The organism is Aliiroseovarius sp. (assembly GCF_030148435.1).
Lineage (GTDB): Bacteria > Pseudomonadota > Alphaproteobacteria > Rhodobacterales > Rhodobacteraceae > JASBTN01.
In genome coordinates this window covers 1-55863 of sequence record NZ_JASBTN010000007.1, presented here as the reverse complement: position 1 = coordinate 55863, position 55863 = coordinate 1, and the positions used below count along the sequence as shown (strand labels likewise).

The following is a 55863-nucleotide window of genomic DNA, read 5'->3' as shown; positions in this document are numbered from 1 at the left end:
CTGTGCGCTGACCTGGTCGGGCTATTCGGTGCTGTCGCGCCGTCTGGGCTCGACGCCGACCGCATCGGTCGCGGTGTTCTGCCTTGCCACGGCCCTGCTGTCAGGCGTCGCCCACCTGGCGCTGGAGGACACGGTCATGCCGGTTGGCGCACTTGGCTGGGCCTCGGTTCTGGGCCTGGGACTCGGCCCCGTCGGGCTGGCCTTCTATGTCTGGGATGTGGGGGTGAAACGCGGCGACATCCAGCTGTTGGGCGTGGCGTCCTATGCGGCGCCCCTGCTGTCGACTTTGGCGTTGATCCTGGCCGGTGTGGCCCAAGCCACCTGGCCCCTTCTCGTCGCGGCGGTTCTGATCACCGGGGGCGCTGCGCTGGCCGCACGCGCAAGCACGAGGGCCAGCGCCAAGGTTTGAGCGGGGCGCATCGCCGCCCCTTGCGCGTGTCAGGCGGTGGCCGACGACAGGCGCTCGATCTCTTCCTTGAGCTTGAGTTTCTGCTTTTTCAGCTCGCTGATTTCCTGGTCGCTCGATCCCGGTGCGCGTTGCACCTCTTCGACCTTTTCGGAGAGGAGTTCGTGTTTCTTCCGAAGTTCTTCCAGATGCGAACTCATGCTCATGGGCGTATCTCCTCTGACTGTTTTGCCCAACGAGTGCACCACACTTTCAGGGCTTTGTCACGGGCCTGTTGCAAAGAGATTGACGCGATTACGTCGCACCCCGGACGGCACGATCATCTGGTGGCCGGTGGCCGGTAACAGAACAAAAGTGCCACGTGCGGATGTCTCGGGGCAGCCGGTCACTCCGCAGGGAAACGCTGTTACCACAGGGGAAAGGCCGCCCCTTCGCGCAGGATCGCGCTGACCTCGGGGCGGTAGCTTTCGGCATCACCAACATGTTCCGCCCCATCGTGCAGGATCAGCGGCGTGGCCAGGCGGAAGGCCCCGCGCCCGCCCTTGCGGGCCTGCACCAGAACCAGCACGGCGGCGCGTCCTTCACGCGGACAGAGCGGTTTGACCAGCACCGAGCCCAGCCGGTCATCCATGGCACCCAGAATCTCGGGCAGCCGCTCAGCTTTCTGAATCATGGTCAGAAATCCCTTGTGTTTCAGACGCTTGGTCGCCACGTCAACCCAGTCGCGCAGCGGCGTATCCTCGACCAGGGCCGCCTCACGCAGTGGATCCGGCGCGACGGTGCCGCGGTCACGCAGATGGTAGGGCGGGTTCATGATGACATGATCGAAGCTTTCGTCCTTCACTTCGGCCGGCAGCCGCATCAGATCGCAATTGTGCACATCCAACGGGATCGAGTTTTCGAACGCGTTCTTTTCGCAGAGATCGGCATATTCCGCTATACGCTCGACGCCGGCCAGCCGAAGGCCCGGAACGCGGCGGCCAAGGCACAGGGACGCGGCGCCGACACCGCAGCCCAGTTCCAGCACCGTTTCGCCAGCATGCGCCGCGATCGAGGCCGCCAGGAACACGGGATCCACCCCCGCGCGGTATCCGTTCCGGGGTTGGAACAGCATTACATCACCGCCCAGAAACTTGTCCGCAGTCACCGCGTCGCGCGCAAAACCCATGCTAACCCTCCAGTTCAATGTCATTGTCCCGCAGGATGGCACGGGCTCGAAACAGGTCCTGGTCCCGGACCATAAGCCGACGAGGTAAAATTCCTATTGATCCCTCCAGCGTGCTCATATGGACGTCCATCGCAAAGCAGTCTATACCTTCGCCCTCGAGAAGGGCGGTCGCAAATGGGATCAGAACCGGGTTCGTGGTGCGCAGAAGCTCTTTCATGATCAGATGCTTAAGGGCAAGCCCCCGGGTTTGTCGAGATACAAGGCCCAAGCAGGGGTCAGGGTGACGGGAACGTGAAGATGCTGGACGAAGCCGCAACCAAGCCGCACGAGCGCCTGGGGGCGCATCTTGCCGAAGACATGAACGCGGTCAATGACCTGATTCGCACCCGTATGGCGTCGAAACACGCCCCCCGCATCCCCGAGGTCACGGCACATCTGGTCGAGGCCGGCGGCAAGCGCCTGCGCCCGATGCTGACCCTGGCCTCCGCGCGCATGTGCGGCTACGAGGGGCCCTATCACGTACACCTGGCCGCGACGGTCGAATTCATCCACACCGCCACTCTTCTGCATGACGACGTGGTCGATGAAAGCGCCCAGCGGCGCGGGCGTCCCACCGCCAACCTCTTGTGGGACAACAAGTCCAGCGTGCTGGTCGGCGACTACCTGTTCTCGCGCGCATTCCAGCTGATGACCGAAACCGGGTCGATCGACGTATTGCGCATCCTCTCGAATGCCTCGGCCACGATTGCCGAGGGCGAGGTGCTGCAACTGACCGCGGCACAGGACCTGGCCACCGACGAGGCGATCTATCTGCAGGTCGTGCGCGGCAAGACCGCCGCGCTGTTCTCGGCGGCAACCGAGGTGGGCGGCGTGATTGCCGATGCCGACGAGGCCCAGACACAGGCGCTCTATGACTATGGCGATGCGCTGGGGATTTCCTTCCAGATCGTCGATGACCTCTTGGACTACTGGGGCGGCGACGCCACCGGCAAGAACATCGGTGACGACTTCCGCGAGCGCAAGCTGACCCTGCCAGTGATCAAGGCCGTGGCCAAGGCGGATACCGAAGAGCGCGCCTTCTGGACCCGCACGATCGAGAAGGGCCGCCAGCAAGACGGTGATCTGGACCATGCGCTGGAGCTTCTGAACAAGCACAATGCGCTGGAAGAGACTCGTCAGGAAGCGCTGGCCTGGGCCGAGAAGGCCAAGACCGCAATGGCCCTGCTGCCCGAAGGCGACATCCGCCAGATGCTGACGGATATTGCCGACTACGTGGTGGCCCGGGTCAACTGACCTGGCTTAGCTGAGCCTGGTTGCCTGAACCCACCAGGTCGGCTGGGCTTGCCTAAGCCGTTCTGCGGCCTGCGCCGCGGCTTGGGCCGTGGGAAACAATCCGAAACAGGTCGCGCCGGAGCCGGACATGCGGGTGAGTGTGACGCCATCGCAGCCGTGTAGCGCCTCCATCACCTCCGCAATCGCCGGAGCCCGGGCAATCGCCGGAACCTCCAGATCATTGCGCTGGGTGGCGAGCCATTGGGTCAGCGCCGCCGCATCTTTCCAGCGCGGCAGGCGTTTCGGCATCGGGGCATTCTTCTTCTGCGCCAGCGCCTTGAACACCACGGGCGTGGGCACATCCACGCCGGGGTTCACCAGAACGGCATGCAATGCGGGCATCCCCGCGACCGGCTCCACCACCTCGCCGATCCCCGACATGCGCGCGGCCTGGCGCAGGAGGCAGACCCGCACATCCGCGCCCAGAACGGACACGTCCGGCAGGCGTTTTTCGTCGAGCAGGTCGGCAATCGCCAGCACCGTCGCCGCCGCATCCGAACTTCCGCCGCCGATCCCGGCCGCCGCCGGCAGGTGTTTCGACAGCAGCATGCGGACCGGCACCCCGAACAGGTCCGCTGCTTTCATCACCAGGTTGGACCCGTCCGTGGGCACACCGTCAGCCATTGGGCCAGTGATCTCCAGCGACATCTTCTCGGCGGGCATGACGGTCACACGGTCGCCCACATCGGCAAAGACCACCAGGCTGTCGAGCAGGTGGTATCCATCCGCCCGCTGCCCGGTCACGTGCAGGGTCAGGTTTACCTTGGCGGGGGCGAAGGCCTTGAGAGTGCTCATGCGGGAATCACTCGGCCGGATGCAGCGGATTCGCGCCTTCCTCTTCCAGCACGATGTCCAGCCCGACTTCGAGCTTGCGGCGGATGCGGTCCGGCTTGATTTCCTCCAGGTTGCTGTCTTCGACGATGAAGGACAGGGCGCGGGACCACTGGAATTCCGCCTCGCGCTTGCGCCCGACCGCCCAGTAGGTGTCGCCCAGGTGATCGTTGACCACCGGATCGACCGGCATGAGCTCCACCGCGCGCTCCATCTGCTCGACCGCTTCCTCGTATCGGCCCAGCCGGAAATAGACCCAGCCGAGGCTGTCGACGATATATCCCGAGCGGGGCTCGGCCGCGACCGCCTGTTCGATCATCGACAGGGCTTCGTCGAGGTTCGTACGCATTTCGACAAAGGAATAGCCCAGATAGTTCAGCACGCTCGCCTGGCCCGGGTTCAACTCCAGCGCCTTGCGGAAATCGGCCTCGGCCTGTGGCCAATGCTTGAGCCGTTCATGGGTGATGGCGCGGGCAAAGAAAACCCCCCAGCGGTGGCTGGCCGGGTCGGGGCCATAGAGCGTGATCGCCGCATCATAGGCGGCTGCGGCCTCTTCGAACCGATCCTCGAAACGCAGCGTATCGCCCAGTGCCACGTGGATCGGCGCCAGGTTGGGATAGGACTTGGCCAGAGCATTCAATTCGCCAATCGCCTCTTCGACCCGATCCATGCGCCGCAGCGCATCAGCCCGGCCCAATGCGGCCTCGGGATAGGCATAGAAATCCGGCGAGACACGGCCATATGAGGCGACAGCCAGTTCGTACCTTTCCAACATTTCCAGCAGTTGGGCCGACAGGATCGCCGCCTCGTACAGCACCGGGTCCAGATATTCGGCCACGCGCGAATAAAGCAGCACGAACTGTGGATCGGCCTCCGCCGCCAGTGTATCGGCGACGGTGAAAAACACCCGCGCAATGCCTTCCCGAGGGTGGCTGATCGCCGTGAAGGTCACGGCTTCGCCCGCGACCAGGCGCGCCCGCAATCCGACCAGTTCCTCGGCGGTATCTTCGGCGAACAGCCGGTCGATCAGCGCGACCGCCTCTTCCTGCCGGTCCAGCTGGCTGAGGATCTGCGCATAGCCCATGACCCCGCGCCGGTTCATCTGCAGCGTGCCTTCCTCCTGGGTCAGGATATCGGCTGCGGTCTCGAAGTCGCCGACCAGGGCAAGGGCCATCGCCTTGTGATACATCGCGAACGAGCGCGACCCTTCATCCCCAGCCAGTTCATCCAGAAGCGCGAGCGACTGGCTCATGCGCCCCGCACCCATATGCGCCCAGGCCCGGATCATCTGATCCATCAACCCGCCGACACTTACCCCGCCGTCCAGCATTTCCAGCACCAGCGCCCAGTTCTCGGCCTGCATGGCACCGGACAGCAGGACCAGACCGGCAATCTGGTTGCCCGGGTCCAACTGCATCAGGCGCCGTGCGACGGGAACAGCCGGATCAATGTCCCCCAGCCCGATCTGCGCCACCAGCAGGCCCTGCATGATCTCGATGTTCGACGGGTCGCGCGCAAGCGCCCGGGTGCCGTAATCGACCACGGCGCTGTAGTCGCCATTCATGTCCGCGGACCGTGCGGCGAGGTAGGAGCCGGCCGAGCCATCCGCATGGAGGGCCGCCGGAGCCAGAGACGACAGGACAAGCGCAAGCGCCGTAAGCGGGCGGGAGAAAAAGCGGAAATGCGGCAAGGGGGCCTCGTTCTGAAAGGGTTCCGGGGAAACCTAAGCGGCCTCGGTGCCGGGCGCAATGAGAGAGCCGGAAACCTCGCGGATATTTGCGCGTGTTGGGAATTATGGGCGGGGCGGGGCGAACATCGGCTTCGCGAAACCCCGACTGGCCCTGCGCATGCGCGGGACCGGAACGCAAAAGGGGCGCCCTGTCGGACGCCCCTCTGCCGCGATCCTTGGCGGGATCACATGTTCGGGTAATTTGGCCCGTCGCCGCCCTGCGGGACCGTCCAGGTGATGTTCTGGCTGGGATCCTTGATGTCGCAGGTCTTGCAGTGCACGCAGTTCTGGAAGTTCACCACGAAGCGCGGCGCGGCGCCCTCTTCCGCGATCACCTCATAGACCCCGGCCGGGCAGTAGCGCTGCGCGGGTTCGGCGAACTTGGGCAGGTTGACCGAGATCGGCAATTTTTCGTCCGCCAGCTTCAGGTGACAGGGCTGGCTTTCCTCGTGGTTCGTCGCCGCGAAGGACACGTTGGTCAGCCGGTCGAAGCTGATCTTGCCATCCGGTTTCGGATAATCGATTTCCTTGTGCTTGTCGGCCGGCTCGGTCGCCTGCGCGTCGTTCTTGCCGTGTTTCAGCGTACCGAACAGCGAAAAGCCCAGCAGCGACTGGAACCACATGTCGAACCCGCCAAGTACCAGCGAGGGCAGCATGCCCCACTTGGACCACATCGGTTTGACGTTGCGCACCTTGATCAGGTCCTTGGCAACCGGGCCCGAGCGCAGCTCCTGTTCGTATTCGATCAGGTCATCGCCCGAACGGTCGGCTTTGATTGCCTTGACGGCGGCCTCGGCGGCAGCCATGCCCGACAGCATCGCATTGTGGTTGCCCTTGATGCGCGGCACGTTCACCAGACCCACGGAACAGCCCAGCAGCGCCCCGCCCGGGAAGCTGGCCTTGGGCATCGACTGATAGCCACCTTCGGAAATGGCCCGCGCGCCATAGGCCACACGCTTGCCGCCTTCCAGGAGCTTGGCGATCTCGGGGTGATGTTTGAAGCGCTGGAATTCCATGTAGGGGTACAGATGCGGGTTCTTGTAGTTCAGGTGAACCACGAAACCGACGAAGACCTGATTGTTTTCCAGGTGGTAGATGAAGCTGCCACCGCCCGCGTTGCCGCCCAGCGGCCAGCCCATCGTGTGGGTCACGGTGCCTTCCCGGTGCTTCTCCGGGTCGATCTCCCAGATTTCCTTCATGCCGATGCCGAATTTCTGCACATCCCGGCCGGCCTGCAGGTCGTATTTGGCGATGATCTCTTTCGCGAGGCTGCCGCGCACGCCTTCCGAGATGAAGACGTATTTGCCGTGCAGTTCCATACCCGGTTCGGTGCCGGGGCCGTAAGACCCGTCGGGCTCCAGCCCGAACACGCCGGCAACCACGCCCTTCACTTCGCCATTGTCACCATAAACCAGTTCGGAACAGGCCATGCCCGGGAAAATCTCGACACCCAGTTCCTCGGCCTGTTCGGCCATCCAGCGGCAAACATTCGCCATCGAGACGATGTATTTGCCGTGGTTGTTCATCAGGGGCGGCATCGGCCAGTTGGGGATGCGGATATGGCCCGCTTCGCCCAGCATGAAGAAGTTGTCCTTCTTCACCTCGGTCTTGATCGGCGCGCCCTTTTCCTTCCAGTCCGGGATCAGCTTGTCCAGACCGCAGGTGTCCAGAACGGCGCCCGACAGGATATGCGCGCCCACTTCCGAGCCCTTTTCAAGGACCACGACGGACAGGTCTTCGTCCAGCTGTTTCAGACGGATGGCGGCCGACAGGCCAGCGGGGCCCGCGCCCACGATGACCACATCGTATTCCATGCTTTCGCGTTCGATCTCGCTCATGATCTTTCCTTTGATCCTTAGCTCTCGCAACTTCGTTATCCGCTGCCCCGGACAGGGTCAATCACCGCACGACCTCCGGGGCGTATTCCGCGACGTCCCGCGTCGCTTTTCGCGACATGTTTGCGCTGACAGGGTGTTGAGGGTCCGGTTTGCGGAACGCGAAGGCGGAATCGCCCTGCTCAGACCATGATCGCGGCCGCGCGGGCGTCGCGACGGCGCAGCCAAACCCACAGGCCCGTCATCACCAGGATCGAAACATAGCCATCCACCGCATAGTGGTAGCCCGTATAGACCGACAGGAACAGGATCACCGCAACGAAGAGCACGCCGATGGGTGCGGTCCAGCGCGAGCGTTCGATGAGATAAAGCCCAGTGACCATCGCGACGGACACATGCACGCTTGGAAAGGCCGAAATGCCCGACCCGAAGGCCTGGCCCCTTTCGACATAGACGGTCCAGAGGTTCTCCTGAATGGCCGGGAGATTGGTTCCGGCCATCGGGCTCGATTTCAGCACCGCGATCATCTCGGCAAAGCGGTCGGCCTCCAGCAGCCGGTCATAGAAGATCGGCCCGGCGGAGTTGAACACCAGCGCCAGCACGTTGCCGATAAAGGCCCAGGCCATCACATAAAGCACCATAAAACGGCGTACGCGAAGCCGATCCTTGTCGAAGGCCGCCAGAAAGACCGGCACGCAGAGCGCCGGAAAGGCCCAGACCGACAGATAGACGGGCAAGATCGCCTCCATCGGCAGAAGCGCGCCCAGATCATGGGTCAGCCGCCACGGGTCGACGCCGAAATGCAAGAGCCGGTCCAGCTCGGCGAACATCGGATCGGCCCAGAAGGGCACGATATAGGGCATCGAGGTCTTGATCAGCCCAAAGGCGCTGTGAAAGGCAAGGGTGCCGATCAGCGCGAAGATCACCGCCACGACGATCTGACGCGCGCCTTCCGGGCGACGCAGGACCGAGTTCACCATCGACAGGCCCAGAAGTCCGGCCGCGACCTGGGTCAAGCCCGGCGCCTGGCTGACGGCCGTGGTCCAGACCGCCACCAGTGCATCGATCGGGACGTCGCGGGTCAGAAAGACGATCACGATGGCCAGCGCCAGATAGGCGAAGCCGAGTTTCAGGTAGCCCAACATGCGGTTGCCCGTATTCCGTTTACGTTTCTTTTCGTTTTCGCGGGCGTTTTTTGCACCCGTCATCTGCTGGGGTGCAAGGCTATTCGCGAATGGCGGCAGGGCCTATTGACTTTGCCCATGCGCCCGGCATTTAACACTAGCTGTTGCATTTTTCCCTCCGGGCGATGGATACTCGGGGGCGACACCGAAACGAGCCGAAAAGAGCCAGGGCCTTCATGGACAAGATACCGATGACCCGCGCGGGAAATAACGCGCTGAATGACGAGTTGAAGCAGCTTAAATCGGTCGAGCGGCCGGCGGTGATCAAGGCGATCGCCGAGGCGCGCGAGCACGGCGATCTTTCCGAAAACGCCGAGTATCACGCCGCGCGTGAAAAACAGAGCTTCATCGAGGGCCGGGTCAAGGAGCTGGAAGGCATCCTGTCGCTGGCCGATGTGATCGACCCGACCTCGCTGTCGGGCACGATCAAGTTCGGCGCCACCGTCAAGCTGGTGGACGAGGATACGGAAGTGGAAAAGACCTTTCAGATCGTCGGCGAACCCGAGGCCGATATCGAGGCCGGCAAGCTGAACATCAAGTCGCCTCTGGCCCGTGCCCTGATCGGCAAGGAGGAAGGCGACAGCGTCGAGGTGCGCACGCCGGGCGGTGAAAAGGCCTACGAGATCCTCGAAATCAATTGGATCTGACCCCGCCTTCGGGACGGGCCGGACCAGGGGGACCGGTGTCATGAGTGACCAGGGATGAGCGACGAAAGACAGGACACGCCGATCGAGCTGGGCGTCTACGGCCAGCAGGGCCCGCGGCGCGTGCTGGGCACGAGCGAGATGATCGCCCTGATCCTGTCCGTGGTCTGGCTTGTCGGCTGCACCGTGTTCTTCCTTGTCCTCGGGGGCGGAGATACCCCGGGCACACCGGGCCTGGTGGCCGATCCGCTGCGCTTTGTCATGACGGCGCTGGCCATCTTCATGCCGGTCGCGATCATCTGGGTTGCCGCAGCGGCGACGCGCTCGGCCCGGATCATGCGCGAGGAAAGTGCGCGTCTGCAGGCCGCGATCGACGCCATGCGACACACCTACCTGCAACAGCAGCAGGCCGGCGGCGTGAAGCCCAGCCAGGTGGAACGCAAGCTGGACGAGATCGCCCACGCCCAGAAACAGACCGAAAGCGCCATCGCGACCTTTACCTCGATCCGTCCGGGAGAACCGCCGCAAGTCTCGACCGGGTCGGCCATCGTCGGCGATGCCGGCACCGGGGATGCGGGCGATCAGGTTGCCCTGCCCCTGGGCACCCCGGCCGATGCCCTGTCGCCGCCTCTGCCGATGGGTGATTTCATCCGCGCCATGCATTTCCCCGAGAACGCCAAGGATGCCGAGGGCTTTCGCGCCCTGCGCCGCGCGTTGCAGGATCGTCAGGTCGCGGGGCTGGTGCAGGCCGCGCAGGACGTGCTGACCCTGATGAGCCAGGACGGCATCTATATGGATGACCTGCGCCCCGACATGGCGCGCCCGGAGGTCTGGCGCAAATTCGCAGAAGGCGAACGCGGCCGCGCCATTGCGCCGCTCGGCGGGGTGCGCGACCGTTCTTCGCTGGCGTTGACGGCAGGCCGCATGCGCAAGGATCCCATCTTTCGCGACGCCGCCCACCATTTCCTGCGCAAGTTCGATCTGGTCTTTTCAGCATTCGAAAAAAGCGCTTCCGACCAGGACATCGCCGCCATGGCCGAGACCCGCACCGCCCGCGCCTTCATGCTGCTGGGCCGTGTCACGGGCACTTTCGACTGACCCTCAGACGGTGCTCAGCAGCAGGCTGGTTTCACTGTTCGATATCCCGTCCACCATGCGCACCTCGCGCAGCACCCGGTCGAAGGCCTCCAGCGACGAGGTGCGCAGCTCCGCCACCAGATCCCACTTGCCGTTCGTGGTGTGCAGCAGATGCAGCTCCGGCAATCCGCGCAGGTGACGGATCACCTGGCTGGTCGACTTGCCCACCACCTCGATCATCATCACCGCGCGGATCGTGTCATCGGCGTGATCCTCACGCACCCGCACCGTAAAGCCCAGAAGCGCGCCGGAATTCAACAGCCGGTCGATGCGGTTCTGTACCGTGGTGCGCGACACGCCCAGCGCGCCCGCCAGGGTCGAGACCGCCGCCCGCCCATCAGCCCGCAGAAGCGCGATCAGCTGGCGGTCGAGATCATCAAAGACATGCTTAACTTCTGCCATTTTGCCATCCTTCCTATGCAAATTGCACGAATGCGCAACAAATCTCTACCAACTTGGCCATTTCTACGCAATTTGCGTAATGTGACACTGGGGTATGCTGAAAAGGAGTCCGCCAATGCCCGCCACCCGACAAGCCGCCCCCGCCCCATCCGAACTCGCCTTCGTGCCCTTTGTCTCGGTCGAGAACATGATGCGCCTTGTGAACCGTCTGGGCGTGGAGACCATGATCGCCGGCATCTGCGATTACCTCGAACAGGATTTCCGCCGCTGGGAGGCTTTCGACAAGACCCCGCGCGTGGCCAGCCATTCGCGCGAGGGGGTGATCGAGCTGATGCCGACTTCGGATGGCGAGGTCTACGGGTTCAAATACGTGAACGGCCATCCGAAGAACACCAAGGAGGGGTTGCAGACCGTGACCGCCTTCGGGCTGCTGGCGGATGTCTATACCGGCTATCCCGTATTGCTGTCGGAAATGACCGTACTGACGGCGCTGCGCACCGCAGCGACCTCGGCGCTGGCGACCAGAACCCTCGCCCCCAAAGGCGCGACCACCATGGCGATGATCGGCAATGGCGCACAGTCGGAATTCCAGGCGCTGGCGCTGAAAGCCATCTGCGGTATCGAGACCGTGCGCATGTATGACATCGACCCGGCCGCCACGGCCAAGGCTGCCGCAAACCTCAAGGGCAAGATGAATGTCGTCTCCTGCAAGACGCCCGAACAGGCCATGGAAGGCGCGCAGGTCATCACCACCTGCACTGCCGACAAGCAATATGCCACGATCCTGACCGACAATATGGTAGGCAGCGGGGTGCATATCAACGCGATCGGCGGTGACTGCCCGGGCAAGACGGAACTGCACAGGGACATCCTGCACCGCGCCGAGGTTTTCGTCGAATACACACCACAGACCCGGATCGAAGGCGAGATCCAGCAAGTGGGCGAGGATTTCCAAGTCACCGAGATCTGGGAGGTGCTGACCGGTGCGAAACCGGGCCGCACCGATACCCGCCAGATTACCCTGTTCGACGGGGTCGGCTTCGCGATCGAGGACTTTTCCGCCCTGCGCTACGTGCGCGATCAACTGGAGGGCACCGGGCTCTACCAGCAGCTCGACATGCTGGCCGACCCGGACGATCCGCGCGACCTGTTCGGCATGGTGGCGCGGGCGGGAGTGAGCGCATGATGCACCGCGCCATTTCGGTTCAGGCGCCCGGCTCCGTCGTGATGATCCGCCCGCACCACTTTGCCGTGAATGCGCAGACCGCGGCGGACAATGCCTTTCAGGCAGACCGCCCGGCGGATGCCGCCGCCGCTCACGCGGAAATCTCCGTGGCCGCCGAACTGCTGCGCGCCCGAGGTGTGCGGGTGCATCTGTTCGAGGATGAAACCCGGGACACGCCCGACAGCGTGTTTCCGAACAACTGGTTCTCGACGCACGCGGGCGGGCATGTGGCGATCTATCCGATGAAGCCGGAAAACCGCCGGGCCGAACGCCGGCGGGACGTGATCGAGATGCTGAAACGCGACTATCGCGTGCAGGATATCATCGACTACTCGGGGCTGGAGGCGGATGGCCTGTTCCTGGAAGGCACCGGCGCCATGGTTCTGGATCACATCGACCGGGTCGCCTATGCGGTGGAAAGCCACCGCACCAGCCCCATCGCGCTGGAGCGTTTCTGCACCCATTTCAACTATGAACCCATGGCCTTTGCAGCGGCGGACGCAGGGGGCGTGCCGGTCTATCACACCAATGTCCTGATGTGCGTCGGTACGGGGTTTGCTCTGATCGGGAGCGACATGATCTGCGATCCCGCCCGTCGTGCCGAAGTCACGCAACGGCTTGAGCTGGCGGGGCGGGACGTGATCGCGCTGAACGAGGCACAGATCGCTGCCTTTGCAGGCAATGCGATCGAGTTGCAGGGGGCTATGGGACGGTTGCTGGCGCTCTCTACCACTGCGCTGGACGCGTTGGACGACGATCAGAAAGCCCGGATCGAACAGACCGCCGCCCTGGTGCCTCTGGACATCCCCACGATCGAAATGGCCGGCGGATCGGTGCGCTGCACCATCGCGGGAATTCACCTGTCCCCACGGCCACAAAGCTGAGCGCCCCGGAACGGGCGGGGCGGGATCAGGCGCGCCCGCCCTCGGCCGACAGAAGCAGCGGGTCGATCCCCAGCTTGGCAAGCGCGGCGGACCATTTTCCGCCGATATCGGCGGAAAAAACGATCATTTCATCCGCATCCACGGTCAGCCAGGCATTCTGCTGCAGCTCTCCCTCAAGCTGCCCGGGCGCCCAACCGGCATAGCCAAGCGCGGCCAGGCTCTGGGCCGGGCCGAGGCCGCGCGCGATATCCTCCAGAATATCCCGCGTCGCGGTCATCGAAAACGCCTCGTCCACCTGAAGGGTCGAGGGCGAGCCATGATAATCCCGGCTGTGCAACACGAACCCACGTCCGGTCTCGACCGGGCCACCAAAGAAAACGCCAACGTCCCGGCTGCCCGCGCCTTTGTCGATGTCGAGCTGGTCCAGAAGATCGTCCAGTGCCAGGTCCGGCGTGGGCTTGTTCACGATCAGCCCCATCGCCCCTTCGGCCGAGTGCGCGCAAAGGAACACCACGGATTTCTCGAATCGGGGATCGCCCATGCCCGGCATCGCGATCAGAAGCTGACCTGACAGGTCGTTTGGGGTTTCGGTCGCGGTGTCCATAATTCCAGCATGGGGCGCGGCCCGGGAATTGACAAGGGGAACAGGCTGATGGCGGCGACAGATCGCGCGGGCGTGAGGAAGATTTGATTTCCCCCCGCCCAACAACCGACTATGTATCGGGGATGCGCAGCCCGACCTGGATCGCCCCTTTTGCCATGACCCTGACCGCAGCCTTTCTGGGCGCCGCGGTTGGCCTTTCCGCGCCGGCCGCCCTGGCGAGCGGGCATTATGACCCGGACGAGGCCGCCCGGGTTGCGATGCTGCCGGGTTGGCGCGAAGCGGATGGCACACATATGGCTGCCCTGCACGTGGCCCTTGGCGACGGCTGGAAAACCTATTGGCGGGCGCCGGGAGATGCGGGCATACCGCCCAGCATCGACTGGTCGGGGTCCAGGAACCTCGCCTCGGTCTCCTACAAATGGCCGTTGCCCGAGGTCTTCGAACAGAACGGCCTGCGCACCATCGGATATCAGCGCGAACTGGTGCTACCGATCCAGATCACGCCACGCGACCCATCCGCCCCGGTGACGCTCAAGGCCCGCGTGACTTTGGGTGTCTGTCGCGATGTCTGCCTGCCGAAGCAGAGCCTCCTGAAGGTCGAATTGCCCAACCCCGGCGCGCCTGACGCGCGCATCTCCCGCGCCATGGGCCGGCGCCCGGACACCGCCGCCGAGGCGGGGGTCAGCGCCGTGCGCTGCCAGGTCACGCCAAGCGCCGATGGGCTTGAGATCACCGCCCACCTCACCCTGCCCCGCCAGGGCGGCAAGGAAGTCGTGGTGATGGAAACGGGAAACCCCGAGATCTGGGTCTCGGAAGCCCAAGTCACCCGCCGCGGCCCCACGCTGACCGCCAGCGCCGAGCTGGTCCCGCCGCCGGGCACGCCGATGGTGCTCGACCGTTCGGCGCTGCGCTTCACCGTGCTCGCCGAGGGGCGCGGCGTGGATGTCTTGGGCTGCGGGTCATAAGACCGAACAATCGAAAACTCAACGGTATGAGCGGGGTCAGCCGCGCGGGGCTGCCGCCCTCCTGAGCCGGTCATTGATCGCCCGCCCCAAACCGTGCTGCGGAATAGGCGAAACGGCAATCGGCATATCCCCGCCCGCATCCAGCGCGTGGAGATGGTGAAACAGGTTCGCCGCCGCCTCGACCAGATCACCGGATTCCGAGAGGTTCAGGTCGCATTCCACATGGCCGAAGCCAAGCAGGCGTTCGTCCGAATGTGGCCTGACCACGTTCAGCCGCATCGGCGCATCGGGGGCGTAATGCGACGCAAGCTGGCCGGGGGCCACGACATCCTCGCCGGCATGCACGGCCAACGGACCTCCCAGACAGGCCTCCAGCGCTTCGACCGGCAAGCCGCCGGGGCGCAGCAGGGTGGGTTCGGGGGCAAGCCCGACAATGGTGCTTTCCACCCCGACGTCACAGGCACCGCCGTCCACCACCGCTGCGATCCGGCCGGACAGCCCGTCGATCACATGAGCGGCCTCGGTCGGGCTGATTCGGCCCGACGGGTTGGCCGAAGGTGCGGCCACCGGCACACCGGCCGCTTCCAGCACCGAGACAGCCAGCGGATGGGCCGGCACGCGGATCGCCACCGTGTCCAGCCCGGCAGACACCAGCGGCGAGACCGAACCCGCCTTCAAGCGCAGCACCAGGGTGAGCGGCCCGGGCCAGAAAGCCGAGGCCAACCGGTCGGCCACATCGTCGAATTCGGCAATTTCGCGCGCCGCGCCGACCGTCGGCACATGCACGATCAGCGGGTTGAAATGGGGCCGCCCCTTGGCCTCGAAGATGCGCGCCACCGCCGTGTCGTCGGTCGCATTGGCGCCCAGGCCATAAACCGTCTCGGTCGGGAAGCTCACCAGGGCGCCACCTGCCAACAGTGCACCGGCCCGGGCAATCCCCTCGGGATCAGCCGCCAAAAGCTCGGTTTGCACATTCTCGCCCGCCATGACGCCGCGTTTTCCTTTGTCGAGTTCCAGACCTTGGGTAAGGGACACCTAACCGCCCCCGCCACGATTGCCAAGAAGGACCCGCCCATGCCCTATCGCGCCAACACCGATGATTTCCGTTTTCTCTTCGACAAGGTGGTCGGGTTCGACCAGGTGGCGGACACCGATCTGTTTGCCGAAGCGACGCCGGACATGGTTAGCGCAATCCTGACCGAAGCGGGCAAGATGTGTGAAGAGGTCATGGCCCCGGTGAACCGCGACGGCGACCTGACGCCGGCGGTTCTGGAAAACGGCGTGGTGCGCACCTCACCCGGATTTGCCGATGCCTATCGGGCCATCGCCGAAGGCGGCTGGATCGGCATGGCCGCCGATCCCGAATTCGGCGGCATGGGTCTGCCCCTGACCCTGCAGACGGCCGTGAATGACATGATGTCGGCCGCCGCCCTGTCGCTGCAACTCTGCCCGCTGATGACCCAGGGCCAGATCGAGGCGCTGGAACACCACGCTTCGGAAGAACTGAAATCGCTCTACCTGCCCAAGCTGATCACTGGCGAATGGGCGGGCACGATGAACCTGACCGAACCGCAGGCGGGCTCGGACGTGGGCGCACTGTCCTCGAAAGCCGAGGACAATGGTGACGGCACTTATTCCGTGACCGGGCAGAAGATCTTCATCTCCTGGGGCGACAATGACATTACCGAAAACGTCTGCCACCTGGTGCTCGCGCGCCTGCCCGATGGGGCGCCGGGCACGAAGGGGATCTCGTTGTTCCTGGTGCCGAAATTCATCCCGGGTGCCGATGGCGCTCCGGGTGAGGCGAATTCCCTGCGCGTGGTCAGCCTGGAACACAAGATGGGACTTCATGGATCGCCCACCGCCGTCATGTCCTTCGAAGGGGCCCAAGGCTGGATGATCGGTGAGCCGCACAAGGGCATGGCCGCCATGTTCACCATGATGAACAACGCCCGACTGGGTGTGGGCGTGCAGGGGCTGGGCGCCGGGGAGGGCGCCTATCAGAAGGCGCTGGAATACGCGCAGGAACGCAAGCAGGGCCGGACCCCGATTGCAGACGGCACCGGCATGATCATCGACTTCGCCGATGTGCGCCGCATGCTGACCACCATGAAGGCCGAGCTTTTCGCCGCGCGAGCCATCGCCCTGTCGGTCGCCGTTGCCCTGGACATGGGCCGCGCGACCGGGGACGTGGATTGGAAGGCCCGCGCGGCCTTCCTCACGCCGATCTGCAAGGCCTATGGCACCGAAACCGGTATCAGTGTCAGCCAGATGGGCATCCAGGTTCACGGCGGCATGGGCTTCATCGAGGAAACCGGCGCCGCGCAATACCTGCGTGACGTGCGCGTCACCGCGATCTACGAAGGCACCAACGGCATTCAGGCGATGGATCTGGTCGGCCGCAAGCTGATGGACGGGGGCGAGGCCGCCTTCCGCCTGCTTGAGGAAATCGAAACCCAGGCCGAAAAGGCCCGCGCCCAGTTCCCGAACATGTCCGAAGCCGTCTGGTCCGCCGCCGAAACCCTGCGCGAGACCACCGAATGGATGGTGGCGCAGGAGGACATGCAGGACCGTTTCGCCGGCGCCGTGCCCTTCCTCATGGGCTGGGCCCGCGTGCTGGGCGCGCATCTGCACCTGAAGGCGGCGATTGCCGAGGGCGGCAAAGGTCCGCGCACGGAACTGGCCCGTTTCCACATCAAGCGCCTGTTGCCGGAACATGTCGGCATGATGGCGCAGGCACAGGCAGGGGCCGCCGGGCTTTATGCGCTGTCGGTCGAGGATCTGACCTTTTGAGCGCGCCGCTGAGTTTCCCCTTCCCGGATACTCCGGGCGAAGGGGAGGCGATCGAGGTGGCGGACGGGGTCCTGTGGATGCGCCTGCCACTGCCGATGGCGCTGGATCACGTGAATGTCTTTGCCTTCGCCGATGACGACGGCTGGACCATTGTCGACACCGGGTTCGACACCCGCAAAAGCCGTGCAATCTGGCGAAAGCTGCTGGATGGCCCCTTGGCGGGCCGCCCGGTTGCGCGGGTGATCGTGACCCACCACCACCCGGATCACGTGGGACTGGCGGGCTGGTTCCAGAAGGACCACGGCGCCGAGCTGATCACCACCCGCACCGCCTGGCTGTTTGCCCGCATGTTGCTGCTGGACGAGCAGATGGAACCGGTGGACGAGACGCTGGCCTATTGGCGCGCGGCGGGGATGAACAAAACGGTCTATGAAAAACGCCTGCGTGAGCGACCCTTCAACTATGCCGACATCGTGGCCGACATGCCGCTGGGCTTCAAACGGATCAAGGAAGGCTCGGTCATTACCTTTGGCGGGCGCGACTGGGACGTGCGCATCGGCAATGGCCATGCCCCTGAACACGCGACGCTGTGGTCACGCGACGGGCAGCTGGTGATCGGCGGCGATCAATTGCTGGCAACGATCAGCCCGAACCTGGGCGTCTATGCCACGGAGCCCGAGGCCGACCCGGTGGGGGACTGGCTGGAGGCCAGCGAACGGCTCGGCCACTTTGCCTGTGAAAGCCAGCTTGTGCTGCCCGGCCACAAGCTGCCCTTTACCGGCCTGCCCACGCGCATGCGTCAGTTGACTGACAATCATCACGGTGCCTTGAAGCGGCTCGAAGCCTTTCTGACGGACCCCCACGTGGCAGGGGATTGCTTTCCGCCGCTGTTCAAGCGCACCATCGGTGAGGGCGAATACGGGCTGGCCCTGGTCGAAGCGGTGGGGCATCTGAACCACCTCTACCAGACCGGCCGCGTGACGCGGGTGCGTCGCGAGGACGGTGCGTGGCTCTGGCAAAAGGTTGAGACGAATGACGACTGAAGGCGAACCGCTGCCGAAGAACGGGACCAAGAACGAAAACGGTCCCAAATCGGATGCGGCCATGTGCGATGAATGGGCCCCGCCCACTGCCGAGCAGAAACCGCTGCCCGAGGCGGTGGCCGACACGCCGGTGGAGGCGAAGAGCGCCGCCGAATGGGCCTATGAGCGGCTGATTCTCTACATCCAGAACTTCGAAGAGCAGCTCGACAACGAGCACGAGATCGCCATGGGCTTCGCCGGAAGCGACGCGGGCGTGTTGCGCATCGAAGGGATCGGTTTTTTCGACCCCGACATTGTGACCTTCTACGGCGCGGATGCCGAAGGGGCGAAAACCCAGTTGATCCAGCATGTCAGCCAGCTCTCGGTAATCCTGCGCGCCCTGCCCAAGCTGCCGGAAGCGCCCGAACCCAAGCGAATCGGCTTTCGTCTGGCCAAGGACCTGGAAAAGACCGGGGGGTGATCCGGCCACACCCGGCCCGCTCTGCGACAATAGCGCGCATCTTGGGATGACAGGCAGGGGCAAATGGTCTAATCAGATCTGGATCAATTCGAACTACACGAACCAACGGGACACGCAACATGGCAGAGCACAAGATCGGCACGATGGACACCAAGGTGCAGGAGAAGACCTATGAAGGTTTCGTCAAGTTCACCGTACGCTCGGTGATCGCCATCCTTCTTTTTCTGGTTTTCCTGGCGCTCGTGGGCGCGTAAAAGGGGCTCCAGTATTTTCCTGATCTTGCGAGGCCGGTGACATGCGACGCATTCGGATTGCTTTGGGACTGGTGTTTGCCTTGGGTGCGCTGGGCGCCTGCGGGGCGGACAATGTCTGGGCCCCGGACGAACAGGTCGAGGCGGCAAAATTCAAGGCGGATGGCCCGCCGACGATCACGCTGTTCACCGTGCTCTCGAACCGGTCCAATTCAGGCGCGCATTCCGGGCTGATGATCTCGGGCTCACAACGGGTGCTGTTCGATCCTGCCGGCACCTGGTATCACCCCTACCTGCCCGAACGCCATGACGTGCATTTCGGAATCAACGACGCGGCGATCGACTTCTACGTCGATTACCATTCCCGCGTGACCTACCGCACGGTGCGCCAGGATATCGTTGTCAGCCCCGAGGTCGCCGAGCTGGCCCTGCGCCTGGTGCAGGAAAACGGGCCAGTGCCAAAGGCAATGTGCTCCACCTCGATCACGAAAATCCTGCGCCAGCTGCCAGGGTTTGAAACGGTCCCGCGCAGCCCCTTCCCGAAGCGATCGATGAAGGCCTTCGCTGCAATGCCCGGCGTGGTCGAGACAGTGACTTACGACGACGACCCCGACGAGAACGGCTATATCCTGGCCCGCGGCATCCCGCCGCTGGAGGGTGTCGTGGCAGCGACCCTGCCTGCGGGCGAGTAACCGCCGCCAGATTCCGGAAATTGAAACGGGCCCTGCGGCCCGTTTTTTTCAGCCCAGCAACCAGAGCAGTGAATAGAGCGTCGCCGCCCCGCCCAGAATGGCCGCCAGCACGTTCCTGGTCATGTACCCCACCGCCAAAGTCACCGCCGCCGCGCTCAGCCGCGCGGGCTCCGGCGCGCCACCGGTCGCCTCCGGCCACAGCACCAGGGGCGCCACCAAGCCGGGCAACACGGCAACCGGCGTATAGCGCAGATGCCTGAGCACCCATTCCGGCAGTGGCCGATCGCCGATCAGCCCCAGAAAGCTGAACCGCGCCAGGAAGGTGCCTACCCCGAGGGCGGCAATGATGAACCAGATATGCGGGGAAGAGAAATTCATGCGCGTTTCTCCATCCACAACTCGACCTGGGCGCCGACCACCATGGCCACGACGGCCGCAACCAGCAACCCGGTGCCATAGGGCATCCAGACCAGCACCAGCGTGCCCGAGACCGACACCGCCGCTGCCGCCACATGGGCCACCGTGCGCAGCGCCGGGGCGATCATCGCGAGAAAGGTAATCGGCACGGCGAAATCCAGCGCGAATTCCGGCGGGATTGCCCCCCCGGCCACCGCGCCCACAAAGCTCGCCACATACCAGCCCGGCGCCACCGGGGTGAGCACACCGAAGAAATAGCGCAGCCGTTCAGAAAGCGTAAGCTTGGGCTCGTTCTCGTATTTCAGATGACTCAGCGCATAGGACTGATCGACCAGAAGATAGGCCACGCAAGCCCGCTGCCAGACCGTCGCCCGCCCCAGGTAGGGCGTCAGAGAGGCCGAATACATCGCCATGCGCAGGTTAACCGCAAGCGCCGTGGCGATGATGATTACCGTCGGCGCCTCTTCGACCATCAGTTGCAACGCGGTGAACTGCGCCGCCCCGGCGATCACCAGCACCGAAAACCCCATGACCTCGGCCAGGCTCAACCCCGCCTCGGTTCCCACCACACCAAAGAGCAGCGCAAAGGGCACCACCACCAGAACGAAGGGCGCGCCATCGCTCACCCCCTGAAGATAGATAGATTTCCGGTTGGACGTTGCCATGTCTCGGTCCTAGATTGCCTTCTACCCCCCTAGGGGCAAATCAGCGGAGATGCAATTGACCACAGACAACGCCTCTGATCCGGCCGCCGACTACCTGATCGCCCCCGACCCCACCGCCCCCCGCCTGACCCGCCGGGTGGCGGGGCATGACGAACATGGCCAGCCGGTCGAGATCGCCGTGGTGGAGGAACGCCCGCTGACCATCTTCCTGAATGCGCGCGAGATCGTCACGGCCATGACCATCGGCGACTACCCGGACTACCTGGCTCTGGGGTTTCTGAAGAACCAGGGCATGCTGTCGGGCGCCGATGACGTTGTCGGCGTGGATTACGACGCGGACATCGACACTGTGGTCGTGCGCACTGCGTCGCAGACCACCTATGAAGAGAAGCTGGAAAAAAAGACCCGCACCTCGGGCTGTGCGGTCGGCACGGTTTTCGGCGACATGATGGAGGGGCTCGAGGGGTTGACCCTGCCGGCCACTCCGGTGCGCTCCAGCTGGCTCTACGCTTTGGCGCACAAGATCAACCGCACCCCGTCCCTGTATCTGGAGGCCGGCGCGATCCATGGCACGGTGCTGTGCCGGGGCGACCGCCCGCTGGTCTACATGGAGGACGTGGGCCGCCATAACGCGGTCGACAAGGTGGCCGGCTGGATGCTGGCCGAAGGCGTCGATCCGGCGGACAAGATCCTTTACACCACCGGGCGGCTGACCTCGGAGATGGTGATCAAGACCGCGCAGATGGGCATCCCGACGCTGGCCAGCCGCTCCGGGTTCACCGCCTGGGGCGTCGAGATCGCGCAGGAGGTCGGCCTGACCCTGATCGGCCGCATGAAGGGCCAGCGCTTTACCTGCCTGTCGGGCGAAGACCGGCTGGTCCGCGACATGGACCCGGCCCACGCGCCCCGCGAGGACAGGAAACACCGCCGCAAGGGGGGTGAGGGATGAAACAACCTCTCGGCATCATCCTCGCCGGTGGCCTTGCCACGCGCATGGGCGGCGGCGACAAGGCGCTCCTGCCTTTGGGCCGGGGCACGCTTCTGTCTTCGGTCGTGGACCGGTTGGAGCCGCAGGTGGCAGGCATTGCCCTGAACGCAAATGGCGACCCGGCGCGGTTCGACGGGGCCCTGCCGGTCATTGCCGACTCGATCGGGGGGTTCGCGGGTCCTCTGGCTGGCGTGCTGGCCGGGCTCGACTGGGCCGCAGGTCAGGGCGCAGGCTGGATCGTCACCGCCGCGGGCGATACGCCCTTCTTTCCCTGCGACCTTGTCCCGCGCCTGATGCTGGCAGCCGAAGAGGCCAGCGCCCCGATTGCGCTGGCGGCCACGCATGATGCGGAACGCGGGCCGATGCGCCAGCCCACCTTCGGCCTCTGGTCCGTAGCCCTGCGCGACGAGCTGCGCGCGGCACTGGAGGCGGGCACCCGCAAGGTCGTGGTCTTTACCCGGGCACACGGGGCGGCGCAGGCCGTATGGCCGGACCAGCCCTTCGACCCGTTCTTCAACGTCAACACGCCCGAGGATCTGGCCCGGGCGGAAACCCTTTTGCAAGGAGCCGCCTCATGAAGGTTTTCGGTGTCATCGGCTGGAAGAACTCCGGCAAGACCGGGCTGGTGGTGCGGCTGGTCGAACACCTGACCGCGCGCGGGTTCACTGTCTCGACCATCAAGAACAGCCATCATTCTGCGGATGTCGATCACAAGGGCACCGACAGTTGGCGCCACCGACAGGCGGGCGCGCGCGAGGTGGTGCTGGCCAGCGAGGCGCGGGTGGCGCAGATGCATGAGCTGCGCGGGGAGGCGAAACCCTCGCTGCCCGAGCTGCTGACCCGTCTGGGCCCCTGCGACATCGCGCTGGTCGAGGGGTTCAAGACCGAGGCACATCCCAAGATCGAGGCCCACCGCGCCGCAACCGGCACCGACCTGATTGCCCGCGAGAATGGCACGGTAAAACTGGTGGCCAGCGACGAACCCATTGCCGGGCTGACCCAACCCGTCCTCGACCTGGACGACACCGCCGCGCTTGCGGATTTCATCCTGCAACAGACCGGGTTGGCGGCCCGCAGCACCCCCGAGATCACCCCGCCCAGGCTCAAGAACGACTGTTTCGCCCTGCCGCCGGGCGTGAACTGGACCCCGGTCGATGACGCGCTGGCCCTGCTGCGCGACGGGCTGTCGCCGGTTGTGGGAATGGAGGAGGTTGCCGTGGCCGAGGCCGCGGGCCGCGTGCTGGCGGCTGACGCGCTGGCGCAACGCTCCAACCCTCCGGGCGCGAACTCGGCGGTGGATGGCTATGGTTTCACCCATGCCAGCCTGCCTGCGGGCGATCCGGTGCTGCCCCTGGTCAAAGGCCGCTCCGCTGCCGGATCCCCTTTCCCCGGCACCGTGCCGCCCGGCCATGCCGTGCGCATCCTGACCGGCGCGCTGGTGCCGCCGGGCGTGGATACTGTGGTCCTGCAAGAGGACGTATCACTGAGCGAGGGCCACGTGGCCTTCACCGCCGGGGCGAAGAAGGGCGCGAACACCCGCCGCGCGGGCGAGGACGTGGCCGCGGGCGCCGTGGCCCTGCCCAAGGGCACACGCATCGGTGCACCGGAGATTGCCCTGCTCTGCGCCGTGGGCGTGGCGCGGGTGCAGGTGCAGACCCGCCTGCGCGTGGGCGTACTGTCCACCGGGGATGAAATCGTCACCCCCGGAAGCTCGGACAACCCGGCCCACACATTCGACGCCAACCGCCCGATGCTGCTGGCACTGGCCGCCCGCTGGGGCCACGAGGCGGTGGACCTGGGCCATGCGCCCGACGACCGGGGGGCCATCCGTGCGGCTTTGGACGCGGCAGCGGAACGGGTCGATGTGGTTCTGACCTCCGGCGGGGCCTCGGCGGGCGAAGAAGACCATGTCTCGGCCATCCTGTCCGGTGAAGGGCAACTGACGACCTGGCGCATCGCGATCAAGCCGGGCCGCCCGCTGGCGCTGGCGCTATGGAAGGGTGTGCCGGTCTTCGGCCTGCCGGGCAACCCGGTGGCCGCGCTGATCACCGCGCTGATTTTCGCGCGCCCATCGCTGTCGGTGCTGGCCGGCAGCGGCTGGCTGAGCCCGCAGGGCTACCAGGTGCCCGCCGCCTTTTCGAAACGCAAGAAACCCGGCCGCCGCGAGTTCATACGCGCGCGGATGGGAGCAGACGGGCGGGTCGAGGCGTTCCGGTCGGAAGGCTCCGGCCTGATCTCGGGCCTCGCCTGGGCCGACGGGCTGGTCGAATTCGGCGACGAAGGCCGCGAGATCGCCGAGGGCGACCTTGTCACCTTCTACCCCTATGGGAGTTACGGGGTGTAGCCTTTAGCCACCTGCCCCGGACCCACCCCCGACCTACCCCCTCAAGGGTGGGAGCCACGCCGGGAAGCGAGCCACATCACCAGTCCCAGGATCACACCGCCACCAGTCACCACGGCCAAGGACCCCAGGGCAAATTGGCCGAAAGCAGCGGTCATGCCGGTGCCGCTGACCACCGCGGGCCCCAGGGTCGCGGCAAAGACGCCAACCAGCCCCAGCGCGACAAGCGCCAGCCCGGCCTGCAGCCCCCGGGCACGACGCGCGCGGGGCACGCGCCGCAGGGCGCGGGTCATGCGGCCAAGGTCGCTCTGCATCGCCAACAGCGCCGGCACCACCAGCAGCACCAGCACCATGCCGAAGGCCAGCCCGTAGGTCAGGGTAATGACGGTCGGCTTCAGAAACTCCGCCTGCCGTGAACCTTCGTAGAGCAGCGGCATCAGCCCCAGCACCGTGGTCAGCGTGGTCAGAAGGACCGGGCGCAGCCGGTCCGCGGTGCCGTCGATGATGGCGGGGAACAGGCCCCTTTCCTTCGCGTAGTCGTCGATCGTGCCCACCAGCACGATCGAATCGTTGATGATGATCCCCGTCATGCCAATGAGCCCGATGACGGAGAACAGGCTCAACGGCACGTCCCATTGCAGGTGTCCCCAGATCGCGCCGATCAGGCCGAAGGGGATGATCGACATGACCACCAGCGGGCGCGACCAGCTGGAGAAAATCCAGGCCAGCACCAGATAGATGCCCAGAAGGCTCATGATCAGCCCGGTGCGCGCCTCGTTCAGGAATTCCTTTTCCTGTTCCGCCAGCCCACCCAGCCGGTATTCCACGCCGAACCTCCCCGCCACTTCGGGCAGGATTTCGCTGGTCAGGGCACGGGTGATTTCCTCGGCCCGGGCCGCGTCGCCCTCGTCGATATCGCCATTCACACCGACCAGACGAATACCGTTTTCCCGCCGCACCGTGGAAAAGCCATTGCGCGAGGTCACGGTGACGATATCGCCCAAGGCCACGTATTCCCCCGCCGTGGTGCGCATCTGCGCGGCCTCCAGGAAATCTGCAGACAATTCGCCTTCGGGCAGCTCCACCCGGATCGCGGCAGACCGCGTGCCGTCCGGGTAGGTCGCCGCCTCGATCCCGCCCAGACGGTTGCGGATGACCCGGCCCAGCGCGTCGATGGTAAAGCCCAGCGCCTGGCCCTGCGGGGTCAGTTCCAGCACCAGCTCTTCCTTGTCATAGGCCAGCGTATCCTCGACCGCGCTGATCTCGGGGAATTGCGCCAGAAGTTCCTTCAACCCTTCGGCGGCGGATTTCAGAACCTCGGCATCGGCACCGTAAAGATCGATATCCAACGCGTCCCCGCCCGGCCCATGGCGGACGCCACGGAAGGACAGCACCTCCAGCATCGGGTGGCGCGGCACCGCGTCCTGCAAGCGGGCGACAAAGTCGAAACTGGTGTAGGGGCGCAGGTCGGCATCCACCATCTCGATCGAGATCGAGCCCAGCAGATCCGCGTCCTTGGTGTCCACGCCCGACAGGCCACGCCCCTGCCCGCCGCCAACACCGGAGATCACAAAGGCGGCCGGATGCACGCCGTATTCGGCCTCGAACTCGCCGCCGATATCCTCGACCACCTGCTGCACCAGTTTCATCATCTCGATCGTATCGTCGCGCGTGGCCCCTTCGACCATGGCGAAATTGGCCGACACCACGCCCTGCTCAGGTGCGTTGAAGAAGCGGAAGGGCAGATCGCCCCGGATGAAGAAGGCCGCAGCGGACACCAGCACCAGAATGGCCCCCGCCAACACCGGGTACCGTGCAAAGATCACCACCCGCATCAGCCTGCGGAACAGGCGGTCGCGCACCAGGCGGAACCCCTTGTTTACCTGGCGCGAGGGCCAGTCATACCAATGCTGCTTTGCGGTATGGGTCAGCGCATGGGCCATGTGGTTCGGCAGGATCAGGAAACATTCCACGAGCGATGCGATCAGCACCACGATGACGGTAAATGGAATGGCCGCGATGGTATTGCCGAACCGTCCGCCGATGGCCATCAGCCCAAAGAAGGCTATGACCGTGGTCAGGGTCGAGGAAAACACCGGCGGGAACATGCGCCTGGCGGCATTCTCGGCGGCTTCGACCGGGCCTTCGCCAAGGTGCCGCGACCGGAAATCGGCATGTTCCCCGACCACGATGGCATCGTCCACCACGATGCCCAGGGTGATGATCAGGGCAAAGAGGCTGATCATGTTGATGGTCAAACCGGCCATATACATCAGCGCAATCGCGGTCAGCATGGCAACCGGGATGCCCGCCGCCACCCAGAAGGCAATCCGCGCGTTGAGGAACAGGAACAGCAGAAGCACCACCAGCCCGAGCCCCTGCAACCCGTTGCGGGTCAGCATTTCGAGGCGCGAGGAGATAACCTCGGAGCGGGTGTGGAACATTTCGATCCCCACCCCCTTGGGCAGGGACAGCAACATCTCGGCGGCGACTTCTTCGACGACTTCCTGTATCTCGACCGCGTCCCCCTGGGCCGAGCGCGCGACATTGACCTGAATTGCGGGGTCGTCGCCCACGAAATAGGCACGTGCCCGGTCAATGCCTTCAACCCGGACGTTTGCCACGTCGCCAACGGTCAGGTTCGATCCATCCGCGTTCGAGCGCAGGACGATCGCGGCAATCTCGTCGGGTGTGCGTTTTGCGACACCCGTGCGCACCCGGGCCGCGCCGGAGGCCATGTTGCCCGCCGGATCCGCATCCGCTTCCTCGGCAATGGCGGCAGCGATCTGGGCCATGGTCACGTCATGGCGCATCAGGGACAGCGAGGGCACCTCGACGATGGTTTCCGGTGCGACGACCCCGGTAATGGAGGTCCGGGTCACGCCTTCGTTGAACAGGCGCACGGTGAATTCGTCGGCAAAGCGGCCCAGCTGGTCGACCCCGACAGGGCCGGTGATCGCCACGTCCGTCACAGTGTCGCGCCAGGCGCCACGGCGCACGGTGGCGTCCTCGGCGTCCTCCGGAAGGTCCGAGATCGTGTCCACCGCCGCCTGCACATCATCGGCGGCACGGGCCATGTCCCAGCCGGTCTCGAACTCCAGAAATATCCTGGCCGAGCCCTCGCGCGAGCGCGACGCGCTGCTTTCCACCCCTTCAACGGCCAGCAGGGACGGTTCCATGACCTGCACGATGGCCTCGTCCACATCCTCGGCACCGGCGCCCTCCCAGACCACGTTCACGGTCACGCTTTCGACCACCGAATCCGGGAAGAACTGCGCGCGCATGTTCGGGTAAGTCACCAGCCCGGCGGCGATCATCATGATCAGCAGCAGGTTGGCCACCGTGGCATGGCGGGTGAAATAGCTGAGAATTCCAGTGGGCGTAAACATGGCTCAGCCCCCCATGCGGCCTTCCAGCCGCTCAACAGTCTGAAGCGGAACCTCGTCCTGCTGCAAGGTTTTCAGAAGCCGCGCCTTCACGTCCTCCGGCATGCGTGCGTTGCTTTCGACAAAGGCCACCAGGGCCGCGCGGCGGGCATCATCCAGGCGCACGGTTTCCGGCGCGTCGGGCACCTTGGCATCGGCGCGGATCGGGCGCACACGAATACCCTCACCCAGAAGAGGATTGCGTTCGGCGACCACTTCGCGGCCCGCGAGGCCCGGCGCGCGTACCAGCACATCATCACCCTGACGGCGCAGCAGGTCGACCTCGGCCAGCTCCAGCCGCTCGCCCTCGCCCAGCACCAGCACGGTCCCCATTGCATCCACCGCCGATGCCGGCAGCAGCGCCACGCGTTCCAGCGGTGGCTCCTCCACGGATACCGTGACGAAATCGCCCGGACGGAACCCGGCTGCGGCGTCGAGGCGGGCAAACAGGAGACGCCCGGTCAGCCCTTCCCCCACCACCGCGCTTTCACGGTCAATGACGCCCGTTGCGACCAGGTCCACCCCGGCCACGTCCATTGTTACCTGCACCGGTGTGCGGCTGAGTGCACCAGCTTCATCGAGCAGACGGGTATATTGCGCCGTCGAAAGGCGGAAGCTGACCTCCAGCGCCTCGGGGTCGATCAACTGCGCCAACCTCTCGTTCGTCTGCACCAGACGGCCCCGTACCACGGTGACGTCGGACAGCGTGCCCGAGAATTCGGCGCGGATTTCCGTGTCGGCCAGATCGCGTTCGGCATCCGCCAGATTGACCCGGGCCCGTTCCAGTGCAGTTTGGGCGGAAACACGTTTCAGCGCAGCCGTGGCCAGGGCCTGACGGCGCGACAGCACCGCCTGGTCGGCGGCGGCGGCGGCCAGGGCGGCGGTTTCGACTGCGGCCTCGGTTCCCACGCCGCGAGCGACCAGATCCCTCTGCCGGGTCAGGGCGGCAGCCCGCAGCGCGGCCTGCCGTTCAGCATTGGCCAGGTCATCGCCCGCCAGTTCCAGGGCCTGTTCGGCATCGGCCAGGTCCGCGGCGGCCTGGGCCGCCTCGGCCCGGGCAATCACAAGAGCACTTTCGAAATCAGTGGGGTCGATGCGGGCCAGTAGGTCGCCGGCCGTGACCGTGCCGCCTTCTTCGAACCCGTCCGCCAGCTCGACCAGCGTGCCGCCAGAGGCCGCGCGCAGCTCCAGCACCCGGCGCGACCGCAATTCCCCGAACGCGCTGAGCGTCGGTCTGGCCTGACCGGGGGCCACTGTGACCACATTCACTCCCAACACGCGTTCACGTGCCGGACGCAGGCCGGTGTCCTGCGCCATGCGGGCCTGAACGGCGTCATAGGCGGTGCGCCCGGCCCAAGCCAGGAGCCCAAGCGTCAACGCGACGAGCAGCAGCCCGGTCAGGCTGCGGGTGAGAAAACGCATGAAATGCCTCGCTTTTTCGAACCTTCGTCAAATCTGCCCATTGTGCGCGCGCGACGCAAGCGGGCTGCCGTCACAAGCACTTTACGGGCGAACAGGTCATTTCCGTCGCTTATGTTCGTCCAGGCGGGGAAAAATCTCGACGAAGTTGCAGGGCAGATGGCGGTAATCCAGCTGATACTGCAGGATTTCGTCCCAGGCATCCTTGCAGGCCCCGGTCGAGCCGGGCAGCGCGAAGAGGTAGGTGCCATTGGCCACCCCGCCGGTCGCGCGGCTCTGCACGGCAGAGGTGCCGATCTTGTTCATGGAAACGATGGTAAAGACGGTGCCGAAGGCCTCGATCTCTTTCTCATAGACGTCACGATGTGCCTCGACGCTGACATCGCGCCCGGTCAGCCCGGTGCCCCCGGTCGAGATGATCACGTCGATGTCCGGGTCCAGCGTCCATGCGCGCAGCTGATCGGCAATCTCGTCGCGTTCGTCGCGAATGATCTTTCGGTCGGCCAGGACATGCCCCGCCGCTTCGATCCGCCCCACCAGCGTGTCGCCCGAGCGGTCCTGATCCAGGCCCCGCGTGTCCGACACGGTCAGGACCGCAATGCGGACCGGGATGAATTCCTTGCTTTCGTCGATGCGGGACATGGGCGGGCTCCTGTGTTCTGTTGCGCGCAGCTAACCCCAAGCGGCTCCGGGACGCAACGGACCTAAAGGTCGCGCAGCCTGGCCTGCAGCGCCAGCAGGTCCGCCCAGGCCTCGCGTTTCGCGTGCGGATTGCGCAGCAGGTAGGCCGGGTGGAACATCGGCAGAACCGGGCGCCCGAGAGCCTCTTCCCACTGGCCGCGCAGGCGTGTGATGCCGCGTTTGCCCAGCACCGCCTGACAGGCGTGGTTGCCCATCAGCACCAGCACATCCGGCGCCACCAATTCGACATGGCGCTGTACGAAGGGCATCAGCATCGCCACCTCGTCCGGATTCGGATCGCGGTTCTGCGGCGGTCGCCAGGGCAGTACGTTGGTGATGTACAGAGCGTCCTTCGACAGGGTCGCTGCGCGGCCCATGCCGATCGCGTCGAACATCCTGTCCAGAAGCTGCCCGGCGCGACCGACGAAGGGCTTGCCCTCGCGGTCCTCGTCGCGGCCCGGCGCCTCGCCGATCACCATGACGCGGGCGGCCGGGTTGCCGTCGGCGAAAACCAGATTGCGCGCGCCCTTCTTCAGCTCACAGCCCTCGAAGGCGCCCAGGGCGGCGCGCAGCCCGTCCAGGTCGGGCGCCCCCGCCGCCATCTGCTTGGCCAGCGCGACGTGATCGACCCTGGGCTCCTCGATCTTCCCGGGCATGACCGGCCGGGCCGGCTTCTGCGGCACGGCGGCCGGTTTCGGCGCAGGTGGTTCAACGGCAAAACGGTCCACCGGCGCCTCGCCGATGAACTCGCTCACGCCCATTTCGAGCTGCCACTCAAGAGCGGCTCGGGCGACGTGCCAATCCAATGCGCTGTCCTTTGCCGATTCCATGCGCCCAATCTACGGGCGCGGGCGGCAAGGCGCAAACGCTGCGCGCCAGCCTATGGACGAAGCCCCGCGCGCGGCCTATACCCGGGCCAAGACCCATCCGGAGGCTCCCATGACATTCCGCCAGCGCCATCTTCTGGGCATCGAACCCCTGCACCCGACCGAGATCACCAGCGTTCTGGACCTGGCCGACCGCTATGTCGGCCTGAACCGGCAGACGGTTAAGCGATCGAAGGCGCTGAAGGGGCTTACGCAGATCAACATGTTCTTCGAGAACTCGACCCGCACCCAGGCGAGTTTCGAGATTGCCGGCAAGCGGCTGGGTGCGGATGTGATGAACATGGCGATGCAGGCATCGTCGATCAAAAAGGGCGAGACGCTGATCGACACGGCGCTGACGCTGAATGCGATGCACCCGGACCTGCTGGTCGTGCGCCACCCCCATTCCGGCGCGGTGAACCTGCTGGCCGAGAAGGTGAATTGCGCCGTACTGAACGCCGGAGACGGCAAGCATGAACACCCGACCCAGGCGCTGCTGGACGCGCTGACGATCCGGCGCGAGAAAGGCCGCCTGCACCGGCTGACCATCGCCATCTGCGGTGATATTGCCCACAGCCGAGTCGCCCGGTCGAACCTGATCCTTCTGGGCAAGATGGAAAACCGCGTGCGCCTGGTTGGTCCACCCACGCTGATGCCCAGCCAGATCGACCAATTCGGGGTCGAGGTCTATCATGACATGGAAGAGGGGCTGAAAGACGCGGACGTGGTCATGATGCTGCGCCTTCAGCGCGAGCGCATGGACGGTGGCTTCATCCCGTCCGAACGCGAATACTATCACCGCTACGGGCTCGATGCCGCCAAGCTGGCCCATGCCAAGGACGATGCCATCGTCATGCACCCGGGCCCGATGAACCGGGGTGTCGAGATCGACGGCACCATCGCCGATGACATCAACCGCTCGGTGATCCAGGAACAGGTTGAAATGGGCGTTGCCGTCCGCATGGCCGCGATGGACCTTCTGGCCCGCAACCTGCGCGAGGCGGCGGGGTCGGAAAGCGTGATGGTGTAAGGGCGGCGCTCCGGGTCCGAAGGCGGCGGTTTCCATCCCTCCATTGCGCCCGACCCGAGCACCACGAGACTGTCACGCCCGATCATCCTTCGGAGACCCCATGACCACATGGGTTACAAGCTGGCGCACCTGCGGCAGGGTGCCAAGCTTGTCGGTGTGAAAGCGCTTGTAGGCGATCAGGTCCGCGGCCTCGACCCGCAGAAGGTATTCGACGGTGCCGGTGATATTGTGGCACTCGCGCACCTCGTCATAGATCGCGACAGCGCGCTCGAAGGACTCCTGTCCCTGTTTGGTGTGATCGTTCAGCCCGACGGTGACATAGGCGGTAAAGCCGATGCCCATCGCCTCGGGGCTCAATGTGGCACGGTAGCCGGTGATCACGCCCTTGCGCTCCAACTCCTGCACCCGGCGCAGGCAGGCAGAGGGGGAAAGGCCCACACGCTCGGCCAGTTCGGTGTTTGGCAGGCGGGCATTGCGGGTGAACTCCTGCAATATTCGGCGATTCAGGTCATCCATCTTCATCATTCATTGCACATTTAGCTTTCATTCACCACATATTGCAGCCCTGTTGCGCGAAATCTGCGCAATGATTGCGAACATGTCAATCGAGCTGATCCTTGCCCTGTGCACCTTCGCCTTCGTCTCGTCGATCACGCCGGGGCCGAACAACCTCATGCTGATGGCCTCGGGCGCCAATTTCGGCTTTCGCCGGACGGTGCCGCATATGCTGGGGGTCGGGATCGGCTTCACGGTGATGGTGCTGCTGGTGGGCGCCGGGCTGATGCAGGTCTTCGACCGCTGGCCGGTGGCGCATGAAGTGTTGAAATGGGCCTCGCTGGCCTACCTGTGCTGGCTGGCCTGGAAGATCGCCCGGGCAGGTGAGCCGGGGCGCGGGGACAGTGGAGCGCGGCCGATTACCTTTCTGCAGGCGGCGGCGTTTCAGTGGGTCAACCCGAAGGCCTGGATCATGGCGCTGACCGCGATCACCGCCTATGCACCGGATCGCAGTCTCTGGGCGGTGGGGGTGGTGGCGCTGATTTTCGGGCTGATCAACCTGCCCTGCGTGTCGAGCTGGACCGTGCTGGGGCGCGAGATCAAACGGGTGCTGACCAACCGGCGGCGGCTGACCCTGTTCAACTGGACCATGGCGGGGCTGCTGGTGGCCTCGATTCTGCCGGTGCTCTTCGCCTGAGCGGTAAGGCGCGCGCTCACCGTCATTGCCTTTGGTTGGGCGTGACTGGGGGGCCAGCCCCCCAGACCCCCCGGGATATTTCCGGAAAGATGAAAGGAGGCTTGCCCACCCCGAGCGGCGGGACGGGCGAGTGTGACAGGGCGGCAGCCGGTCTGGGGCGGATTGATGATGACCCGGGCCGAACGGCGCGCTATCCATGGGCCATGACCAATGACCAGATCATTCTTTTCAGCCTGTTCGGGACCGTGTTCGGTCTGCTCCTTTGGGGAAAATTCCGCTACGATCTCGTCGCCTTTGCCGCGCTCATGCTGGCGGTGGTCCTGGGTGTGGTGGATGCGAAACACGCGTTCGACGGGTTCGGCCATCCGGCAACCCTGGTGGTGGCCCTGGTACTGGTGGTTTCGGCCGGGCTGGTCAGGTCCGGCGCGGTGTTCCTGATCACGCGCACGCTTGTGGATGCCACCCGCAGCCTCGGTGCGCATATCGCGATCATGGGGGCGATCGGCGGAGTTCTGTCCGCCTTCATGAACAACGTGGCCGCACTGGCGCTGCTCATGCCCGTCGACATGCAGACTGCCCGCAAGGCTGGCCGGGCAACGGGTCTGAGCCTGATGCCGCTCTCCTTCGCCACCATCCTGGGCGGCATGGTCACGCTGATCGGCACGCCGCCCAACATCATTATTGCCTCGATCCGCGGCGATGCCCTGGGCGAACCGTTTCGCATGTTCGACTTCGCCCCCGTGGGCGGGGTGACGGCGATTGTCGGACTCGCCTTCGTGGCGCTGATCGGCTGGCGCCTGATCCCGCAACCGGAGGAGACCGGGAATGGCGGCGACCCGATGGGCGATCATGGCCAGTATATCGCCGAGCTCACGGTGCCCGCAGGTTCGAAGCTGATCGGCAAACGCGTGATGCACCTGGACGAGGACGCCGCGCGGAACGATGTGGCGATCCTGGGCGTGGTGCGCGGGGGCAAGCGGCGTTATGGCACCCAGCGCTACACCGAGATTCGTGAACATGATGCGCTGGTGCTGGAAGCCCGGCCCGAGGCGCTTGATGAATTTCGCGTCGCCCTGTCTTTGGATTTCGCAGAAGCGGGCCGACAGGAAAAGCTGACCGCCGAGGGGGCGGGCCTGTCGAAGATCGAGGTCGTGGTTCCCGAAACCGCCCGCATCAATGGCAAGACGGCACAGGCAATCGGGCTGAACTGGCGGCAGCGGTCCGTGCTGATGGGGATTTCACGCGGCGGCAAGCGGATCACGAAACAGGTACGCAAGACGGTGGTGTGGCCGGGGGACATCCTTCTTCTTCTGGTGCCTGCCGGGGCCGAGCCGGATGTGACCGAGTGGTTGGGCTGCCTGCCCCTGGCGGAGCGTGGCCTGTCGGTGACTCAGGACCGGAAGGTCTGGTGGGCGATCGGCATGTTTGCTGCCGCCGTGGCCGCGGCCAGCTTCGGGCTGGTCTATCTGCCGGTGGCGCTCGGGCTGGTCGTGGTCGGCTTTGTGCTGACCCGGATCGTTCCCCTGTCCGAGCTGTATACCCACATCGAATGGCCCGTCGTGGTGCTGTTGGGCAGCATGATCCCCCTGGGCGCCGCGCTTGAGACCTCGGGGGGCACGGAACTGATCGCCGGGGCCCTCGTGGGTGTCACCGAAGGCCTGCCCGCCTGGGCGGTGCTGACGGTTCTGATGATCGTCACCATGACCCTGTCGGACGTTCTGAACAACACCGCCACCACCATTGTCGCGGCTCCCGTCGGCATCCAGATGGCGCAGGCGCTGGACAGGAACCCGGACCCGTTCCTGATGGCAGTGGCCGTGGCCGCCTCCTGCGCCTTCCTCACCCCGATCGGGCATAAGAACAATACGCTGATCCTGGGGCCGGGCGGCTATCGCTTCGGCGATTACTGGCGCATGGGACTGCCGCTGGAGGTCCTGGTTGTCGCGGTGTCGATCCCGGCCATCCTGACCTTCTGGCCGCTCTGAAACGTTACAGTGGCAAAGGGTACGCGGCCAGCCAGCGGGCCGCTTCATCACTGAGGATGGTCCGCCAGTTGTCCCGGGTCAGACCCGCCCAGTGGCCCTGTGTGCCGGAGGTCTCGACCTCGCGGATGGCGTGTTTCAGCCGATAGAACCGGTGAAGATCCGGTGTCTGGTGGTCGAACCAGAGGCGCGAAACCTTCTTGAGCGCGGTGAAGTCATCGCCGCCTGCCGCCAGAATGTCACGCAGGTGAAGCGCCGCAAGCCATCGCGTTGCGGTGGCTTCGTCCGCAGGTCTGGCCAGGGACAATTCTGCTGCCACCCGATCGACCAGGCTGTTCAGTTCGCCCCAGTGCACCTCGGGTGTCTGGGCGGTCAGGACGAATACCGCATCCGAAGTCAGCCCCTCGTCGATCAGCGCCCAGCCCCAGGCTATTGCCTGACGGGCCATCTGGAGGTTCAGGCGCCGGTGGGCCAGCACCTCGATCGTTTGCCGTTTGAGTCCGGGACTCACAGCGGCCAAATGAAGGGAATGAGGGCCGAAGCCAAGAGCCCGACCGACAGGTTCAGGGGAATGCCCACCTTCATGAAATCGGTAAAGCGATATCCGCCGGGACCATAGACCAGCATATTGGTCTGATACCCGATCGGAGTAGCGAAGCTGGCCGACGCGGCGACCATCACGGCCACCACAAGGGGTCGCGCGTCGATGCCCAGAGCACCGGCCAGGCCGATCGCGATGGGGGTCACGACAACGGCCACGGCGTTGTTCGAGACAAGCTCGGTCAGAACCGAGGTCAACAGGTAGATCGCCCAGACGATCAGGAAGGGTGGCAAATTGCCCAACACCGGTGCCAGCCCCTCGGCAATCAGCTTGACCGCGCCCGACGCCTCCAGCGCCGCGCCGATGGCGAGCATGGCAAAGATCAGCGCCAGCAGGCGACCGTCGACAAAACCGAACGCTTCATCCGCGTCTATACAGCGCGTGACCAACACGCCGGCCACAGCCAGGATCGCGAGGTAGAAGATCGGTGCAACACCGAAACCGGCCAGGGCGACGATCCCCACAAGCGCGGCAATGGCAAGCGGTGCATGGCTGCGGCGAAACTCGCGGGCCGAGGGTTTCGACACGTCCACCAGCTCCATGTCGCTGGCCAGACGCTGGATATCCTCCGGCGCACCTTCAAGCAGCAGCGTATCCCCCACCCGCACCACAAGGTCGTCAAGCTGCCGCCCGATATTCTGGTTCTTGCGGTGCACCGCCAGCGGGTAGACACCGTAGCGGCGGCGCAGACGCAGCTGGCCCAGCGACTTGCCGACCATCTTGCAGCCCGGCGAGATCAGGGTCTCGACCGTTGTGGTCTCGACCGCGCTCACCTGATCGACCCGTTTGAGGCTCTTGTTGCGCTGCAGGCTCAGAATTTCGGTCATGGCGGTGCGCAGGACCACACGGTCTCCGACCTGCAACTCGACACCTTTCAGATCGCGGCGCAGCGACATGTCGCCGCGAATGACATCGACCAGCCGCACGCCTTCGCGCTTGAACAGCTGAACGCCCGTGACCTCGCGACCGACCAGGTTGCTTTCCGGGGGGATGACCGCCTCGGTGAAGAATTTCTTGCGGCTTCGGTCGGAAAGCAGCGTCGCCATGCTGTCACGCTCCGGCAGCAGACGCGGACCGATGAAATAAAGGTAGAGCATGCCCCAGGCGACCAGGACCAGACCCAGGGGCGTGACCTCGAAGATCGAGAAGGGCTTCATGTCATGGGCGCGGGCGACACCGTCGACCAGCAGGTTTGTCGAAGTACCGATCAGGGTCAGCGTCCCTCCCAAAATGGCGGCATAGCTGAGCGGGATCAGCAGTTTCGACGCCGAGGTGCCCAGCTTGCGCGCCAGCTGCACGAAGACCGGGATCATCACCACCACGACCGGCGTGTTAGACACCACCGCCGAACTGACGATGACGAAGGCCATCAACGTGCCGACCGCCACCATCGGGCGCACCGCCGCCTGGGCCTCGGCTTTCTGGGTGAACCAATCCAATGCGCCGGTGCGCACCAATGCCCCCATGACAATGAACATCGCGGCAATGGTCCAGGGTGCGGGATTGGACAATACCATCAGCGCATCGTCATAGGGCAGCACACCCGAGACCAGCATCAGGGCCACCCCGGCTATCGCCACGACTTCGGTCGGAAAGGTTTCGCGAAGAAACAGGACGAACATGATGCCGACCACGGTCAGCGCCAGGATGGCCTGTCCGGTCTGGCTCAGCTCGATAATGCCCATGGATGGCTCCCTGCCCTTGTTTTCAGGGAACTTACGCGCGCGCGGGCGCCTCGGGCAAGCGGCTTTCGCGCGGTTGCACAAGGAAAAGCCCCAGCATCATCAACCCAAGCGCAGCCCAGACCCAACCGGAGTAGTTTTCGCCCAGCAACGCCATGGCCCAGAGCACACCGAAGCCCGTCACCAGGTAACTCACCTGGGCCGCGAAACTGGGCCCGGCGCGTCCAACCAACCAGACATAGCCCGAATAGACCAGCGCGTGGATGGTTGAGCTGCCGATCAACGCCCAGTCGGCACCGTTCCAGGGCAGGGTCGGGTCGATGAAGGCGCCGGTGCCCAGCGCCAGCGGAAGGGACAGGCAGGCGCCCAGGACCGAAGCCCCGAACAGCGCCTGGATCGGATCGAGCCCCGCCGTGCCCCATTTCGCGACCACGTTGCCCTCGATCCCATAAAGCAGCGGCGCGATCAGCGCGACCGGCACCCAGAGCGCAACACCGGGTGGCAGTGACGTTTCGGGCGCGACCAGAAGCGCAACCCCGGCCAGCCCGACGCCAAGCCCGGCCAGGCGCATCAGGCGGAAGCTTTCGTTGCGCAGGAGCAGTGCGATGGGGAAGGCGAACATGGGCACGGCGGCGATGGTGATCGCCTGCACACCCGCAGGCAGGCGTTCGAGCGCAGTGTAGCCCGCTGCATTGGGCAAAACCGTGCCGGTGAGCGCGATGAAGAGGTAGAATGCGATCTGGCGGCGCCCCAGCCCCGGCCGCTTGCCACGCAAATAGGTCAGCGCTCCCAGCACCAGGGCGCTGATTACCATCTGCCAGAAGATCATGCCGAAATGGCGGTGTCCGCCCTCGATGGCAATCTTCGCCAGCACCCCGGTCAGCCCCCAGCCTGCACCCAGCAGGACCAGGAACCCGACCAGCCCCGCCCGGCCTTTCACGGGCGCGCGTCCTTGAGCCGCCCCCCGTTGCGCACCATCTCGACCCGGGTGGCGAGGCCGGTGCGATCGTCTGTCTCGACATAGAGACCGGACAGGGTCCCCTCGCCATTCGCGGGTGTGAAGCGCCCCTTGGCCATGCCGGTGACGAAACGGCGCATGGGCTCCTCGGCCTCCATGCCGATCACCGAGTTGTAATCCCCGCACATGCCCGCATCGGTCAGATAGGCGGTGCCCTTGCCAAGGATCATCGCGTCACTGGTGGGCACATGGGTATGGGTGCCGACCACCATGGAGGCACGGCCGTCACACCAGCGGCCCAGGGCCATTTTCTCGGACGTCGCTTCGCAATGCACATCGACCAGAATCGCCTGGGCATTGCCCCCAAGGGGGTTGGCGCGCAGCACCTGATCCACGGCGGAAAACGGATCGTCAAACGCGCGTTTCATGAACACATTGCCCAAGACCTGAGTGACCAGAATCTGCCGCCCGCGCGCATCCTTGAAGATGCGCGCACCGGAGCCCGGCGCGCCCTTGGCAAAGTTGAGCGGGCGGATGATCCGTTTCTCCTGCTCGCAGAAGGTCAGCATCTCGCGCTGGTCAAAGGCGTGGTCGCCCAAGGTGATCACGTCGGCCCCGGCCTCGAGGATCGCCTTTGCATGGGCTGCGGTCAGCCCGGCGCCCGAGGTCGCATTTTCCGCATTCACCACGACGAAATCCAGCCGCCACTCCTCGCGCAGCGTTTTCAATCGTTCGGAAACGGCCCGCCGTCCGGCGCGGCCCATGACATCACCAAGAAAGAGTATTTTCATGGCACCAGCCCTAGGCCGAGATGCGGGCGAGGGCAAGAGGGGGCGCGGATCGCGCTCCGATCGTAATCAGGATATCTGGATTTTCGTCCATGGCGTCCCATGCGCGCGCAAAACCTCAGAAATAGGTCACGCCCCGTTCGGTCACGATCCCGTCCAGCGGCTGGTCGGTCGGTTCGATCGGCAGCCCCTCGGCTTCCTGCGCGGCATAGGCATAGCCGAGGGCCGGTGTTGCGCGTTTGGCGCGCAGCCCCTCCAGGGTCCGGTCGTAAAAACCGCCGCCATAGCCCAGCCGGTTGCCCCGGGAGTCAAAAGCCACCAGCGGCACCACCACGACCTCCGGGTCCAGATATTCCTTCACCGCGGGCACTTGCGCGCCAAAGGCCCCCTCGACCATTTCACAGTCCGGGGTCCACCTGGCAAATTTCAGCGGCATTCCCCTAGCTTCAATCACCGGGATGACGATGCTGGACCACGCGGATAGCGCCGCCATGGCGGGCAGTGGCGTGATTTCCGTACGGATCGGCATATAGCCCGCGATCACCTTGCCCTTGAAGGGCATCAGCGCCTCGATCAGATGGGCCACTCCCGCCTGGGCGGCGGCAGGGGAATGGGCCGCCTTGCGGCGAGCGAAAGCGGCCTTGCGGGCCGCGACCTTGACAGCGGCCAGATCGGATTGCAGGTCGGTCATTTCAGCCCTCACAACAGCATGATGGCGGCCAGGCCAAGGAAGGCAAAGAAGCCCACAACATCCGTCACCGTGGTGACAAACGCCCCCGAGGCCAGCGCCGGGTCGATATCCAGACGTTCCAATACGACGGGTATCACCACCCCGGCGAGCCCGGCCACGACCAGATTGATCACCATCGCGACACCGATGACCACACCCAATAGCGGCGTACCGAACCACAGTACGCCGACCACTCCCATGACAACCGCAAAGATTGCGCCATTGACCACGCCCACCAGCACCTCACGCCGGATCACCCGCCAGAGGTTGGCGGAGGTCAGGTCTTTCGTGGCCAGGGCGCGCACGGCGACGGTCAGGCTCTGCGTGCCCGCATTTCCGCCCATCGACGCCACGATCGGCATCAACACGGCAAGGGCCACGAATTGCGCGATCACCGCTTCGAACTGGGCAATGACAAGCGAGGCCAGGATCGACGTGACCAGGTTCACGGCAAGCCAGGGAAAGCGGCGCCGGGTGGTGCTGATCACGCGGTCGGCAAGCGAGCTTTCCTCGCCCACACCGGCCAGGCGCAGGATGTCTTCCTCGTGCTCCTCGTCCAAGATCGCCATGGCGTCGTCGATGGTGATCACACCGACCAGCCGGTCGTTTCCGTCCACTACCGGGGCCGAGATCAGGTGGTACTGGTTGAACGCATAAGCGACCTCGCCCTCGTCCTGAAGCACGGGGATGGTGCGAAAGCTTTCCTCGGTGATTTCCTTGAGCTTGACCTCACGCGGGCTGCCCATGATCCGCCCGAGTGTCACATAGCCGGTCGGGCGCATGCGCGGGTCGATCAGGATCACATGGTAAAACTGTTCCGGCAGGTCATCCTCGGACCGCATGTAGTCGATCGCCTGACCCACGTCCCAGTGTTCGGGCGCCATCACCAGCTCGCGCTGCATCAGGCGGCCGGCGGAGTCCTCGGGATAGGCAAGCGACTGTTCGACCACCACCCGGTCGTCATCATCCAACGCGTCCAGAACGGCCTCGGTCTGCGGCTCGTCAAGGTCCTCGATCAGGTCGACGACATCGTCGGTTTCCAGGTCGCGCACGGCCTCGGCCAGGACTTCGGGCGCCATATGGGCGACGATGTCCTCGCGAATGCTCTCATCCAGCTCCGACAGAACCTCGCCATCCAGCTCGATTCCATAGAGGTGGACCAGATCGGTACGAAGGCGCGGATCGAGCTGTTCGAGGAGGTCGGCGATGTCGGCGGGGTGCAACGGGTCCAGAACCCGTGCCAGGGCCTCGGCGTCCTGCGCTTTCAGGGCGGACAGAACCGGGCCGAACACCTCGTGGTCGAGCTCGTAGTCGCCTTCCTCAAGGAGGTCGTCGGTCATGTTTTCATCAATCATGGCGCCCTCCTATTGGTTGGGCCGGACCATAGGGCAGGCGTCGCCAGATTGGAACCGGTCAAAGATATTGCGCGGTGGATTTTAGACCCCTAGGCTGGGCGACGGTTTGACTGAAAGACGCAACATGAAGCTGATCCTGGGCCAGGTGCTGACATTCGCGGGGAATCCGTTCCACGCGCCCATCGACGAGGTGGTGTGCCATGAGCAGCGCGGCGCCGTGGCCGTGGAGGCGGGCAGGATCGTCGAGGTCGGACCAGCCGACACCCTGCGCAGGGCCCATCCGCAGGCCGAAGTCACCGACTATGGCGCCGCCCTGATCAGCGCGGGGTTCATCGACACCCATGTGCATTACCCGCAGACCGCGGTCATCGCGAGCTGGGGCAAACGGCTGATCGACTGGCTGAACACCTATACCTTTCCCGAGGAAACGCGTTTTGCCGATCCCGCCCATGCCACCGAGATCGCCGCGACCTATTTCGACCTGGTGACGGCCAACGGCACCACCACCACGGTCAGCTACTGCACCATCCATCCTGATAGCGTTGACGCATATTTCACCGAAGCCGCGCGACGCGGCCTGCGCGTACTTGGCGGCAAGACCTGCATGGACCGAAACGCGCCGGACGGGCTGCGCGACTCGGCGCAGTCGGCCTATGACGACAGCAAGCGGCTCTTGGAACATTGGCATGGACGCGGCCGGGCCTCCTACGTGATCACCCCGCGTTTTGCGCCCACGTCGACGCCGGAACAGCTCTCTGCGCTCGGTGCGCTGTGGCGCGAACACCCGGAGTGCCTGATGCAGACCCATATCAGCGAGCAGCACGAGGAAATCGCCTGGGTCGCCGATCTGTTTCCGAGGGCGCGCGATTATCTGGATGTCTACGAGGACTTCGGCCTTGTTGGCCCCGGTGCGCTGATGGGTCACGCCATTCACCTGACAGAGCGCGAGCGCGCACGGCTCAAGGAACTGGACGCCAGCCTGATCCACTGCCCGACCTCGAACACTTTCATCGGTTCGGGCCTGTTCGACATGGAGGGGCTGATGGCCGAGGGTCAGCGCATCGGCCTTGCCACCGACACCGGCGGCGGATCGAGCTTTTCCATGCTGCGCACCATGGCCGCCGCCTATGAGGTCGCCCACCTGCGCGGCGCCTCGCTGCACCCGGCACAGCTGTGGTGGCTGGCGACGGCGGGGTCGGCCCGGGCGATTCGGATGGAGGACAGGATCGGCACGCTCGCCCCCGGCATGGAGGCGGACCTCGTGGTGATCGACCTTGCCTCCACCCCCGCCATAGCCCAACGCGCCGCGCGCGCCGAAACCCTGTGGGAGGCGCTCTTTCCCACCATCATGATGGGGGATGACCGGGCAGTGCGGGCCGTCTGGGCGAACGGGGAAATGCTGATCGGCTGACCTCCCCCCCGCGACGGCGAGTCTGGACGGGATAGCACGTTGCTCCCGGCTACGGCCCCGTGCTCTTGAACGGGTTGCCTGTATCCCCGAAGCGACTATCATGCGGCTTTTCCTGCACAGGTTTCCCAATGCCCACCCTGCCCGACCATGCCCTGCACACCGACGAGATCCTGCTCTGGACAGGCCAGGTCGACATGTCCCTGCTGATCCGCCGCCAGCTGCGCCGCGTTGTCTGGGGCGCGGCTCTGGCCGCCGTGCTGGCCGCGGTGATCCTGCTCTTCACCCGTCAGCCCGGGCTGATCCTGGTGCCGATCCTGATCGTGCCCAGTCAGCTCGTGGCGCAAGGCATCGCCCGGCGGGCGCGGGAACGGGATATCTATCTTCTCACCGACCGGCGCGTCGGCATCTGGGCGCCGCCAACGGGACCGGCCGCTCGGATTGCCGGGATGGAAGATGTGGCGGCAGGCAGCCTGACCCTGCCGCTCGAGGCGCTCGACCGGGTCGACGTCGCCCCGCATGCGCTCACGCTGCAACCAACACCCGGACAGGGCCATGCCCCGATCCACCTGACCGACCTGGCCGAACCCGAGGCACTGGCCGCCAGGATCGACCGGGTCCTCGCCACCTGACCCTGCGACCCGAGGCCACAAGCCCGGCAGGGGGTTTGATCTCTGCGCCGCTTTCGCCTATCCCGGAACGGATGACAAACGAGGCCAAACCATGACAGACACCCCTACCCTGGAACCGGGCGAAAGGCTGCTTGCCTCCTTCAGTGGAAATCGCACGACCTATATCAAGGAACATGTGATGCTGGCGGCGCTGGGATCCTTCCTGATGGCGGGCGTGCTGTTCTACATGGGCAACCCGCATGCATGGACCGGCGTGGTGGGCGCGGTTGGGGCAATTCTCGTGCGCGGGCTCTACGTGGCCAGAGAGCAGCTGGGTTTTACCTGGCACCTGACCGACCGCCGCCTGATCGGCCCGGGGGAAAGATCCATCAGCCTGACGAATGTCGACAAGGTGAACACGATCTTCTCGGCAGCCCAGGTAGTCACCCGCACCGGCGACAAATACCTGCTGAAATACCAGGAAGACACCGCCCGCACCAAGGCCGAGATCGAACAGGCCGCGGCAGCCGCATAAAGCCGGGCCTACCCGTCTGCCGCCCGCGCTAGGGAAGGGACGGGCTGCGCCATTGCCCTTCCCGCCCGCCGCGATCCATGGCAAACAGGCGCCGGGCGGCTGTGCCCCGCCGGAGCTCAAGGACACGACGATGATCACCACATTCACCAATGCCCGCCTGATCAACCCCGAAACCGGAACGGACGAGATCGGCAGCCTGACCATCGACGGCGGGGTGATCACCGCGCTGAACGGGTCGGAGGCGGGCCAGGTGATCGACTGTGGTGGAAAGTGCCTCGCACCGGGCATTGTCGATCTGGGCGTCAAGATCGGCGAACCGGGTGAGCGTCACAAGGAAAGCTTCCGCACGGCAGGCGCGGCGGCAGCGGCGGGCGGAGTCACCACCATGGTCATCCGCCCCGACACCACCCCCGCCGTTGACACGCCTGAAACGCTTGAATTCGTCACCCGCAGGGCCGGACGGACCGCGCCGGTGAACGTGCACTCCATGGCGGCGCTTACCAAGGGGCGCGAGGGGCGCGAGATGGTCGAGGTCGGCTTCCTCAGGGACGCCGGCGCCGTGGCGTTTACCGATTGCGACCATGTGGTCGAAAACCCCAAGACCTTCGCCCGCGCCATGACTTACGCGAAATCGCTGGGCGCGCTGGTCATTGCCCACCCGCAGGATCCGACCCTGTCCAAGGGGGCGGCCGTGACCTCGGGCAAGTTCGCCTCTCTGCGCGGGCTGCCTGCCGTGTCCCCCATGGCCGAGCGCATGGGGCTGGAGCGTGACATGGCGCTGGTCGAGATGACCGGCGTGGCCTATCATGCGGACAGCCTGTCCACCGCCACGGCACTGCCGGTGCTGGCGCGCGCCAAGGACGCCGGGCTCGATGTGACCGCCGGGGTCAACATCCACCACCTGACGCTGAACGAACTGGACGTGGGCGACTACCGCACCTTCTTCAAGCTCAAACCACCCCTGCGCAGCGAGGATGATCGACTGGCCATGGTCGCCGCCGTGGCCGATGGTCTCATCGACGTGATCTCGTCCATGCACACGCCGCAGGACGAGGAAAGCAAGCGCCTGCCCTTCGAAGAGGCCGCCTCCGGCGCCGTGGCGCTGGAAACCCTGCTGCCCGCCGCCATGCGCCTTGTCCATGCAGAACTGATCGACCTGCCGACGCTCTGGCGCGCCATGTCGGCGAACCCGGCCAGGCGCCTCGGCCTGCCCGGTGGCCGTCTGGCCGAGGGTGCCCCCGCCGACCTGGTTCTGTTCGACCCCGACGCGCCCTTCGTGCTGGACAGGTTCGCGCTGCAATCGAAATCCAAGAACACCCCCTTTGACGGCGCCCGCATGGAGGGCAGGGTGCTGGGCACCTGGGTCGCGGGCACGCGGGTTCACGGATAGGCAACCCCTTCTCTTTATCTTGCTGAAAATATCCCGGGGGACTGCGCGGCACGCGCAGGGGGGCAGCGCCCCCACCGCGCTTTCGCACTGCAAAAGCGCCTCGCCCTTACCCGGGCGGATTCCCCCAACCGAAGGAGGGTCCGAAAGCCCCGACAACGGGCCGGAGCCCTCAGCCCGCGCGTCCGCGCCCCCTTGACCTCCCCCGGCAACCGGCCCATTCCTGTGCGCGAGCAAAAGGACGCCCGCCATGCCCGAGATCACCTCTGCCCTGCCCGTGCTGGCCGCCATCAGTCTTGTCGGCTACCTGCTGGGCTCGATCCCCTTTGGCATTGTCATGGCGCGTGTTTTCGGACTGGGCGACCTGCGCCAGATCGGCTCGGGCAATATCGGCGCAACAAACGTTCTGCGGACCGGGAACAAGCTGGCAGCCTTCCTGACCCTTGTTTGTGACGCGGGCAAGGCAGGGGCCGCGGTTCTGATCGCACGGGCGCTCGTGGGTGAGGATGCGGCCCAGCTCGCCGGTTTCACCGCCTTCCTCGGTCATTGCTTCCCGGTGTTCCTGGGGTTCAGGGGCGGCAAGGGGGTGGCGACCTGGCTGGGTACGCTTCTGGCCCTGGCCTGGCCGGTGGGCCTGGCAGCCTGCGCCACCTGGCTGGCCAGCGCCGCCCTGTTCCGAATTTCCTCGCTGGCAGCGCTGATTGCCGCCGTCCTGACCCCGCTCTGGGCTGCAGTACTGGGCACGCCGCAAGCCATTCTGCTCAGCTTTGCGCTGGCCGCTCTGATCCTGATCCGGCACAAGGCCAACATCCTGCGCATCCTGGCCGGAGAAGAGCCACGCATCGGCCGCAAGTAGTCCCCGGCTTCGCCCCTTCCGCGGTAGACCCTGCACCTGCTCAGATCAGGGCGCGCACCTTTTCAAGCAATGCCGCATTCACGGCCACACCCTCCCTGGCCGCGCGGATGCGGCAGGACTGGCGGCCGTCGCCAGGCAGCCGCGCGCCATCCTGGCCCCGGATCGACGCGATCAGGTCGGCCAGTTTTTCGGCAAACACCCCACCCGAGGTCGCGCCGGGGTCGATGGCTATGAAGAACTGGCCGGTTTTCGGCGGCCCCCCGGCGGTTCCCGAAAACGGGCTTGCCACCGCGCCCAGCGTGGCGCCGGTCATGGCGGCGGCCATCAGCTCGACCGTCAGCGCGATGCCCACACCCTTGTAGCCGCCCGAGGGCACCATGGAGCCCTTCAGCCCGGCGTCGGGATCGGTGGTTGGCTGGCCCTGGGCGTCCAGCACCCAGCCTTCCGGCACCGGCCTGCCCTCACGGGCGTGTTTCATCACCTCGCTCTTGGCGATGGTGCTGGCGGATTGGTCGATCAGCAGCGCGGCGGCACCCTCCGGCCCGGGTGCCGCGATCGAGAACGGGTTGGTGCCAACCACCGGCCTGGCCCCGCCCGAAGGCGCGATCGAGGCGGGCGCATTGGTAAAGCCCAGCCCCAACAGCCCCGCCTGAGCCAGGCGCTGGGTGTGCACGCCCAGAACGCCGCAGTTGTAGGAATTGTTCACCGCCAGCACAGCGACACCCATTTCCTTGGCCAGAGGGATCAGTTTTTCAAAGCCCAGGTCGATCGCACTGTGGGCAAAACCGGTGGCCGCATCCACGGTCACAGCCGCCGGGCGGGGTTGATCCAGCACCGGCACCGCCTGCCCGTCCACCTTGCCACAGTCGACATGTTGGGCGTAGATCGGGATATAGGCCAGCCCGTGGGAAGCGACGCCATCGGCCTCGGTCATCGCCGTGGCCACGGCCAGCGGGCGGGCGTTGGCCTCGGACGTGCCTGCTTTCACAAGGGCTCGGAAGGCCAGATCTTCGATCTCGGCGAGGGAGAGGATTTCGGTCGCGGTCATGTCGCTCTTTCTTGTTGTTTCAGCACGGGATGAGCCCGGGGTCAGTCTTTTCTGTCAGTCGTTGTCGCTCAGCCCGGCACCGGCACCCAGGAGGCGGCTTTCCTCGGTGGCAGGGGCAAAGGTCCGGTGGGCGAAACCTCCCAGCGTGTCCCAACTGTCCTCGCACACCTCGGCGCGCGTCACCGGTTCACGGCGCCCGGTCATTTCCGCGGGTGCCGAAAAGACCAGCCGGTCCACCTGGGCAGTGCGCAGCGCGTCGGCCTCCCCTTGAACGCAGAGCTGTCGGCCATCGGTCGCCAGACGCGCGCCCTGCCATTCGGCAGCCACCGGCACCCCCAGCCGCAGCGCCGCCCCGCCCATGAAAGGCACGGCCAGAAGCGGCAGGCTGACGTTTTCCATGGTGATCGTGCCACGCTCCAGAAGGCGCACGGCACAGTCGCTCAGCGAGGCCCCGGCGATCAGCGGGCTCATCCGCCGGGCGGGCGCATGCCAAACTTCGGCGCGCAGCGATACGGGCGAGACATCGACAGGCGGGATGCGGTCGTTGAGCGTCAGGAGTTCGGCCAGCATCTCGGTCCCCGGAAAACCGAAGGCGGACAGCCAGCGTGTGCCCTTGGCAGCCTCCTCGGCCAAGCCCCAGGACAGTCCAGCCCCCCGGGCGGCGCGTTTGCTCATGGCTTCGATTTCATTCAGCGAATGGCTCATGCTCCGGTCTCCTCAAGCACGGTTTCCTGATCGGGAAAGACCCAGAAATCGGCATTCTCGACGGTCAGTTCGGTTGGCAGCGGGGCGTTTCCATACATGCAGATGCGCACCCAGCGGTCCGACCGAGGGTCGAACTGCGTGGCACCGAAAAAGGCCAGCTTGCAGCGCAGCATGTCGATCGGCAGAACCCGGTCCGAGATCGTATTGTCGCGGATCTCGGCGTAAGGGGCGCGGCCCACGATCTGGGCGCGGCGCAGAACATGGCGGTGTTCGGGGTGGCGCAGCAGGAACTCGGCCACCTGTGCCTCGTCCGGCCAGTGGGCCAGCGCCTGGTATAGCTGCGCAGCATCACGACCCGGCGCCAGGGGCTGTTCATATTCCTCGATCGGCTCTTCGAACCGTTCGCCCAGGCGCGGTTCAAGCTTCTCTTCCGAGACATACCAGGCGCGGGCGCGGTTCTCGGGCGCCTGCCAGTCGATGTCGATGGCCCAGGCGTAGACATCCTTGAGCAGCGCGCGCAGATCGCCGATGCTCATCGCCCCGGCAATGCGGAAGGTGGCGGTATTGTCGGCGGCCATCTCCTCGGCAAACCCATCGACCAGCGCGCCGTAGGGTTCCAGGATCAGCGAGGCGATCCATTCCTGCCCTTCCAGAGACAGCGCCTGTTCAGCCCAGCTGTAGAGGACGTCCCAGGGCTGCGCACCGGTCAGACCATGCTGCGCCAGGTAGGTATCCAGCTTGGCCACATCCGCGCGCAGGTCGCCAAGTTTTTCGATCTGGATCGGGTGTTCGCTGTGCCAGGCTGCGATCGAGAGCTTGCTACGATCCACAAGTTCACGGAACAGGGCAACTTCGTCGGCGCTGGCCTTGGCCAGGTTGCGCACGGCGCGAATGGCGTTTTCGCGCGCGGCGACCCAGTTGTTGAACAGCACCGGGTGGTTCAGCAGGAAGGGCGCCATGCCCAAACCCGTCGAGTTGCCGATACCCATGGACCGGGCCAGCTCAGGCGACAGCTGCGCGGCCTCGGCACCCGCAGCGGCGGCACGCAGGTTGGCCATGTGCTGCACCAGATCCAGCACGAACCAGCGGGTCAGGTAAACCGACAGCATCTCGACCTGGAAAGGTGCGCGGAATTCGGCACGGTCGGCGATCATCTCGCGATCCGCCGCGCCAAGCTTGCCGGACCCATAGACGGCGGTTGTGCGCATCAGGTAGCCCACGGCCTCGATCTGGGCCGCATCAGGCTGGCGCCCGGCGGCCAGTTCGCTGACCACGTGTTCCCACAGGCGCACCGAACGGTTGGCACGCGACACCGACAGTTCCGTGCCGGTCACGCGCCCCGCTTCCTGCACCGGGATATTGTGCGACAGGCGTTCGATGTCGGCAGCAGTCGGCACCCCGTCGAACAGGGTGAACGTGGCATCCCAGGCGTCCGCAATGACCCGGTCCGAGCGTTTTTCGGCCGGCAGGTCATGGGCATAGGCGATCAGGGAATAGGCACGGTCGGGCCCATGAGCGGTATAGACCGCGTGGCCCTCGCCCTTGTCGTTCACCTCGAAGGCGGTCTGTTGGAAACGCCAGCCCTCGCGGGCCAGGCGACGGGTCAACAGGCGCATGAAGGACAGGCGGGATTGGTGGATGGACCCCAGGCGCTGAAGGCGCATTACGGTGTTCGGGTCGCGGCAGAGAATGTCGGTCATTCTGGTCAGCCTTTGCAGTCAGGACGTTCAGAAGGCCCGAAAGTGGGTGAACAGGTCGGGCGATGCAATCGGGGCGGATGCCGGGCGCCCAGGGACGCCCGGCAGGTTGTTCAGCTTTCCTTGCCCTTGGCCAGGGTGATGCGCAGGGCATCCCACAGCGAGGGCAGCAGGATCAGCGACACCGGAACGGCGGTCACGACGATGAAGCTTTGCAGCTTGGACACGCCGCCCGACCCGACCGAGATCAGGATCACCGCCATCACCCCCATGGCCACGCCCCAGAACACGCGCACCATGGCGGGCGGGTTGTCTCCGTCGCTCATGGTAGCGGAAATCACGTAGCTCATCGAATCCCCGGTGGTGGCCACGAAGATCGTGGTCAGGATCAGGAACAGCAGCGACACCAGGAAACCCATCGGCAGGTTCGAGGTGATCGCCAGCAGCGCGGCGGGCAGGTTGAAGCCTTCGAAGGCGGTCGAGATGGTGCCGGTTTCAGCCAGTTCCATCGAGATGCCGGTGCCGCCGATGATGGTGAACCAGAAGTTGGTCACGATCGGGGCGACAAGCGACAGCATGATGATGATCGACCGGATTGACCGGCCGCGCGACACGCGGGCGATGAACATCGCCATCAGCGGACCGTAGCCCATGAACCAGCCCCAGAAGAACACCGTCCACCAGCCCAGCCAGCCCGGCTCGCCGAAGATGCCAGCGTCACCGCGATACAGAGCCATCTGGAAGAAATTGCCCAGGTAGGTGCCGAAACCCGAGAAGAACGAGCCGAAGATGAACCCGGTCGGACCGGCCACCAGCACGAAGACCAGAAGGGCGGCGGCCAGGATCACGTTGACCTTGGACAGAAGCTGAATGCCGCGCGACAACCCGGTCATGGCCGAGACCGTGTAGATCGCAACCAGGCCCGCGATCACCACGAACTGGGTGGCGAAAACGTCGGGAATGCCGAACAGGTCGGACAGGCCATAGCTGACCTGCAGGCCGAGAAAGCCGATCGGCCCCACGGTGCCCGCGACCACGGCAATGATCGACGAGGCATCGGCAATCAGACCGATCGGGCCGTGGATCGCCTTGTCGCCGAACAGCGGGTACAGCAACGTGCGCGGTGCCAGCGGCAGACCCTTTTCATAGTGGTAGTGCATCAGCATCACGGTCGAAAGCGAGCCCAGGATCGCCCAGGCCAAAAAGCCCCAGTGCATGAAGCTCTGCGCAATGGCCGGGTTCACGGCCTCTGCGGTGCCCCCATCGGCGCCATAAAGCGGCGGGGAGTAGAGGAAATGGGCAATCGGCTCACCGGCCGCCCAGAACACACCGCCGCCAGCCAACAGCGTACACATGATCATCGAGCCCCATTGGAACACGGTGAACTCGGGCGCGGCCAGCCCGCCCATGATCGCCTTGCCACCGGGCAGGACGCACAGGACCAGCCCGATCAGGAAGGTCGCCAGAAGCAGCACCTGCCAGTAGAGCCCGAAATAGGTGGCCGAGACATTGAAGCCCCAGTCCACAGCCGACGACAGCGCGTCGAGATTGACCAGCGCAGCCACGCAGAAGAGCGCGATGAAGCCCCCCGAAATCAGGAAAAGCGGCTTGTTCACGCGGCTTTTCTGCTTGTTCATTTCCATAGATGTTTCAGTCATCTATTCCTCCCTAAGTATGGCCTGTCCTGTTCGCTTCAGGCCAAGTTTCACTCCCCCGGGTCCGTCAGCGTCCTGCTTGCGGACCAAAGCTCTCTGCAAAGAAGCGGTACCAGTTGCCGCCCATGATGGCGGCGACCTCGGTCGTGCTCATGCCCACCGTGCGCAGGCCCGTTTCGATGTTGCCGAAATGGCGGTTGTCCTCGAACCAGCGGGGCATGGCCGGGAAACCGGGCGCGGATCTCGATCCTTCGCCATAGTCGATGTCCTTGGTCCAGCGCCCCACGCGCATCCATTCGACGATGCTGTCAGGCTGGTCCTGGCAGAGGTCCGTGCCGATCCCCAGATGCTCCACCCCGTATCTGTCCGCCGTGCGCGCGATCATCTCGCAGAAGCTTTCCAGCGTGCAGTCGGACTTGTCCTTCAGGTGGTGCGGATAGACCGAAAAGCCGAACATGCCGCCGTTTTCGATGACCGCACGAATGACTGCGTCCTTCTTGTTGCGCAGGGCCGGCGACCAGTCATGCGGGTTGGCGTGGGTGATGGCGATGGGGCGGGCGGAAAACTCCGCCGCTTCGATGGTCGACCGGTCCGCTGAATGGCTCATGTCCACCACCAGCCCCACGCGGTTCATCTCGCGAACGACCTGCCTGCCCATGCGGGTAAGCCCGGTGTCCTCGGCCTCGTAACAACCGGTCGCCAGCAGCGACTGGTTGTTGTAGGTCAACTGCATGAAGCGCGCGCCCAGAGTGTGCACGATCTCGATCAGGCCGATATCGTCTTCGATGGGCGACGGGTTCTGGAAGCCGAAGAACACCGCCGTGCGCCCGGTTTCGCGGGCCACGTCGATGTCAGATGCCCATTGACCTTTCATGATCAGGTCCGGGTACTGCTCGAACCAGCGGTTCCACTTCTCGAAGTTCAGAACCGTTTCGCGAAAGTTCTCGTGATAGGCGATGGTGACATGAATCGCGTCCACGCCCCCTTCTCTCAGCTGGCGGAAGATCTTTTCCGACCAGTTGGCATATTGCAGACCGTCGATACGCATCAGACCGGGCCCGCGCTGATATAGGCGGTCTTGACGGTAGTGTAGAACTCCGCCGCCGCCTTGCCCTGTTCGCGCGGCCCGTAGGAGCTGTCTCCCCGGCCACCGAAGGGCACATGATAATCGGTGCCGGCGGTCGGCAGGTTCACGGTGACGACGCCGGTCCGGGCGTTGCGGCGGAAATGGGTGGCGCGGGCCAGCGATGTCGTCACGATGCCCGAGGTCAGGCCGAAGTTGGTGTCGTTCACCGTGGCCAGCGCCTCGTCATAGCTGCCGACCTTGATCACCGAGGTCAGCGGAGCGAACATTTCCTCGCGGTTGATCCGCATGTCATTTGTGGTGTTCAGGAACACGCCCGGCGACATGTAGAAACCACGGGTCGGCATGTCGAGCTGTGCGCCGCCGCAGGCAAGTTCCGCGCCTTCCGACTTGCCCAGGTCGACATAGGCCAGGTTTTCGGACAGCTGCTGCTGACTGACGACAGGCCCCATCTGGGTGCCCTCTTCCAGCGCGTGGCCCACTTTCATTGCTTGCGTTCCGGCCACCAGTTTTTCGACAAAGGCGTCGTGCACGGCCTCGTGGACCACGAGCCGGGAGGACGCGGTGCATTTCTGGCCGGTGCCGCCGAAGGCGCCGCCCAGCGCAAGGGTCACGGCCAGATCAAGGTCGGCGTCATCCATCACGGCCAAGGCGTTTTTCGATCCCATCTCCATCTGCACCTTGGTCAGGTTCTGGATCGCGACAGAGGCGATGCCCTTGCCCACCGGCACCGAACCGGTGAAGGAAATCGCATTCACCTTGGGACTTTCGACCAGACGCTGACCGATCTCGCGGCCCGCGCCCATGACCAGGCTGAACAGGCCCTTGGGAATGTCCTGCCGATTGATGATCTCGGCCAGGGCCACGGCCGAGGCGGGCGTCACGTTGGCCGGTTTCCACACCACCGCATTGCCGTAGCAGAGCGCAGGCGCAATTTTCCAAGAAGCAGTCGCGGTCGGGAAGTTCCAGGGGCTGATGATTGCCACGGTGCCGACCGCTTCGCGGCGCACGTCGATTTCCACGCCGGGGCGCACGCTGTCCGCGTTTTCACCCAGCTGGCGCAGGCATTCGGCGGCGTAGTAGGTAAAGAACTGTCCGGCGCGATATACTTCGCCCTTGCCCTCGGCAAAGGGTTTGCCCTCTTCGCGCGACAGAAGCGTGCCCAGTTCTTCGGCACGCGCCATCAGCTCGTTGCCGATCGCCATCAGAACCGCCTGCTTGCGCTCCAGGCCGAAAGCTGCCCATTCGCGCTGTGCGATACGGGCCTGATCGAGCGTGGCGTCCAGCTGGTCGCTGCTGGCCTGCGCAAACACGCCAACCAGGTCGGACAGGTCCGACGGGTTGCGGTTTTCGATTTCGCCAACGCCCGCCAGCCATTCGCCGGCAATCAGGTTCTTTTGAAGATCAGTCATGGATATGTCGCCTCAGACGGTATTCGTTTCCATGGGTATGGACTCTTCGCTCCATTTCAATCAAACTCAAATAATTGAACTAAACTTCAACCAAACTGAAATTGTGACCTGATGGCGCTGAAAATCGAGATGTTACGCGGCTTCGCGGCCGTGGCCCGCAGCGGCAATCTGAGCGACGCGGCCGAGAGGCTCGGGCGCACCCCCTCTGCCGTGTCGATGATGCTGAAACAGCTTGAAACCCACCTGGGCGAACCGCTGTTCGAAACCGACCGCAAGAACAAGCTCACCGCCCTGGGGAGTTTCGTTCTGGAACAGGCAGAACGGGAGCTGCAACAGTTCGACAATACGGTGAAAGCGATCGAGGGCCATGCCAAGGCGACGCACGGGCATGTGCGCATCGCCACAGTGCCCTCGGTGGCGGGGACCATCATTCCCCGGATTTTTTCACGGTATATCAATGAGTTCAAAAAACTGGACATCGAGTTGCGGGATATGGACAGCAGTTCGATTCTGCATGAGCTGTCACGCAACCGTGTTGATATCGGCATCGCGACCCTGGGCGACAATGGCGTCGGACTGCAAAGCGAACCCCTGCTGTCGGACAGGTTCGGCGTGATCTGCGCCCCCACGCATCCGCTGGCGCAGGAGGCAGGGCCGGTGTCCTGGGCGGAGTTGGCCGGGGAACGCCTGATCGCCAACAGCCTGTCGGCCGGAATCAGAGCCGAACCGTCCCGCGAGCTGCACGCGCGCGCGCTTTTGTCGGCGCACAACCTGACCTCGATCCTGGCCATGGTGCATGCGGAAATCGGGGTGACGATCCTGCCGGAAATGGCGGTTCGCGCGTCATATTCACCCAATCTGACCTTCCGCCCGCTGGCAGATACGCAGGCGAAACGCACAATTCACCTGCTGCGCCGGGCTGATTCCACCATGTCTCCGGCCGCCCGGCTGCTGGAAGATCGCATTCGTGAATGCACGCACGAGATGGCATTGGGAGAGCTTTCATGACCCCAAATCCCGCCCCCTTCACCCTTGGGATCCTGCTTTTTCCGGGGTTCCCGATGGCCTGTCTGACCTCCTGTATCGAACCCCTGCGGGCCGCAAACGAGATTTCCGGGCAGGAGGCGTTCCGCTGGACTGTAATCGCCGAACGGGACGGGGCAGTGACCTCCTCGGCCGGGGTGACATTCGCGCCGGATCGCACTCTGGCAGAGATCGAAGCATTGGACCTGATCCTGTTCACCGCCAGCCCGAACGCCCGGTTCGCAAACCGCGCGCGGGCGAACGCCGCGCTGCAACGGCTGCGCCGGTCCGGGACAGAGCTGGGCGCAATCAGCGCCGGGGTCTTCGCCCTGGCCGACACCGGACTGACCGGCGAGGTGCCGCTTTCGGTCCACTGGTGCTATGAGGCTGCGTTCCAAAGCGCCTTTCCCGACATAGCGGTCCGCAGTACCGTGGTCTGCGAAGAGCGGGGGTTCACCACCATCTCCGGCGCCTCGGCGGCTTTCGATCACATGCTGACCCTGATCGAACGGCGCCTGGGCGGCGATGTCATGGCCGAGGTCGCCTGCTGGTTCCAGCACCCGTTCATCCGCAGCGCCGCGACGGCACAGAAGACCCCGGCCCATTCCACCGGCAAAAGCCTGGATCTTCTGCCCAAACCGGTTGCACGCGCGATCCAGCATTTCGCGGATCATATCGAAAGCCCGGTGCAGATCAGCGAAGTGGCCGAGGTGGTCGGCCTGTCCACCCGGACGCTGGAACGCAGTTTCAAGGAGGCAACCGGCCAGAGTCCGCTGAAATACTATCGCAAGATGCGCATGAGCCAGGCGCGTCAGCTGGTTCTCTATTCCAACACGCCCGTGACCGAGGTCGCCTATATGGTCGGCTATGACACGCCGGGCACCTTCCTGCGCCACTACCGCGAAACCTACGGGGTCACGCCGATCAGCGACCGGCGTGCGAAGAACTCGATGCGGGTCAAGGACAGCGATGCGCTGCCCTATGACTGAGGTTCAGGCGATCGACCGCGCGGCAGCGGCCAGCGCATGATGGAGCGATGCCGCGGAGGAGCGTGGGGCGATCACGGCCATCCTGTCCTCGGCGACCCGCCACAGGAAGGCGCCCAGATGCTCCACCGTGCCACGAATGACATCCCCGGCCGCCATGCGCCGCACGGGGATATTGCTCAGCCGTTCAAACAGGTCGGCCAGGGTCGGTCCCGACACGTCGAACCGGCACCAGGCGTCGGTCTGTTCCACCACCGAGGCGCTTGCCCCGACCATGGCTTTCAGCTCTGCGGCCAGCAACTCGTGCCTGTCATGCGCGGCCGAGATCATCCATTGTTCTGGCCCGGTCCAGAACGCGATGAAGTCACTGGTGCCTGCGGACTTCCCGACCTCTGGCAGGGGAAGGACGAGGGCCTCCCGCAGGGCCGGAAGCTGGCCCCGGCGGGCCGTCACCGAAGCCAGCGCCATATCCGTGTTTTCGGTGATCGTCAGGCCGCCGATGCTGTCGATACGCGGGGCATCGGCCCCAAGCGGGGTGATGGGTTTCAACTTATGCACGGAGCTTCTCTCCTTCCGGATCGACAAAATGCGGGCTGGTGATTTCGACAATGATTTCCTGTCTCTCCAAGGGGTTTACAAGGCGCAGGTGCTCACCCATGCGGTCGAACCCGCCTTTGACGAAACCCAACCCGATCGAGCTTTCCAGGATCGGCGAATAGGCCGCTGAGGTAACATATCCCTGGTCATGGGC

The 55863-nt window shown here is 65.0% G+C and carries 56 protein-coding genes (1 of these 56 only partly in view); 25 read left to right on the top strand and 31 right to left on the bottom strand.

Features of this window, described 5'->3' with window-relative positions; translation table 11 throughout:
• A protein-coding gene (locus Q1V43_RS01805; protein ID WP_300513309.1) for an EamA family transporter crosses the window boundary here: on the top strand, positions 1–409 show its 3' end. It extends 467 nt beyond the left edge of the window; only the last 409 of its 876 coding nucleotides appear in the window; its start codon lies off the left edge, out of view; its stop codon occupies positions 407–409.
• A gap of 29 nt (positions 410–438) precedes the next feature.
• Here the strand turns inward: Q1V43_RS01805 and Q1V43_RS01800 are convergent, their stop codons facing one another.
• The 3 genes from Q1V43_RS01800 to Q1V43_RS01790 form a co-directional block, all read right to left on the bottom strand.
• On the bottom strand, positions 439–612 hold the full coding sequence (locus tag Q1V43_RS01800; RefSeq protein ID WP_300513307.1) for a DUF465 domain-containing protein: 174 nt from the start codon (positions 610–612) through the stop codon (positions 439–441).
• Between the two features lie 200 nt (positions 613–812).
• Complete coding sequence (locus Q1V43_RS01795; RefSeq protein ID WP_300513305.1) at positions 813–1574, bottom strand: methyltransferase; 762 nt, start codon at positions 1572–1574, stop codon at positions 813–815.
• Between the two features lies 1 nt (position 1575).
• On the bottom strand, positions 1576–1791 hold the full coding sequence (locus Q1V43_RS01790) for a DUF2007 domain-containing protein (RefSeq protein ID WP_300513303.1): 216 nt from the start codon (positions 1789–1791) through the stop codon (positions 1576–1578).
• A gap of 80 nt (positions 1792–1871) precedes the next feature.
• On the opposite strand from Q1V43_RS01790, the gene Q1V43_RS01785 reads away from it, so the two are divergent.
• Positions 1872–2867 carry a polyprenyl synthetase family protein gene (locus Q1V43_RS01785; RefSeq protein WP_300513301.1) on the top strand — a complete coding sequence of 332 codons (996 nt, stop codon included), beginning with the start codon at positions 1872–1874 and terminating at the stop codon, positions 2865–2867.
• Positions 2868–2873: 6 nt separating this feature from the next.
• Here Q1V43_RS01785 and Q1V43_RS01780 read toward each other — a convergent pair whose 3' ends face one another.
• The 4 genes from Q1V43_RS01780 to Q1V43_RS01765 form a co-directional block, all read right to left on the bottom strand.
• Entirely contained in the window at positions 2874–3701 is an 828-nt protein-coding gene (locus Q1V43_RS01780; protein WP_300513299.1) for a 4-(cytidine 5'-diphospho)-2-C-methyl-D-erythritol kinase, read from the bottom strand.
• A gap of 7 nt (positions 3702–3708) precedes the next feature.
• Complete coding sequence (locus Q1V43_RS01775) at positions 3709–5301, bottom strand: tetratricopeptide repeat protein (protein WP_300513297.1); 1593 nt, start codon at positions 5299–5301, stop codon at positions 3709–3711.
• 350 nt (positions 5302–5651) lie between these two features.
• Positions 5652–7304: an electron transfer flavoprotein-ubiquinone oxidoreductase gene (locus tag Q1V43_RS01770; protein ID WP_300513295.1), complete on the bottom strand. Its 1653-nt coding sequence runs from the start codon at positions 7302–7304 to the stop codon at positions 5652–5654.
• A 179-nt stretch (positions 7305–7483) separates the two neighbouring features.
• The gene (locus tag Q1V43_RS01765) at positions 7484–8509 is read right to left on the bottom strand and encodes a phosphatase PAP2 family protein (RefSeq protein ID WP_300513293.1); all 1026 of its coding nucleotides are present in this window, start codon (positions 8507–8509) and stop codon (positions 7484–7486) included.
• Between the two features lie 152 nt (positions 8510–8661).
• Here Q1V43_RS01765 and greA point away from each other — a divergent pair, with 152 nt between their 5' ends.
• Positions 8662–9132 carry a transcription elongation factor GreA gene (gene greA / locus Q1V43_RS01760; protein WP_300513291.1) on the top strand — a complete coding sequence of 157 codons (471 nt, stop codon included), beginning with the start codon at positions 8662–8664 and terminating at the stop codon, positions 9130–9132.
• A 54-nt stretch (positions 9133–9186) separates the two neighbouring features.
• A complete protein-coding gene (locus tag Q1V43_RS01755) occupies positions 9187–10227 on the top strand; it encodes a hypothetical protein (protein WP_300513289.1) in 1041 nt (346 codons plus the stop codon).
• A gap of 3 nt (positions 10228–10230) precedes the next feature.
• Here Q1V43_RS01755 and Q1V43_RS01750 read toward each other — a convergent pair whose 3' ends face one another.
• Positions 10231–10668: an Lrp/AsnC family transcriptional regulator gene (locus Q1V43_RS01750; protein ID WP_300513287.1), complete on the bottom strand. Its 438-nt coding sequence runs from the start codon at positions 10666–10668 to the stop codon at positions 10231–10233.
• Between the two features lie 115 nt (positions 10669–10783).
• Between Q1V43_RS01750 and Q1V43_RS01745 the strand changes: the two genes are divergently transcribed.
• Together Q1V43_RS01745 and ctlX are read left to right on the top strand one after the other, a co-directional pair.
• On the top strand, positions 10784–11854 hold the full coding sequence (locus Q1V43_RS01745) for an ornithine cyclodeaminase (protein WP_300513285.1): 1071 nt from the start codon (positions 10784–10786) through the stop codon (positions 11852–11854).
• Positions 11854–12777, top strand: a complete 924-nt coding sequence (gene ctlX, locus Q1V43_RS01740) for a citrulline utilization hydrolase CtlX (protein ID WP_300513339.1) — start codon at positions 11854–11856, stop codon at positions 12775–12777. Before Q1V43_RS01745 ends, ctlX begins: the two co-directional genes overlap by 1 nt.
• 25 nt (positions 12778–12802) lie before the next feature.
• Here the strand turns inward: ctlX and Q1V43_RS01735 are convergent, their stop codons facing one another.
• Positions 12803–13381: a YqgE/AlgH family protein gene (locus Q1V43_RS01735; protein ID WP_300513283.1), complete on the bottom strand. Its 579-nt coding sequence runs from the start codon at positions 13379–13381 to the stop codon at positions 12803–12805.
• 122 nt (positions 13382–13503) lie between these two features.
• Between Q1V43_RS01735 and Q1V43_RS01730 the strand changes: the two genes are divergently transcribed.
• Positions 13504–14346 carry a protein-disulfide reductase DsbD domain-containing protein gene (locus Q1V43_RS01730; protein WP_300513281.1) on the top strand — a complete coding sequence of 281 codons (843 nt, stop codon included), beginning with the start codon at positions 13504–13506 and terminating at the stop codon, positions 14344–14346.
• A gap of 36 nt (positions 14347–14382) precedes the next feature.
• Here Q1V43_RS01730 and Q1V43_RS01725 read toward each other — a convergent pair whose 3' ends face one another.
• Complete coding sequence (locus Q1V43_RS01725; protein WP_300513337.1) at positions 14383–15333, bottom strand: L-threonylcarbamoyladenylate synthase; 951 nt, start codon at positions 15331–15333, stop codon at positions 14383–14385.
• An 87-nt stretch (positions 15334–15420) separates the two neighbouring features.
• Between Q1V43_RS01725 and Q1V43_RS01720 the strand changes: the two genes are divergently transcribed.
• The 5 genes from Q1V43_RS01720 to Q1V43_RS01700 all read left to right on the top strand — a co-directional run bounded on the left by Q1V43_RS01720 (position 15421) and on the right by Q1V43_RS01700 (position 19585).
• Positions 15421–17139, top strand: coding sequence for an acyl-CoA dehydrogenase (locus tag Q1V43_RS01720; protein WP_300513279.1), 1719 nt, complete (start codon positions 15421–15423; stop codon positions 17137–17139).
• Positions 17136–18182: an MBL fold metallo-hydrolase gene (locus Q1V43_RS01715; protein WP_300513277.1), complete on the top strand. Its 1047-nt coding sequence runs from the start codon at positions 17136–17138 to the stop codon at positions 18180–18182. The genes Q1V43_RS01720 and Q1V43_RS01715 overlap by 4 nt, the downstream gene beginning before the upstream one ends.
• 61 nt (positions 18183–18243) lie before the next feature.
• A complete protein-coding gene (locus Q1V43_RS01710) occupies positions 18244–18642 on the top strand; it encodes a DUF6173 family protein (protein WP_300513335.1) in 399 nt (132 codons plus the stop codon).
• Positions 18643–18761: 119 nt separating this feature from the next.
• On the top strand, positions 18762–18896 hold the full coding sequence (locus Q1V43_RS01705) for an aa3-type cytochrome c oxidase subunit IV (protein ID WP_300513275.1): 135 nt from the start codon (positions 18762–18764) through the stop codon (positions 18894–18896).
• A 41-nt stretch (positions 18897–18937) separates the two neighbouring features.
• On the top strand, positions 18938–19585 hold the full coding sequence (locus Q1V43_RS01700) for a hypothetical protein (protein WP_300513273.1): 648 nt from the start codon (positions 18938–18940) through the stop codon (positions 19583–19585).
• A gap of 48 nt (positions 19586–19633) precedes the next feature.
• Here the strand turns inward: Q1V43_RS01700 and Q1V43_RS01695 are convergent, their stop codons facing one another.
• Together Q1V43_RS01695 and Q1V43_RS01690 are read right to left on the bottom strand one after the other, a co-directional pair.
• A complete protein-coding gene (locus Q1V43_RS01695) occupies positions 19634–19963 on the bottom strand; it encodes an AzlD domain-containing protein (protein WP_300513271.1) in 330 nt (109 codons plus the stop codon).
• The gene (locus Q1V43_RS01690) at positions 19960–20667 is read right to left on the bottom strand and encodes an AzlC family ABC transporter permease (RefSeq protein WP_300513269.1); all 708 of its coding nucleotides are present in this window, start codon (positions 20665–20667) and stop codon (positions 19960–19962) included. Before Q1V43_RS01690 ends, Q1V43_RS01695 begins: the two co-directional genes overlap by 4 nt.
• Before the next feature lie 49 nt (positions 20668–20716).
• Here Q1V43_RS01690 and Q1V43_RS01685 point away from each other — a divergent pair, with 49 nt between their 5' ends.
• The 3 genes from Q1V43_RS01685 to Q1V43_RS01675 are packed head-to-tail and all read left to right on the top strand — an operon-like array spanning position 20717 to position 23999.
• Positions 20717–21616, top strand: coding sequence for a formate dehydrogenase accessory sulfurtransferase FdhD (locus Q1V43_RS01685; RefSeq protein WP_300513267.1), 900 nt, complete (start codon positions 20717–20719; stop codon positions 21614–21616).
• Positions 21613–22233: a molybdenum cofactor guanylyltransferase MobA gene (mobA, locus tag Q1V43_RS01680; RefSeq protein ID WP_300513265.1), complete on the top strand. Its 621-nt coding sequence runs from the start codon at positions 21613–21615 to the stop codon at positions 22231–22233. Before Q1V43_RS01685 ends, mobA begins: the two co-directional genes overlap by 4 nt.
• Complete coding sequence (locus Q1V43_RS01675) at positions 22230–23999, top strand: bifunctional molybdopterin-guanine dinucleotide biosynthesis adaptor protein MobB/molybdopterin molybdotransferase MoeA (RefSeq protein WP_300513263.1); 1770 nt, start codon at positions 22230–22232, stop codon at positions 23997–23999. The genes mobA and Q1V43_RS01675 overlap by 4 nt, the downstream gene beginning before the upstream one ends.
• A 41-nt stretch (positions 24000–24040) precedes the next feature.
• Here Q1V43_RS01675 and Q1V43_RS01670 read toward each other — a convergent pair whose 3' ends face one another.
• The 4 genes from Q1V43_RS01670 to Q1V43_RS01655 form a co-directional block, all read right to left on the bottom strand.
• Positions 24041–27385: an efflux RND transporter permease subunit gene (locus Q1V43_RS01670; RefSeq protein WP_300513261.1), complete on the bottom strand. Its 3345-nt coding sequence runs from the start codon at positions 27383–27385 to the stop codon at positions 24041–24043.
• A gap of 3 nt (positions 27386–27388) precedes the next feature.
• Positions 27389–28843 (bottom strand): HlyD family efflux transporter periplasmic adaptor subunit, encoded by a 1455-nt coding sequence (locus Q1V43_RS01665; protein WP_300513259.1) that lies wholly within the window; start codon positions 28841–28843, stop codon positions 27389–27391.
• A 96-nt stretch (positions 28844–28939) separates the two neighbouring features.
• Positions 28940–29482, bottom strand: coding sequence for a molybdenum cofactor biosynthesis protein B (gene moaB / locus Q1V43_RS01660; protein ID WP_300513257.1), 543 nt, complete (start codon positions 29480–29482; stop codon positions 28940–28942).
• Between the two features lie 62 nt (positions 29483–29544).
• Entirely contained in the window at positions 29545–30351 is an 807-nt protein-coding gene (locus Q1V43_RS01655) for a uracil-DNA glycosylase (protein WP_300513255.1), read from the bottom strand.
• A 109-nt stretch (positions 30352–30460) separates the two neighbouring features.
• Between Q1V43_RS01655 and Q1V43_RS01650 the strand changes: the two genes are divergently transcribed.
• Positions 30461–31417 (top strand): aspartate carbamoyltransferase catalytic subunit, encoded by a 957-nt coding sequence (locus Q1V43_RS01650; protein ID WP_300513333.1) that lies wholly within the window; start codon positions 30461–30463, stop codon positions 31415–31417.
• A gap of 72 nt (positions 31418–31489) precedes the next feature.
• On the opposite strand, the gene Q1V43_RS01645 is transcribed toward Q1V43_RS01650, so the two are convergent.
• Positions 31490–31942, bottom strand: a complete 453-nt coding sequence (locus tag Q1V43_RS01645; protein WP_300513253.1) for an Lrp/AsnC family transcriptional regulator — start codon at positions 31940–31942, stop codon at positions 31490–31492.
• 73 nt (positions 31943–32015) lie between these two features.
• Between Q1V43_RS01645 and Q1V43_RS01640 the strand changes: the two genes are divergently transcribed.
• Together Q1V43_RS01640 and Q1V43_RS01635 are read left to right on the top strand one after the other, a co-directional pair.
• Entirely contained in the window at positions 32016–32609 is a 594-nt protein-coding gene (locus Q1V43_RS01640) for a LysE family translocator (protein WP_300513251.1), read from the top strand.
• A 203-nt stretch (positions 32610–32812) separates the two neighbouring features.
• Positions 32813–34594, top strand: a complete 1782-nt coding sequence (locus tag Q1V43_RS01635; protein WP_300513249.1) for an SLC13 family permease — start codon at positions 32813–32815, stop codon at positions 34592–34594.
• Between the two features lie 4 nt (positions 34595–34598).
• Here Q1V43_RS01635 and Q1V43_RS01630 read toward each other — a convergent pair whose 3' ends face one another.
• The 6 genes from Q1V43_RS01630 to mgtE form a co-directional block, all read right to left on the bottom strand.
• Entirely contained in the window at positions 34599–35102 is a 504-nt protein-coding gene (locus Q1V43_RS01630) for a hypothetical protein (protein ID WP_300513247.1), read from the bottom strand.
• Positions 35099–36877: an SLC13 family permease gene (locus Q1V43_RS01625; protein WP_300513245.1), complete on the bottom strand. Its 1779-nt coding sequence runs from the start codon at positions 36875–36877 to the stop codon at positions 35099–35101. The genes Q1V43_RS01630 and Q1V43_RS01625 overlap by 4 nt, the downstream gene beginning before the upstream one ends.
• A 31-nt stretch (positions 36878–36908) precedes the next feature.
• On the bottom strand, positions 36909–37814 hold the full coding sequence (locus Q1V43_RS01620) for a DMT family transporter (protein WP_300513243.1): 906 nt from the start codon (positions 37812–37814) through the stop codon (positions 36909–36911).
• Positions 37811–38623: a TIGR00282 family metallophosphoesterase gene (locus tag Q1V43_RS01615; RefSeq protein ID WP_300513241.1), complete on the bottom strand. Its 813-nt coding sequence runs from the start codon at positions 38621–38623 to the stop codon at positions 37811–37813. The genes Q1V43_RS01620 and Q1V43_RS01615 overlap by 4 nt, the downstream gene beginning before the upstream one ends.
• Positions 38624–38738: 115 nt before the next feature.
• Entirely contained in the window at positions 38739–39311 is a 573-nt protein-coding gene (locus Q1V43_RS01610) for a 5-formyltetrahydrofolate cyclo-ligase (RefSeq protein ID WP_300513239.1), read from the bottom strand.
• Positions 39312–39319: 8 nt separating this feature from the next.
• The gene (gene mgtE, locus Q1V43_RS01605) at positions 39320–40705 is read right to left on the bottom strand and encodes a magnesium transporter (RefSeq protein ID WP_300513237.1); all 1386 of its coding nucleotides are present in this window, start codon (positions 40703–40705) and stop codon (positions 39320–39322) included.
• 124 nt (positions 40706–40829) lie between these two features.
• Between mgtE and guaD the strand changes: the two genes are divergently transcribed.
• From guaD to plsY, 5 genes are all read left to right on the top strand, one after another.
• Positions 40830–42116: a guanine deaminase gene (gene guaD / locus Q1V43_RS01600; RefSeq protein ID WP_300513235.1), complete on the top strand. Its 1287-nt coding sequence runs from the start codon at positions 40830–40832 to the stop codon at positions 42114–42116.
• Between the two features lie 128 nt (positions 42117–42244).
• Positions 42245–42745, top strand: coding sequence for a hypothetical protein (locus Q1V43_RS01595; protein WP_300513233.1), 501 nt, complete (start codon positions 42245–42247; stop codon positions 42743–42745).
• Between the two features lie 91 nt (positions 42746–42836).
• Positions 42837–43259 (top strand): hypothetical protein, encoded by a 423-nt coding sequence (locus Q1V43_RS01590; protein WP_300513231.1) that lies wholly within the window; start codon positions 42837–42839, stop codon positions 43257–43259.
• Positions 43260–43389: 130 nt separating this feature from the next.
• Complete coding sequence (pyrC, locus tag Q1V43_RS01585; protein ID WP_300513229.1) at positions 43390–44649, top strand: dihydroorotase; 1260 nt, start codon at positions 43390–43392, stop codon at positions 44647–44649.
• Positions 44650–44896: 247 nt separating this feature from the next.
• Positions 44897–45502 (top strand): glycerol-3-phosphate 1-O-acyltransferase PlsY, encoded by a 606-nt coding sequence (gene plsY, locus Q1V43_RS01580; protein ID WP_300513227.1) that lies wholly within the window; start codon positions 44897–44899, stop codon positions 45500–45502.
• A 40-nt stretch (positions 45503–45542) separates the two neighbouring features.
• On the opposite strand, the gene Q1V43_RS01575 is transcribed toward plsY, so the two are convergent.
• The 6 genes from Q1V43_RS01575 to Q1V43_RS01550 all read right to left on the bottom strand — a co-directional run bounded on the left by Q1V43_RS01575 (position 45543) and on the right by Q1V43_RS01550 (position 53103).
• Positions 45543–46550 (bottom strand): Ldh family oxidoreductase, encoded by a 1008-nt coding sequence (locus Q1V43_RS01575; RefSeq protein ID WP_300513225.1) that lies wholly within the window; start codon positions 46548–46550, stop codon positions 45543–45545.
• Between the two features lie 54 nt (positions 46551–46604).
• Positions 46605–47255 carry a DUF3726 domain-containing protein gene (locus tag Q1V43_RS01570; RefSeq protein WP_300513223.1) on the bottom strand — a complete coding sequence of 217 codons (651 nt, stop codon included), beginning with the start codon at positions 47253–47255 and terminating at the stop codon, positions 46605–46607.
• Complete coding sequence (locus Q1V43_RS01565; protein ID WP_300513221.1) at positions 47252–48955, bottom strand: hypothetical protein; 1704 nt, start codon at positions 48953–48955, stop codon at positions 47252–47254. Before Q1V43_RS01565 ends, Q1V43_RS01570 begins: the two co-directional genes overlap by 4 nt.
• A 110-nt stretch (positions 48956–49065) precedes the next feature.
• Positions 49066–50610: a BCCT family transporter gene (locus tag Q1V43_RS01560; RefSeq protein WP_300513219.1), complete on the bottom strand. Its 1545-nt coding sequence runs from the start codon at positions 50608–50610 to the stop codon at positions 49066–49068.
• A 64-nt stretch (positions 50611–50674) separates the two neighbouring features.
• On the bottom strand, positions 50675–51655 hold the full coding sequence (locus Q1V43_RS01555) for a membrane dipeptidase (protein WP_300513217.1): 981 nt from the start codon (positions 51653–51655) through the stop codon (positions 50675–50677).
• Positions 51655–53103, bottom strand: a complete 1449-nt coding sequence (locus tag Q1V43_RS01550) for an aldehyde dehydrogenase family protein (protein ID WP_300513215.1) — start codon at positions 53101–53103, stop codon at positions 51655–51657. The genes Q1V43_RS01555 and Q1V43_RS01550 overlap by 1 nt, the downstream gene beginning before the upstream one ends.
• 111 nt (positions 53104–53214) lie before the next feature.
• Here Q1V43_RS01550 and Q1V43_RS01545 point away from each other — a divergent pair, with 111 nt between their 5' ends.
• Both Q1V43_RS01545 and Q1V43_RS01540 read left to right on the top strand, forming a co-directional pair.
• Positions 53215–54111, top strand: a complete 897-nt coding sequence (locus Q1V43_RS01545) for a LysR family transcriptional regulator (protein WP_300513213.1) — start codon at positions 53215–53217, stop codon at positions 54109–54111.
• Complete coding sequence (locus tag Q1V43_RS01540; RefSeq protein ID WP_300513211.1) at positions 54108–55115, top strand: helix-turn-helix domain-containing protein; 1008 nt, start codon at positions 54108–54110, stop codon at positions 55113–55115. The genes Q1V43_RS01545 and Q1V43_RS01540 overlap by 4 nt, the downstream gene beginning before the upstream one ends.
• 3 nt (positions 55116–55118) lie before the next feature.
• Here the strand turns inward: Q1V43_RS01540 and Q1V43_RS01535 are convergent, their stop codons facing one another.
• Both Q1V43_RS01535 and Q1V43_RS01530 read right to left on the bottom strand, forming a co-directional pair.
• Complete coding sequence (locus tag Q1V43_RS01535; RefSeq protein ID WP_300513209.1) at positions 55119–55670, bottom strand: sarcosine oxidase subunit gamma; 552 nt, start codon at positions 55668–55670, stop codon at positions 55119–55121.
• The coding region (locus Q1V43_RS01530; RefSeq protein WP_300513208.1) for a glycine cleavage T C-terminal barrel domain-containing protein at positions 55663–55863 on the bottom strand (201 nt) is incomplete at its 5' end. The genes Q1V43_RS01530 and Q1V43_RS01535, both read right to left, overlap by 8 nt.

Coding starts and splice junctions, on each gene's coding strand:
- Q1V43_RS01800 (WP_300513307.1), bottom strand. CDS start 612: ATGAGCATGAGTTCGCATCTGGAAGAACTTCGGAAGAAACACGAACTC.
- Q1V43_RS01795 (WP_300513305.1), bottom strand. CDS start 1,574: ATGGGTTTTGCGCGCGACGCGGTGACTGCGGACAAGTTTCTGGGCGGT.
- Q1V43_RS01790 (WP_300513303.1), bottom strand. CDS start 1,791: ATGAAAGAGCTTCTGCGCACCACGAACCCGGTTCTGATCCCATTTGCG.
- Q1V43_RS01785 (WP_300513301.1), top strand. CDS start 1,872: ATGCTGGACGAAGCCGCAACCAAGCCGCACGAGCGCCTGGGGGCGCAT.
- Q1V43_RS01780 (WP_300513299.1), bottom strand. CDS start 3,701: ATGAGCACTCTCAAGGCCTTCGCCCCCGCCAAGGTAAACCTGACCCTG.
- Q1V43_RS01775 (WP_300513297.1), bottom strand. CDS start 5,301: ATGAATGGCGACTACAGCGCCGTGGTCGATTACGGCACCCGGGCGCTT.
- Q1V43_RS01770 (WP_300513295.1), bottom strand. CDS start 7,304: ATGAGCGAGATCGAACGCGAAAGCATGGAATACGATGTGGTCATCGTG.
- Q1V43_RS01765 (WP_300513293.1), bottom strand. CDS start 8,509: ATGACGGGTGCAAAAAACGCCCGCGAAAACGAAAAGAAACGTAAACGG.
- greA (WP_300513291.1), top strand. CDS start 8,662: ATGGACAAGATACCGATGACCCGCGCGGGAAATAACGCGCTGAATGAC.
- Q1V43_RS01755 (WP_300513289.1), top strand. CDS start 9,187: ATGAGCGACGAAAGACAGGACACGCCGATCGAGCTGGGCGTCTACGGC.
- Q1V43_RS01750 (WP_300513287.1), bottom strand. CDS start 10,668: ATGGCAGAAGTTAAGCATGTCTTTGATGATCTCGACCGCCAGCTGATC.
- Q1V43_RS01745 (WP_300513285.1), top strand. CDS start 10,784: ATGCCCGCCACCCGACAAGCCGCCCCCGCCCCATCCGAACTCGCCTTC.
- ctlX (WP_300513339.1), top strand. CDS start 11,854: ATGCACCGCGCCATTTCGGTTCAGGCGCCCGGCTCCGTCGTGATGATC.
- Q1V43_RS01735 (WP_300513283.1), bottom strand. CDS start 13,381: ATGGACACCGCGACCGAAACCCCAAACGACCTGTCAGGTCAGCTTCTG.
- Q1V43_RS01730 (WP_300513281.1), top strand. CDS start 13,504: ATGCGCAGCCCGACCTGGATCGCCCCTTTTGCCATGACCCTGACCGCA.
- Q1V43_RS01725 (WP_300513337.1), bottom strand. CDS start 15,333: ATGGCGGGCGAGAATGTGCAAACCGAGCTTTTGGCGGCTGATCCCGAG.
- Q1V43_RS01720 (WP_300513279.1), top strand. CDS start 15,421: ATGCCCTATCGCGCCAACACCGATGATTTCCGTTTTCTCTTCGACAAG.
- Q1V43_RS01710 (WP_300513335.1), top strand. CDS start 18,244: ATGTGCGATGAATGGGCCCCGCCCACTGCCGAGCAGAAACCGCTGCCC.
- Q1V43_RS01705 (WP_300513275.1), top strand. CDS start 18,762: ATGGCAGAGCACAAGATCGGCACGATGGACACCAAGGTGCAGGAGAAG.
- Q1V43_RS01700 (WP_300513273.1), top strand. CDS start 18,938: ATGCGACGCATTCGGATTGCTTTGGGACTGGTGTTTGCCTTGGGTGCG.
- Q1V43_RS01695 (WP_300513271.1), bottom strand. CDS start 19,963: ATGAATTTCTCTTCCCCGCATATCTGGTTCATCATTGCCGCCCTCGGG.
- Q1V43_RS01690 (WP_300513269.1), bottom strand. CDS start 20,667: ATGGCAACGTCCAACCGGAAATCTATCTATCTTCAGGGGGTGAGCGAT.
- Q1V43_RS01685 (WP_300513267.1), top strand. CDS start 20,717: ATGCAATTGACCACAGACAACGCCTCTGATCCGGCCGCCGACTACCTG.
- mobA (WP_300513265.1), top strand. CDS start 21,613: ATGAAACAACCTCTCGGCATCATCCTCGCCGGTGGCCTTGCCACGCGC.
- Q1V43_RS01675 (WP_300513263.1), top strand. CDS start 22,230: ATGAAGGTTTTCGGTGTCATCGGCTGGAAGAACTCCGGCAAGACCGGG.
- Q1V43_RS01670 (WP_300513261.1), bottom strand. CDS start 27,385: ATGTTTACGCCCACTGGAATTCTCAGCTATTTCACCCGCCATGCCACG.
- Q1V43_RS01665 (WP_300513259.1), bottom strand. CDS start 28,843: ATGCGTTTTCTCACCCGCAGCCTGACCGGGCTGCTGCTCGTCGCGTTG.
- moaB (WP_300513257.1), bottom strand. CDS start 29,482: ATGTCCCGCATCGACGAAAGCAAGGAATTCATCCCGGTCCGCATTGCG.
- Q1V43_RS01655 (WP_300513255.1), bottom strand. CDS start 30,351: ATGGAATCGGCAAAGGACAGCGCATTGGATTGGCACGTCGCCCGAGCC.
- Q1V43_RS01650 (WP_300513333.1), top strand. CDS start 30,461: ATGACATTCCGCCAGCGCCATCTTCTGGGCATCGAACCCCTGCACCCG.
- Q1V43_RS01645 (WP_300513253.1), bottom strand. CDS start 31,942: ATGATGAAGATGGATGACCTGAATCGCCGAATATTGCAGGAGTTCACC.
- Q1V43_RS01640 (WP_300513251.1), top strand. CDS start 32,016: ATGTCAATCGAGCTGATCCTTGCCCTGTGCACCTTCGCCTTCGTCTCG.
- Q1V43_RS01635 (WP_300513249.1), top strand. CDS start 32,813: ATGACCAATGACCAGATCATTCTTTTCAGCCTGTTCGGGACCGTGTTC.
- Q1V43_RS01625 (WP_300513245.1), bottom strand. CDS start 36,877: ATGGGCATTATCGAGCTGAGCCAGACCGGACAGGCCATCCTGGCGCTG.
- Q1V43_RS01615 (WP_300513241.1), bottom strand. CDS start 38,623: ATGAAAATACTCTTTCTTGGTGATGTCATGGGCCGCGCCGGACGGCGG.
- Q1V43_RS01610 (WP_300513239.1), bottom strand. CDS start 39,311: ATGACCGACCTGCAATCCGATCTGGCCGCTGTCAAGGTCGCGGCCCGC.
- mgtE (WP_300513237.1), bottom strand. CDS start 40,705: ATGATTGATGAAAACATGACCGACGACCTCCTTGAGGAAGGCGACTAC.
- guaD (WP_300513235.1), top strand. CDS start 40,830: ATGAAGCTGATCCTGGGCCAGGTGCTGACATTCGCGGGGAATCCGTTC.
- Q1V43_RS01595 (WP_300513233.1), top strand. CDS start 42,245: ATGCCCACCCTGCCCGACCATGCCCTGCACACCGACGAGATCCTGCTC.
- Q1V43_RS01590 (WP_300513231.1), top strand. CDS start 42,837: ATGACAGACACCCCTACCCTGGAACCGGGCGAAAGGCTGCTTGCCTCC.
- pyrC (WP_300513229.1), top strand. CDS start 43,390: ATGATCACCACATTCACCAATGCCCGCCTGATCAACCCCGAAACCGGA.
- plsY (WP_300513227.1), top strand. CDS start 44,897: ATGCCCGAGATCACCTCTGCCCTGCCCGTGCTGGCCGCCATCAGTCTT.
- Q1V43_RS01575 (WP_300513225.1), bottom strand. CDS start 46,550: ATGACCGCGACCGAAATCCTCTCCCTCGCCGAGATCGAAGATCTGGCC.
- Q1V43_RS01570 (WP_300513223.1), bottom strand. CDS start 47,255: ATGAGCCATTCGCTGAATGAAATCGAAGCCATGAGCAAACGCGCCGCC.
- Q1V43_RS01565 (WP_300513221.1), bottom strand. CDS start 48,955: ATGACCGACATTCTCTGCCGCGACCCGAACACCGTAATGCGCCTTCAG.
- Q1V43_RS01560 (WP_300513219.1), bottom strand. CDS start 50,610: ATGACTGAAACATCTATGGAAATGAACAAGCAGAAAAGCCGCGTGAAC.
- Q1V43_RS01555 (WP_300513217.1), bottom strand. CDS start 51,655: ATGCGTATCGACGGTCTGCAATATGCCAACTGGTCGGAAAAGATCTTC.
- Q1V43_RS01550 (WP_300513215.1), bottom strand. CDS start 53,103: ATGACTGATCTTCAAAAGAACCTGATTGCCGGCGAATGGCTGGCGGGC.
- Q1V43_RS01545 (WP_300513213.1), top strand. CDS start 53,215: ATGGCGCTGAAAATCGAGATGTTACGCGGCTTCGCGGCCGTGGCCCGC.
- Q1V43_RS01540 (WP_300513211.1), top strand. CDS start 54,108: ATGACCCCAAATCCCGCCCCCTTCACCCTTGGGATCCTGCTTTTTCCG.